The organism is Natrinema hispanicum (assembly GCF_900111485.1).
GTDB classification, from domain to species: domain Archaea; phylum Halobacteriota; class Halobacteria; order Halobacteriales; family Natrialbaceae; genus Natrinema; species Natrinema hispanicum_A.
The window spans coordinates 277,146-324,161 of record NZ_FOIC01000002.1 but is presented as its reverse complement, the minus strand read 5'-3'; the positions used below and the strand labels follow the sequence as shown (position 1 = coordinate 324,161).

The window sequence follows — 47,016 nt, the reverse complement described above, 5'->3', positions numbered from 1 at the left end:
GAGAGCCTGTCCAAGAATCCAGTTGACCGGTTCTATCATATACGCGGGCGACTCCACTCCTGTTCACCATCGACAAAACCAAAAGATCGGGAGTGGCTATCGTGCTATCGCGTCGGCGACTGCGTGGCTGTCCGGCCCTCGGCCGGACCGCCACAGCTTCAGGAGATTGTGTGTCGCCGCAAACAACGACCACTCTGCATTCGCTCCCTTCGTTCCTCGCAATAGGAACCGATCACAACCCCGTGTAACATGTTGTCCGAACACTGCTTCCACGGTCTGACTCCGCTTGCGATAGATCCGTCTGCCCCGTTTCGTTCGCAACTTCCGCTCCATGCGTTCTTTCGGGCCATACGAATCGGGGATCCGCCCCCGGGGCGGATCCGCCTCTCGCAGTTCTTTCCGTCGCTTCCAGTCTTTGGTCGTGGCAATGAACAGTTCAGTCTGCTCATCCGCTAACTGCGCGTTCGCATTACTCCAATACCCGGCGTCGGCAAGCGCCTTCTCCGGGCGCTTGCCGTTCACTTCCTCGCAGGTCTCTAGCATCGGCTTGAGTTGCTGGACGTCGTTTGCGTCAGTCGTGATATCCTGAGCGACGATGACTTGCGTGTCGCAGTCCACAATTGCTTGGCCGTTGTAGCCCTGTTTCCAGCCATTGCTGGTTTTGAGCGTTTGACTCGCTGGATCTGTCGTGTTTGCTTTTGTGTCCTCCGGAAGCTCCACCTCCTCCGGAGGTGTGGGCTTCCGGCCACGTTTCTTTCGCCCCATTTCTTCCTCTTCTCGTTCTCGTTGGCGAATTTTCGCGGCTTGCTCTGCTTTGCGTTGCTGTTCCTTGGCGTCGAGTCTGTCCTTGGCTTCCCGCAATCGGTCCAGTCGGTCTTCTTGCTCCCGGAGTTCCTCCGGGAGCTCGTCCCCGCGGTGTTCGGGGCCGTATTCGTCATCTTCGGCCTCATCGATCTCGGCGGCTTCATCGAGGATGTCCTGGATCTCTTCGGTAATCTGTTCACGAGTCCGGTTTTGGTCGAGGGCAGCGTCGCCCTGGACGCGACGGCCGTCCAGGGCGACTTCGCCCATCTCAGCCATCCCAGCTTCCCGACAGAGACGAAGAATCTCAACGAAGAGGTGTTCGAACTTCTCGCGGTGGTTCTTGCGGAAGAGGCTGATCGTGCGGAAGTCGGGCTGTTGATTCGCGGCAAGGTAGCGAAACGCGATGTCACGTTCGAGGAGACGGTCGAGTTTGCGGGAGCTGCGGATGCCGATACAGTAGCCGAAGACGAGGACTTTCAGCATCATCACGGGATGGAAGGACGGCCGCCCGCGGCCGTCCTCCCGTTCCTCTGGATAGAACGGATCGAGCCGACCCTCGTTGTCGAGATGATCGATGACGTCGGAGACGTACCGTTCGAGGCTATCCTCTTTGACCCACTCCGCGAGGTTCTTCGGCAAGAGGTGTTGCTGATCTTGGTCGTATTGGATAAAGTTAGATGTCACAGATAGAATCGTACCCAGTATAGGGGTTTCTACTAGATAAAATCTATGTCATGAGGGGTTGGGAATCCGTCGAAAATGATTTCTCTGTCGATGTTTCTTGGACAGGCTCTAGAGGACCGGTAAGCGGTGTCGCTGGCGCGCATCTCGGCCGATTGGCGGCGAGGCTCTGCACTCACGTGTAAGTGGTCAAGGCCGTCTGCAACAGCGCGCAATAACGCAGGGAGTCGAAAACGGATCGCGCGGAACGAACGGTACGTGTCGGATTACTGCTCCTGTGGCGGTGCGAGTTCGTCCAGATCGACGGATTTCTCGAGGAGGACCTCGGCCTGGTCGGCGACCTCGCGCTGTTCGCGCATCAGCTGTTTGAGCTGACTCTGAGGCGAGAGATCGCCGATGAGGACGCCGCCGACGACCTTGCCGTCCTTGAAGGCGATGCGTCGCCACTCGGTGTCTGAGTACTTGCGTTCGGCGTGCTCGTCGCCAATCGTCGGGTGGCCAAAGGAGAGGAACGGGAAGTCAAAGTGCGTAATGGAGTAGGAGGACACCCACTCGAACTCCTCGGCTTCCTCGTCGGCGGCCATGTTGACCGCAGCGACTCGGCCCTGTTCTTTGGCCGAGCCCCACGAGCCGTTCTGGGCTTGCTCGCCCAGCAGGACGTCGTAGAAGCGGGTGATGTCACCGGCCGCGTAGATGTCGTCGACGTTCGTCTGCATGTATTCGTCGACGATGATGCCGTTGTCCTGCTCGAGCCCGACTCCATCGAGGTATTCAGTGTTGAAGTTCAGGCCGATCGCAGCGCCGACGAAGTCACACTCGTAGCGGTCGCCGTTGGGGTCGACGGCGGCAGTGACGTTCCCGTCGTCGTCGGTCTCGAAGTGATCGACGCCGCTGTCAAAGACGGGTTCGACGCCGACCTCGCGCATGCCCTCGTGCATGATCTCGGCACCCTTCCCCGAGAGCGCGTAGCGCCACCAGCGGTCGCCACGCATCAAGTAGTCGGCTTCGATCCCCTGTGCGCCACAGACGGCCGCGAAGTCGATGCCCAGCAGGCCGGCACCGACGATGACGCCCTTGTTGGATTGTTCAGCGTGTTCGCGGATCGCACGCGCGTCCTGGAACGTCCAGAAGTGGTGGATCCCGTCGGCGTCGCTGTTATCGACAGGGAGCTGTGTCGGCGTCCCGCCGGTGGCGACGAGCAACTTGTCGTAGGGGATCTCCTCGCCCTCGTGGGTGTTGACGACCTTCGCATCGGTGTCGACGCTCGTTACGAAGGTGTTCAGCGAGAGGTCGATGTCACGTTCGTCGTACCACTCCTCGTCGTGGATCGAGATCGGCGCTTCAGGGAGCTTGCCTTTCGCGTGTTCCTTGATGAGAATCCGGTTATACAGTGGCTCCCCCTCATCGGTAATGACGGTAATCTCCGAATCCGGGTCTTCCTCCCGGAGGGTCTCGGCAGCCGAACTACCCGAGATCCCGTCACCGATGATGACGTACTGAGTCATATCCAGACCGTTCGTAACCCGGGTTAAAGTGGATTGCTATCTCGTCTATTTTGCCGGATATCTTCCGAAGACACAACAATAGTAAAGATAATCGCGAGATGGCTGACAGTTTGTATCTATCATCAACTTTCAGGAACCATTCCTCGAGAATGTACGGGTTTCGTTCCGATCCCCGCGCCGGCCGTTTCAGGCGCACCGATCGTCCCTCGTCGCGAGACTGCACCCCCTAACAATGTTGTCCAAACTGTTCTTTAGGAGGTGTGCATAAACCCCGGATATGAAGCTCCGCCAGAACGCGAAACACTTTGCCTACCAGAAGGCCCTCGAGACACCGGGCGTCCGCTCGGTCGCCAACGCGGGGCTGGTCAAACTCCACACCAGGATTTTCACTGGGAAAGCCGATCCCGCCCACGCCGAGGACCGACGGGACCACCTCGATGGCTTCTTCGACGCGACGATGGACACCTACCTGCGCGCGCTACAGGACGGCTACTCCGAAGCCGAAGCCCGCGAGATTACCCACATTCAGGCCAACTTCGACTTCTACAACCACGGCTGGACCGAGATGATGGAGTTCCCCGCCGACGAACTCGAGGCCCACTACGATCGCTACCACGAGTTCTTCGACCGCTGGGACATCACGATCGACGAGCCCCTCGGTCAGTTCGCACCGCCCGAAGGCGTCCCCGAGGCTCCCTCGACGCCCGAGCGACTCGAGGACCCCGAGCATCCACATGCTGAAGGTGGCTTCGCTGACGACGTTTACGTCAAAACTGCCGACGGCGACCTCGTCATCGGCGGGCAGGACGAACCCGAAGACGTCGATGTTTCGGAGGTCGTCGAGACGCACGAAGACAGCTAAATCCCGCTCGACAGGGTCTGTTGTTTGCCCGTCTGAGACGGACTTCTGTGCGTCAGTGCCGGTGAGACCGCAACCCACTGCGGCCCCATCTGGATAGCAGACCGTCTGAGCCACGCCGGTTTCCAAGCCGCTAAGTGCGCAGGGACTGGATATCGGGCAACGATTCATGGCCCTGAACGCGAACGATCGGGCGATCGCGGGCTTTACCATGGCGGGCCATGCGCTGGTCCACTGGTTCGAGACCTCGATTCCGATCTTTTTGGTCGTCTGGCTGGCCGAGTTCGACGTCGGCGTCGCGTTGTTCGGGATCGTCGTCGCGCTTGGCTACGCGCCGTTCGGCCTCGGTGCGCTGCCCGGTGGGATCCTCGCGGATCGCTACGGCACCAAGCGACTCGTCTTGGTCTGTCTCGCCGGGATGAGCCTGTCCTTTCTCGTCCTCGCCGCCGCGAATTCGATCTATGCCATCGCGGCCGGCCTGATCCTGTGGGGTGTCGCCGCAAGCGTCTACCACCCTGCCGGCCTTGCGCTCATCAGCACCGGCGTCGAGGATCGGGGCACCGTCTTCGCCTGGCACGGGATCGCCGGCAACGCCGGCATCGCGCTTGGTCCCTTCGTCGCCGCGACGCTGTTGATTTTTCTCGAGTGGTCCGTCGTCGCCGCAGTCCTCACCGTCCCGGGTATCCTCGCGATTGGCTACGGCCTGAGCGCGGAGTTCGATCCGACCGCGGCGGTCGCGGACGATGCCGACGCAGGGCCCGACGAGGCACTGTCGCTGTCGGAGATTGGCGGGAATACGCGCACGCTGTTTGCAAGCGCCTTCGCCGTCGTCTTCGTCCTCGTCACGTTCGAGGGGCTCTACTACCGTGGTACGCTGACCTATCTGCCCGAGATCCTCCACGGTCTGTCGGCGATGGATGGGCTCGCGCTGCCGGCCGGTCTCGAGGGAATCGAACCAGCCGACTACATCTACGTCGGCCTGCTGGTCGTCGGCATGGCGGGCCAGTACGCCGGCGGAAAGTTGACCAGCCGCGTGACGCCGGCGCGCGGACTCACAGGTATCTTCGTCGTCCTCGCAGCGCTCGGACTCGCGTTCGTTCCGGTGACGACGATGGGTTTCGGACTCGTCCCGATCGTCGTCCTCTGTGGCGTGCTGGGTTTTTTCCTGTTTGCAATCCAGCCGTTCTACCAGAACGCGGTCGCGCTCTATACACCGCCGGATGCCCGCGGACTCTCCTATGGCTATACCTACCTCGCCGAGTTCGGCGTCGGCTCGGTGAGCATCGCACTCGGCGGCGTCGTCCTCGGCCAACTCTCGCAGACGGCGTTTTTCACGATGATCGCCGCGTTCGCGGGGATCGGCGGTCTACTCGCGGGCGCATTGCTGGTTAGTGGCGATCGGTTCGTGACTGGAGATGGAACGCTCGAGGCGAACGCGGACGACTGATCCTGCCGGTTTCACCGGCGGCGTACTCCGATAGCCGAGAAAACGGTCTGCAGCAGGCGCGCAGAACCAGTTCGGCTCGACGTAGTCGCCTGCCGCCTGCTCGTCGGGGCAGATGACGGTTTAGACGCCCTCGCGTTCGAGTCGCCGACGGCCAGTTCGACCTCACGGCCGAGGATCCCGCCGTCGTCGTTGCATTCGTCGACGGCGATCATCGACGAGGGGGCGCGTAAACGCCAGCTATTTTGAACGTTTGGCCGAGAACGGTGTCCGATAGCACCAGATACGTTGCTACAGCATAGTTTTCTGGAAATTGATGCACTAAACTGCGTTCCGTCCCGTCGTTCGTCTCTCGCGCCTGATTATCACCTCCGATAACAGCGGATTATAATTTATGTACCGACGAAAGAACGCATCTCTTATCTATGAATTTCGCTCGACGGTTGGTGCCAGCGGCCATCCGACGCAGGTACGCGGTCAAGTTTGGGATCGCGTTACTGATACTCGTATTGTCCGTCGGACTGATCGGTTATGCCGCCACTGCAGGGGTCACGGATCAGATGGAAGACCGGGTCGAGACCGACCACGCGTCCGCTGTCGAGCAGGACGCCCAAAGCCTGCAGATGTGGAATACGCAGAACGAACACACGGTCGAGATGATCGCCAGCTCGAACGTCGTCGCCAGTGACGATCCCGCGGCGATCGAACAGCAGTTCCTCGACTGGGAGGAACATCTCGGCAACGACACGGTCGCCATCTCGTCCGTCGATCTGAACGCCGGGACGGTCACCGCAAGCACCACCGACGCGTTCCGCGGTGCATCGACGGCCGACCTCGAGAACATCCCCCAAGGCGCGTACGCGAACGCGACCCAGACCACTCCCTGGGTGTCTGATGCCTACCTCGCCGAGAGCGAACGCGGCCAGAACCGAACCGTCATCACCTACGTCCAGCGCTCGGCTGCAAACGCTGACCGGGCGATCGTCTACACCGCTGACCTCGAGGCGTACGCGACCGAGCTCGAGAGCGACGACGGAACCACGACGATGGTCCTCAACGGCGACAACGAGGTGATGCTCGACAACAAGGGATACGGCGAGAATCACGAAACGCTCGGACAGGCATACGGTGGCGACACCAGCCTGCTGACCGCTGCACGGACCGAGGGGGCGACGACCCGACGGATCGACAGCTCGTTGCTGACCTTCGAGACCGACGCCTACGACTTCACGGACGACGCGTACGTCACTAGTTCGGCCCGTGTGTCCGGGACCGACTGGGTCCTCGTGACCCACGAACCCGCCAGCCAGGCGTTCGGGTTCGTCACCACGATCAACGAATACGGGATCTACGCGACGATCCTCGCCGTCCTCCTGATCGGCATGGTCGGTGCCGTCCTCGGCCGGAACACGGCCGTCTCGATCGGTCGACTTAGCGACAAGGCCAGCCAGATGGAAGCGGGCAACCTCGACGTCGACCTCGAGACCAACCGGATCGACAACATCGGCCGCCTCTACGATGGCTTCGATTCGATCCGCGACGAACTACGCGAGCAGATCGGGGAAGCCGAAACCGCACGCGAGGAGGCAGAACGCGAGCGCAACCGCGCCGAGGAGATCAACAGCCACCTCGAGGACAAGGCCACTGAGTACTCGACGGTCATGGGCAAGGCTGCCGACGGTGATCTCACCGCCCGCGCGACGGTCGAAAGCGACAACGAGCAGCTGCAACAGATCGGCGAGGACATCAACGAGATGCTCGACGAGATCGAGCTGACCATCGCCGAGCTCAGTCGGTTCGCGACCGATGTCGCGACCGCCTCCGAGCAGGTGACCGCCTCGAGCGAGGAAGTCCGCGCTGCATCCGAGCAGGTTACCGGCTCGGTCCAGGAGATTTCCGACGGCGCGGATCGCCAGAACGAGTCGCTGCAGTCGGTCAACCAGGAGATGAGCGGCCTCTCGACGACGACCGAGGAGATCGCCGCCTCCTCGAACGAGGTGGCCGACATCGCCGAACGAACCGTCAACACCGGACAGGAAGGGAAGGAAGCCGCCCAGACGGCGATCAGCGCCATGGACGAGATCGAAACCGAGGCCGGCGACGCCGTCGCCGAGATGCGCCGCCTCGAAGACGAGGTCCAGCAGATCGACGAACTGATCAATACGATCTCTGAGATCGCTCGCCAGACCAACATGCTGGCGCTGAACGCCAATATCGAGGCCTCCCGATCCGCAAGCGGCAGCGACGACGAAGGGTTCTCCGTCGTCGCAAAGGAAGTCAAGGCCCTCTCCGAGGACGTCGCACAGGCGGCCGACGAGGCCGAGGACCGCCTCGAGGCGATTCGCGCACGCACCGAACAGTCCGCCGCTGAGGTCGAGGGCACGAGCGCGGACATCGAAGACGCAACCGAACAGGTCCAGGAAGCCGTCGAGGCACTCGAGGAGATCGCTGATCTCGCCCAGGAGACCAACATCGGCGTCCAGGAGATCTCCGCAGCTACCGAAGAGCAGGCAGCCTCGACCCAGGAGGTCGTCGCGATGGTCGACAACGCGGCGACGATCTCCGAGGAGACCACCGCGGAAGCCGAGAACGTCGCTGCTGCGGCCGAACAGCAGACCACCGCACTCACTGAGGTCACGGAATCCGCCTCGAGTCTCTCCGAGCAGGCCGCACAGCTCTCCGAAGCACTCGACAAGTTCGACACCGACATCGACAGCGACGAGGTCGACTTCGAGTCGACGTTCGACGTCGACGCGGCGCTGTCGGTGTCCGACACGTCGTTCGACGCTGACGAGACTGGGCTCGATGATCAGGGCGGCATCACCCTCGAAGCCACCGACGCGTCGGCGGACGCGCTCGCGTTCGACGACGCCGACACACCCGACACCGACGCGTCGGCGGACGCACTCGAGAACATGCCAGCTGCGGAGACCACGGACGAGGCTAGCTCCGAGGACGCACTCGAGATGGGGCCCGCAGACGACGCCGACGAGCTGGATGCCGACGAAATCCTCGGCATCGAATCGGACGAGAGCCCCGACACTGACGACGGTGCCCTCGAGTCGGCTGGTGGTGCCGACACCGCTGGTGACGACGCGGCAGACCCACTTGCGGACGACGCTGACCCGCTGGCTGAACTCGACGCCGACAGCGACGACGGCCCCGACGAGTCGGATGCCGACGACACAACTGCCCAGCCGCTCGGGCCGGCCGATGACGACCTCGACGAGTCGGATACCGACGACACAACTGCCCAGCCGCTTGGACCAGTCGACGACGACCTCGACGAGTCGGATACCGACGACGAAACTGCACAACCACTCGGACCAGCCGACGGCGAGTCGGCTAATGGCGACGATGGAACCGCACAACCGCTTGAGCCAGTCGATGAGGAGACAGACGATGAAGACGGCGAGGACGACGATGACGATGTCCTCGACAGCGACGACGCGTCGGATGACGACGCGGACGACACGACAGAAAGCGATGACGTGTTCACGTTCGGGACGACCGACGACGAGTAATCGAGTCGATCGCCGGTTGCTGAGACGCCTTGCTGTCGCGGCTTGCCGTCGCGACGGCAAGCCGTCCGGCGGCCATAGCGGCACTGACTGACAGCACTCCGCCGTCCACGACTCCACACTGCTGTTTTCTCACTGCTCCCACGCGAGCCCCGATCACTGGCGACGAATCGAATACTGGGCTCGAGGCGGTACTGATCGTGATCAGACAGACAGTAGATCGCTATCGGTGGCCGATACGGTCTCGCAGTGCTGGCGAGTTGACACTGTGCGTCGTCTTCGTTCGCTACCTTTTTGACTGCCGTCTTGAAAGGAATCGGCATGCTCACCGTGCGGGCACCGGCGACGAGTGCGAACCTCGGGAGTGGCTTCGACGTCTTTGGTATCGCTCTCGGGACGCCCGCCGACGTGATTCGGGTCGAGCGCGCCTCGGAAACGACGATTACGGTTACGGGAGCCGGCAGCGAGTATATCCCGGAAGACCCAGCCAAGAACACCGTCGGTGCGGTCGCCGAGGCCCTCGATGCCCCGGCGCGCATCCGAATCGACAAAGGCGTCCGACCCTCCTCGGGGCTTGGCTCCTCAGCCGCGAGCGCGGCTGCCGCCGCCGTCGCGCTCAATGCCCTCTACGACCGCGGCTGCTCGCGGGAGGAACTTGTTCCCATCGCCGCCGAAGGCGAAGCGCTCGTCTCCGGCGAGGCACACGCGGACAACGTCGCGCCGGCACTGCTCGGCGGCTTCACCGTCGTCACCGACGACGGCGTCACGCAAGTCGACGCGTCCGTCCCCGTCGTCGCCTGCCTTCCAGAAATCTCCGTGTCGACACGCGACGCGCGCGGCGTCGTCCCCGACTCGGCCTCGCTCGCGGAAGTCGTCGACACCGTCGGCAACGCCGCCACGCTCACCGTTGGAATGACACAAGACGATCCTGACCTCGTCGGTCGGGGAATGTCCGACGCCATCGTCACACCCGAACGCACCAAACTCATCACCGGCTACGATCGGGTTCGCGAGGCCGCCCTCGAGGCGGGCGCGACCGGTGTAACCGTCAGCGGTGCCGGGCCAGGCGTACTGGCGGTCTGTCATCGCCGGGACCAGCGGGCGATCGCTGCAGCGATGGTCGACGCTTTCGACGCGGTTGGTGTCGAAAGCCGTGCCTATCAGACCGTCGTCGGCGAGGGCGCGCGGCTGTATCGCTGAGTTGCTGGTCGACACTGGAGTTCCTTCTACCCGCAAGACGTTCGTGCGTGCGCCGTAACATGATCGACAGCGGAACTGCGGCGATGAGTCTGATAACTGATGGTGTCCTCGCCGTGATCGCACTGGCGGCGTTCGTCGGCGGCCTCGCCGTCGCGAGCGCCCCGCTTTCGCTGCCGTTCGTGGCAGCCGGTGTCCTTGGAACACTCGTCTTCGAGGCGATCGCGTTCAGTCACAGCGACCTCGTCCGCCAGTACTGGGAGCGACCGGCCGTCCAGCTCGGAACGCTTGCGGGCGCGTTCGTGATCGTTGGCATCGGCATCGCCGTCGCACCGTCGCGGCTGCTCTCGGCCGGGATCGGTGCGCTGGTGGCATACCTGCTGGTTCTCTCGGTCGTTCTCGTGACGGCTGCTCGGTCCTAACCGGCGGTGTGGGCAGGATCTGTCCCCATATGCGGTGGGTACTCGACGCGCTACGAGCCGGGAAACAGTGGGAGGACGAACTAGCAGCCAGCTCTCTGACGGCTCGCCGATGAATCGCCATCGCGGCCAGTCACACGTACTCGGACTCGTCTTGCTGATCGGTGCCTTAGCCGTCGCGAGTGTCGGGCGTATCGTGGTGGACTCGAGCAGTCTCGAGACACAGTAGACGACGGTCTCACACCACTCGAGCAAAAACAGCGGTGACCGCGTTCAAACGAGCTGCCGTCTTCAAACGCCCCGTCCCTGCAGCTTCTCCTCTTCAGGGAGGTCGACATTTGCGTCGCCTTTCATGCTCTTGCCGAGGTTCTTCGAGATTTCTGTGAGCATCTCGGGGTCGTCCCAGTTGTTCGTCGCTTCGACGATCGCGTCGGCCATCTCCGGTGGGTTCTCCGCACCGAAGATCCCGCTGCCCACGAAGATACCGTCGCACTCGTGGTGCATCATGAGCGCCGCGTCGGCCGGCGTCGCAATGCCGCCCGCTGCGAAGTTGACGACCGGGAGTCGGCCCATCTCGGCGGTCTCGTGGACCAGGTCCGCGGGCGCTTCGATCTCGCGAGCGTAGGCCTCGCGTTCCTCGTGGCTCATGCCCTCGAGCTTTCGGATCGCGCCTTTGATCGTGCGCTGGTGGTGGACGGCCTGGTTGACGTCGCCGGTGCCGGCCTCGCCTTTGGTGCGGATCATCGCTGCGCCCTCGTCGATCCGGCGCAGGGCTTCGCCAAGGTTACGCGCGCCACAGACGAACGGCGCGGTGAAGTCGCGCTTGTCGATATGATAGGCATTGTCAGCGGGCGTGAGGACCTCACTCTCGTCGATCATGTCCACACCGACGGCTTCCAGGATCTGGGCCTCCTTCGTGTGGCCGATCCGGGATTTGCCCATGACGGGAATCGAGACGGACTCGACGATTTCTTCGACGTCTGCCGGGTCTGCCATCCGGGCGACGCCGCCGCGCTTGCGGATGTCGGCGGGGACGGCTTCCAGCGCCATGACAGCGACCGCGCCGGCCTCTTCGGCGATGCGTGCCTGTTCGGGGTTGACGACGTCCATGATGACGCCACCTTTCTGCATCCGGGCGAACCCGCGCTTGACGAGATCAGTCCCGCGTCGCAGTTCCTCGAGATCGGTGTTCTCGGCCATACTGCGCGGTTAGGAGCCACCGCACTTACGCGTGTTCTTTGGGGACGGCTTGTCCGCAGTGTCCGAAATCAGCTGCATAACGGACGAAAACACCGGTATCGTGATCCATGTATGCCCAAATCATATCACTCGGTTATCCACTCACCTTCGAGCAGGCGTGCCCGAACGCGGGACCCATAGAGCCGACCGACAGGCCGTTGCCACAGCCCCAGTTCCCGTGCCAGCGCCGGCGCGACCTCGAGTCGCGTGCCGACAGACGGGCCGATCCCGATCGCTACGTCGCCCTGTACCTGGACCGGTGTCCGCACGAGTGCCCCCGCTTTCGTCGTGTAACTCGCCAGCGTCCAGTCGCGGGCTCGCACGCTGGTTCGCGGGCGGGCGACCTCGAGCCGGACGGTCTCGCGGTCGCCGTCTCGTCCGCCGGCGACAACTGCGCGAACGCCATCCGGACCGTCAGTCACCGTCACGTCGGTTCGCTCCTTGGGGTAGCCCCAGATCTCGCGGCCAAGCGCGACCGCGGGCTCGGTCGTCACCGGTAGCCAGTGGACGCAGCCACCGATCTCGCCGCCCGCAAGCGGTGCGATGGGGGTGTTCGTTCGACTCCCATGAACTGCCGGGATGATAACCGCGAACTCATCGTAGGGCTCGAGTCCCGTTGTGTCCCGATCGTCGCCGCCGACGCGGTGGTACTGAATCGCGACGAGTGCGACACAGCCCACGCCGGGTGCGACCGCCAGCGACGAGAGGGCGTCCGGTAGGATCGCCTCGAGTCGACTCCGGCGGGCAGGAACGACGACGCCACCCATCGCGAGCGATAACGCGAGTGGGAGCGATATCTCGTGGCCAGTCGACAGCCGTGTTCGAGACCGGTGGTCGGACGTGGTCATAGCTGGCGGTACGCAGGGGCCGATCGTAGTGATAGGGGTCGGCCGCCGGCAGCGATAACCGCTACTGTTTTGCAGGTTCCGGCCGTCGCGCCGGACAATGACTGCCTCGACCTCGAGTGGCCGGCTGACAGACCGCGAGCGTGCCGACGGCGAGTCGCTCCCGTCGTATCTCGCACCACTGCCAACGACGGTCGAGGATTTGGGGCTGCGATTTGCGTGGCTCGTCGTGGCGATCAATCTCGTGGGGACGGCGTTTGGCTTCTGGTACTACTCGGGGCAGTTCGCCGAGACGACGGCCACATTGTGGCCGTGGGTGCCCGACAGCCCGCTCGCGACGCTGTTTATCGCGCTGGCGCTCGCCTGCTGGAAGCTGGGCCGCGAGCAGCCGTGGCTTACCGCACTCGCCTTCTTTGGGAATATCGTGCTCGGCCTGTGGACGCCCTATACGCTGCTTGCGTTCGCCGATTCCTACACGTATCTCTCCCCGGCGATGTACAACTTCCTCTTCTGGAGCCACCTCGCGATGGTCGTCCAGGCACTGGTGCTCTACCGAATCAGTGACTTTCCGGTGTGGGCCGTCGCCGTCGCCGCCAGCTGGTACTGGAGCAACCTGCTCGTCGACTACTTCGTCCCCGTCGTCGGCGAGCCCCACCATACGATCATCCCGGTCGCGCGTGACGCGGCCATGTTCTTCGAGGCCGACGCGCTGGGTGTCATCGCTGCTGGCGAGGTTTCGTTCGTGTTGCTCGCGCTGTTTCTCGCGCTTACCATCCGGGTGAAAAAGTGCGAGGCGGCCCGAAGCCGATCGTAGCCGCTGGCTCCGAACTGCAGTCACTCCGCCAGCGACAGGTCGTTGACGGACGCAAGCTCGAGGTACGGATCTAGCGAGCGAGCCGCGGCCCGCCGCTCGACCGTCCCGGCCTCGGCGTCGTACCGCAGCACCTCCGCATCGAGGAGTTTCTGGAGGTGATTGTGGTAAAACTCGACGGTGAGCCGGTCGATCCGTTCGGGCGTCGGCTCGCCGTCACGATGGGCAAGCCGGTCGATGAGTTCCTCCAGACGGACCGCTCCCACTCTCCGGGAGAGGTAAGACAACGCATACCGACGGTGGTCCTCGCACAACAGCTCGAAGATGGTATTCGAAGAGAGACGGTCGTCGGCAGCCGTACGTTTCGCATTCGATGTATCTGTCTTCATGGTGCTCTGTACTCGGCTTACGCGGCGCGGCCAACCGATCGGCGTTCAGCGACTTCAGCAGAGCACACCTCGAGATTGCCCGATGTCGTTATAGCCTTTCTGCTGGTGACACAGTGTGCACAGAAAATCAGGAGATAGGAAACGAACGGTTAAAAACGAGCCCTGCTTGAATTCGGACCCGTCTCCTAGCGACGGCGACCGACTGCTTACTCGAGGATGACGACCGCCGACTCGGTCTCGATCATCTCGCCCTCGCCGGAGTAGGTGCGCTCGAGTTCGACCTCGAAGAGGTCGTCTGCGAGTTCTTCGCCGGCGACGCGCAACACGCCTTCGTCATCGTCGATCTCGTAGTCGCCGCTTTCGATGCCGGCGTCGATCTCGCCGACTTTCGAGCCGAACTTCGGCCCGAGCGTCGAGTAATCGAGGTCGATTTTGGCGACCTCGGTCGTGATCTCCGGTTGCTCTTCGAGCACGGTGAGGTCCTGAACGTGCATCACGTTCTGGATCGCGTCCTCGAAGCCGTCGACGGGGCCGTAGACCGACACCGACTCGAGGTCGGCGTTCAACGGCAGCTGGTTCTCGCTCTTGTAGCGTCGCAGCGCGGAGATGACCTCCATGGCGGTCTCGCCGGCCTCTAAGTCGGCCTCGTGGCCCTGCGATTCGGGCCAGTCGCGGACGTGGATGCTGCTCGCCTCGAGGTCGTCGTCATTCACGTAGACCGCCTGCCAGATCTCCTCGGTCACGTGGGGCAAGAACGGGGCCCACAGCTCGAGGAAGGTCCGGTGGGCAGTCCGCAGCGCGTACTGCGTCGAGGGGTTGTCCTCGCGGGTCTTGGCGATCTCTAAGTAGTCGTCACAGAAGGTGTTCCAGAAGAACGTCCGCAGGCGGTCGCGGGCCTTCGCGAACTCGTAGTCCTCGAAGTGGGCCGTCAGATCCCCGATCGCGTCGTCGAGTTCCGCGAGCAGCCAGCGGTCGATCGCCTCGAGGTCGGCGGGCTCGTCGGGATCGGCCGGGGCGAGCGTATCGACCAGCTTCGAGGCGTTCCAGAGCTTGCGCAGGAGCTTTTCGCCTGCCGTCAGGTCTTTCTCCTGATACGGGAAGTCGTCGCCGACGGCGGCGCTGGCCGCCCAGAAGCGGACAGCGTCGACGGGATACTCCGCGAGTACCGCGTCGGGCTCGACGACGTTGCCACGCGACTTGGACATCTTCTCGCGGTTTTCGTCCAGAACGTGGCCGTTGATCATCGTCGCGTCGAAGGGCACCTCACCGGTGTGCTCGTAGCACTTGACGATGGTGTGGAACAGCCAGAACGAGATGATGTCGTGGCCCTGTGGGCGCAGATCGAACGGGTAGAGCTCGGGATTGTCCATCGTGAACTCCTCGTTCTCCCCGTCCCAGTCCCAGCCAGCGTTGATCAGCGGGGTGAGCGAGGAGGTCGCCCAGGTGTCGAAGACGTCCTCTTCGGGGTCGAACTCGTCGTGGCCACACTCCGGACACGCATCGACGGGCGGGTCGTCCGAGAGCGGGTCGACCGGCAGCTCTTCGCGATCGGCCATCACCGGGTGGTCGCAGTCTTCACAGTACCAGACCGGGAACGGAATGCCCGAGTCACGCTGGCGCGAGATCAGCCAGTCCCACTCGAGGCCTTCGATCCAGTGCTGGTAGCGGGTGAACATCTTCTCGGGGTACCAGTCCATCTCCTGACCCGCCTCGAGGTACTCGTCTTTGTGATCCAAGATTTCGACGTACCACTGCTTGGAGACGCGGAACTCGACGGGTGTGTCACAGCGTTCGTGGACCTGCACCGCGTGGGTGATCGCCCAGCGGTCGCGCAGGGAGCCCTCGTCGTCTAAGTCCTCGACGATGGCCTCGCGGGCTTCCTCGGTGGACATGCCCTCGTAGTCGCCGGCGAGGTCGGTCATCGTCGCGGACTCGTCGATCGCCACGCGCAGCGGGAGGTTGTGGGCCTGGTACCACTCGATGTCGTTCTGGTCACCGAAGGTACAGCACATCACGACGCCGCTGCCTTTCTCCATATCGACGCGCTCGTCTTCGATGATCGGCACCTCGTGGCCGAAGATCGGAATGCGAGCGGTCTCGCCGACGAGGTCCTGATTGTCCTCGTCGTCGGGGTGGACGAAGACGGAGACACAGGCCGGGATGAGTTCCGGGCGCGTCGTCGAGATGACGAACTCCTCGCGTGGCGCGTCGTCGCCGACGAGTTCGAACGCGATGTCGTTGAAGTGCGACCCGCGTTCTTCGTCTTCCATCTCGACCTGCGAGATGGCGGTTTCACACTCTGGACACCAGATCGCGGGCGCTTTCTTGCGATACTCACGGCCCTTCTCGTAGAGATCGAGGAAGGAAAGCTGCGAGATGCGCTGGACGCGCGGTTCGATCGTCTTGTAGGTGTTGTTCCAGTCGATCGAGGTCCCGAGCGCCTGCATCTTCTCGGTGAACTCGGCCTCGTAGTCCTGGCAGACCTCCCGACAGAGGTTCTGGAACTCACGGCGTTCGTAGTCCTGATGGCGGATGTCCAGTTCCTTCTCGGTCAGCCGCTCGCTTGCGATCCCGTTGTCGTCGTAGCCAAAGGGAAAGAGCACGTCGCCGTCTGCCATCCGCTGGAAGCGGGCGGCGAAGTCCTGCAGCGTCGAGCCATAGAGGTGGCCCATGTGCAGGCTGCCCGAGACCGTCGGCGGCGGCGTATCGATCGCATACACCGTGTTCGGGTCCTGCTTTTCCTCGCCATCGTAGGCGTAGACGTCCGCGTCGATCCAGCGCTGTTGCCAGCGGGATTCGACGGCTTCGGGGTCGTAGCCCCCCTCGAGGCTCGGCTCGTCCTGTTCTGCCGTGTCCATGCTCATGCTGTCACCGCCCGTCGCGGGCGTCGTCGGTTCGTCGTCGGGAACTGTGGTTGGCGCTCGTCCATATGAGTCGTTGCTCGGTGAATGCTGGTCGGCGACAATACATCCGTCGAAACGGGGTAGGAGATACGGGGCTATGGAGCCCCTACGAAAACGGTGCCACGCGGGCCGTTAAGCGGTCGAACGGTCGCCGCGACGCACTGTCTCATACGTATCTCTTGCCTCGTCAACGGTGTTAGGTGTTTCGTCGGCCGGTGCTCGAGCGTGTCTGGATTCGCCCGTGCTGACTGACTCTAGCCTCCCCGGAGTAGCGAGGGACCGGCCTCGAGAGCAGAGCGCAAAAGTACCGTCAAGATCTAGTAACTCGCATGACTGATGGCGACCGCCTCGAGGGGGCCGATCGACCGTGAGTTTCCTGTCACGGCTGCGGGCGCGGATCCGCGACCGATTCGATGCGTGGCGCTGGTGGTATGCGCTGCGAGTCGGCAGTGTTCCGAAATGTGCCGTCTGCGGGAACGAGGCGGCGTGGATCGCCACGTCTGAGAACGAACCGCGCTGTTTCCAGCATATTCCGGCCGAAGGAGAGGAGGCGATCCGCGACGTGCAGCCGGAGGATTGCTTTACTGACTGGGACGAGTACCCCAGCGAATAGCGTGGCCGACTCGAGCCACGACGCCGCTGTGAGTCCGTTCGACGGTTAGGCGTCGCCGTCGGAGTGAGCCCGCACCCACAGCTCGCCGATTCGAGAGAGTCGCGTTCGGTAGGATTTCCCGTGTTCCTCGCGTTCGATGTAGCCTTTGCCGCCGGGGCCCAGCCGGTCGACGTTGTAGATGACCTTCGACCGGAAGCTGTCAGTGTACTCCTCGTTGAGTTCCCGCGCCAGCGATTCGGCGAGTTCCGAGACGGAGTCGAACTCACCGCCTTCGCCGAGTTTGTACAGGATCAGTTCCTCGAACGGTTTGACGTTAGAGAAGGATGCAACCGGCAACTCGACGATGTGTTTGCCGTCGATTTCCTTTGCACCAATGGTCGTCCCGCGCTCGTCGAACTCGGCGAGCAGATCGCGTGCGCTCTCGAGACGGCTCCCGATCCGATCGTCTTCAATCCCGTCGTTGTCTTCGCGAAGGTCCTCGAGCAACGCGATCTGTTCGCGTAGTTCCTCAGCGAGTTCGGTCTCTAAGTACTTCTCGGGGGCGGTGTAGTAGGTGTGGATCCCCTCGCGGTCTTCCTCGCGTTCGACCATCAGCGAGTGGGCGGCGTTGGCAAAGGCGAAGCTGACAGTCCGGGGCATCGCGGCGACGTTGACCCAGACCTCGTTGCCGGCGTCGAGTTCGGCAGTGATGAGCTCGTAGGCCTGCTCGAAGGCCTCGTCGTAGTCGTAGACGTCCTCTAAGACGAACCGCTCGGTTTCGGCCCCCAGCAGGTTCCGGAAGTCCGTCTCGAGTTTCTTCGAGAGGTGCCGGGAGTACTCGACGTTGGCCTCGCTGCCGACGGCTCCCTCGAGCAAAATGACGCTGTCGACGTCGATCTGATCGCGCACGAGCGGCGCGATCAGCCGGTCGTAGTCGAAGCCGACCGGGACGATGTGGGTTTGCATACGTGGTACGTAGCGATGCTGTTTATAAAAAGCACCAGTCTTCGAACTGTCGTTTTTCCCAGCAGCGAGGTTGTCACCTCGTTTCCTCGGGCTTTCGCTAAAGTATAGATTCCCTCTCTTTCGGACCTTGCAGAGTGGGCGGGCCGGTCGTCTCGTAGGGCGCGTTAGGTAATCGAGACGGCGATCCCGATGTCGATTTCCGTTATCGCATATGCTCGAGGATCTGTAGGATACGGAATCCGAGTTCGCCGTAGTCCTTCTCGGTTTCGGCGGCTCTCGCCTGTAATTCCTCCACCTTCTCGGTGTATGTTTCGTTGATTATCAAGTCGAGTTCCGTTCCGGTTTCCGCCTCGAACTCGTCGGCCAGATCGTACAACCCGCCCAGCAAATATTGCTCGTCGCGGTTACCGCGTACTACGGGACTCCAGAGCTGGAAAACGTATGAATCAGCGGAATCGAACAGCTCCATCACGTACGCTCGATCCGAACTGAACTTCTGCCACAGGCGCTCCAAGGTGTGTTGATAGTCACTGTTTCCGTACTTGGCCCATCGGTCGCTGTCGGGCGTCCCGGAATAGTGGAGCCCATCGATGTGTGTTACGACCTCGCAGGTGTAGACGATTTGTTCCCCGGTTTCCGTATTATCGACGCCGATCACGTCGATCTCCAGTTGGTCACCTTCCGTCTGCGATCGCTGATTGTATGTCACTAACTCGCAATGTTCGATCAATCGAAGATACGATCCGACAAGAAGTTCACCGGATTCAGGCTGGTTGGTCATATGACTACCGTGAAGCCGAGCGTAAAAAGGGTTCGTCCGCCGTGCGCAGTTGTGCGAACGAGTCGGGAGGCCGGTAGATCACCTCACTCGACGAGCGGCATGACAATACCGAACACGAACGGCGAGGCAAAGCCGATCGCGAAGCCGATCATCGTCAGGGCGAAAAACAGCGTGTTCTCCCACTGGGGAAGCGATCCGAACATCGCGTGGCCGACGAGCTCGCTGCCCGTCCCGACGACGAACAGGGCGAGCCCGAGGAAGAAGCCGGTCTTTGCCAGCTCCGAGTGATCGCGGCCGCTATAGTGTGCCATAGCGACGCATCGACGGTCTGCCACGTAATCGTTTCGACAGCAGCGCGGTCAGTCCTCGTCTGTCGCCTCGAGGTCGAGCCCTCTGAACAGATCCACGATCGCCTCCCGGTCGCGGGCCGGATCGATGTCGAGGGCAGCCTCGAGGGTGGCCGGCTCGTCGGGGGCCTCGAGTGGCACCAGCCCGCCAGCCATCACGTACGTCTCAGCTGCGGGCCAGATGGCGATGTGGGCTTCGGCGTCGACCGTCGCGGCCTCGGCGTCGGCGTCATTGCCGTCAGGCTCCGAGTCGCCGTCGATTGGATACGAAGCCTCGAAGACGGTGAGATGGCCGACGGTGCCGTCCGGGCGGTCGATATGCTCGCTCGTGCGTTCGTCGCCGACGATGATACCGTCGTCTTCGATCGTCTCGACGAACCCCGTGCGGGCTTTCGGGGCGGCCATCCCGAGGGCACCGCTCGGGGAGACTCCCATGGTCGACAGCGACGGGTTGAGCTGCAGTTCGATGAGAAACAGCGATCGGGCTGGGATCGAGCCGCTGGTGTGGAGTTGCTCGAGGGCGTCAGCTGTCGGCCGGTGTTCGAAGACGGTCGTCTCGGCGGTGATCGTCATCAGCGCGAGTCGTCGTTTCTCGGTCTGCGTGCCGAGCCGTCGCCAGTCGTCGGCGACCGCGGCCGGGAGATCGATCGTCATGGTCGCCGGCTATGCAATCGGGACCGTTCAGGGTGGCGATTCGCCTCAGTCAGACGGACTTCTCTCAGTCAGCGCCGGCGCACCTGCGACCCGTCCTTCGGGTGCGCCGGAAAATAGTGATAGCAGACCGTATCAGTCGGCACCGAGGCCGTCGAAGTAGATCGCACGCTGCTCGTCGGCCGCCGGCGAGGTGACCAGCGAGACGACGACGGTGACGAGGAGGCCAAGTCCCATCCCGACCAGGCCGGCCGACCAGCCTGCGTAGGACCCCGGGACAGCGGCGACGAAGAGACTCGCCATGTAAAACCCCTGGCTCGCGAGGATGCCAGTGGTGATCCCGGCGCGCGTAATCTTGCGCCAGTAGAGGGCAAGCAACACCGGCAGTGCGAGCTGCGCAAAGCCGCTGAAGGCGGCGTTTCCGAGTTCGAACAGCGTTGCCGGCTGAAACAGGCTAGCGACGAAGGCCGCAGTGGCAAAGATCGCGACGCCGCCGCGGGCCAGCAGCCCTTCTCGGCTGTCGGAGAGGCCTCGATCGATGAACGGTCGGTAGAGGTCCCGCGTGAAATATGACGACCCAGACAGCAACATCGAGTCCGATGAGGACATCATCGCGGCCATCGCGCCGGCGATGATCAGTGCAGCGAACCAGGTTGGGGTGTACGCATCGAGGATCAGCGGCAGGACGTTCGCTCCCTCGGGAATCGCGACCTCGAGCCCGGCGGCCCACGCCCCGAGCATGAACGAGGGGACGAAGAGCAACACACAGAGGATCGGCCAGAGGGCAAGGGACCGCTTGAGCACGGCCTTCGAGCCGGCGGCGAAGAAGCGCTGGTTGACCTGCGGGAACATCGCGACACCGAAGCCGATCGTGACCGCCGTCGAGAGCATCCACTGGGGCGTGTAGTAGCTGCTACCGAGCGAGAGGAACCCGGCCGTGTCGGGACTCGATGCGAGCGTCGCGGTCGCCGCGCTCGGGCCGCCGACGGTCGCGAGCACCCACAGCAGCGCGACCCAGGTCGTCACGAGCATGAACGCGCCCTGGAGCGTGTCGGTCCAGGCGACTCCGCGCATCCCGGCGGCGACGACATAGAGGATCATGAATATCGTGATCAGGCCCGCCCCCAGTTCGTAGGACACTGCGCCGTCGGTAAGCGCCTCGAGTGCCGTGCCAGCGCCGACCTGCTGGAGCATGACGTAGGGGAACAGCCACACCAGGCTGATCCCGGCGACGAGCCCACGGAGCCACCGCGACCCGAAGCGGTCGCCGAGCATCTCACCGAGCGTGACGTAGCCATACTGCTGGCCGAGCAACCACTGTTTGTAGCCGATGACATACCAGAGGATGGCGAAGATGATGCCGTCCATTAGGCCCATAACGAGGATCCACTCGGGGCCCTGTGCGTAGGCGATGTTCGGGCCGGCAAAGAAGGTAAACGCCGACAACAGCGTCGCGAACGTCGTAAACAGCAACACGACCGTGCCGAGCGTGCGGCTTGCGAGATAGAAGTCCTCTGCGGTCCGCTCGGTCAGGCGGTAGGCAACGAGCCCGATTGCGAGTGCGATCAGGAGATAGCCGACGATGATCGTCAGCTGTAGCGTGACCGCGTTCATGACGAGTCACCTCCGGAGTGTGTCTCTCGAGTCCGGCCGGGACCTCCCACTCGTCCATCACTCGAGCCGTCGTCGCCCGTTGACTCGATGCCGATTCCCCAGGCACGCTGGGCGAAAACCCAGAAGACGACCGACGCAAGCCCCATCCAGCCGACGTGCCACCAGAGCCATACTGGCAGCCCGGCGACGACGGTCGCCGACCCCCACAGGAACCACGGGACGGTCAGTCCGGCGAGGACGACCGCGACCGCGATCCAGAATCCCAGTTCGTTCCGGTGCATATGTGACTGTTTCCCTCGATATGGGTAGTTCTTTCTGTTCAGTTCCCGCTATCGAAGAGATTTGTTCATCGATATGGCATCGTCGGCTCGCCGGTTCGAGCAGCCAGTGATCGAACCGAGTCACACCGATCGCACAGGCCGCGGCTCTCTCACGGTGCTCGCCCCGACCCGCGCTCCCGTCGTGCGATCAGGGGCCGTGATGGTCAGTGGCACCGATAGCTACAATCGATATTTCATCGAGGAAAAAACATATATGAATCTGCCAGCGAGTACGTATCGACTATATGGCCCGGCTGTTCCCTTTCCGCTCCGAGACGACGACCGAGGAGGGCCAGCCCCGCGTCGTCGAGCTCGAGGGCGAGGACGCTGACGCCGTCTTCAGCGCCCTCTCCTCGACGACGGCGCGGCAAATCTATGCACGGCTCGACGAGGAACCCGGGACACCGAGCGACATCGCGGACGCGATCGATTCCTCGATCCAGAACGTCCGCTATCACTTAGAAAACCTCGAGGAGGCCGGGCTCGTCACGGTCGTCGACACGTGGTACTCCTCGCGGGGCAACGAGATGAGCGTCTACGCGACGACCGACGGGCCGCTGATCGTCACCAGCGACGAGTCGCGGGCGGCGAAACTCAAAGCGGCGCTCTCGCGGCTTCTCGGCGGAATCGGCGCACTCGCAGGCGGGAGTTTGCTGGTGCAGTACACGCTGACGCGCTGGCTCGTGCCGACTGGGACCGAACCGGTCGCTGACGGATCGAAGCCCGCAGGCGCGGCAGGGAGCGACAGCGGTGATACAACCTCGACGGGGGACGGCGGGGCAACCAGCGGGACAGGGAACGGCTCGAGCGACGGGGGTGACATCGGGATCGCCACCGTGAACGAAACCGAGACTACCAGCGCGGACGCCTCCGATTCGTCGCTCAGTGCGGACGCCGAGAGCGCGGCGGCCGAGAGCGCGGACGCTCCCGATTCGTCGCTCGATGCCAGCAGCGAAGCCTCCGATTCGGCGCTTGATACCAGCAACGAGGCAGTACAGAACGCGAGTGACGGCAGTGTGGATGCAGCGGAGGCGATGGTCGAGACGGTGCCACCAGGAGTGCTCTTTTTCCTCGGCGGCCTCGTCGTCTTGCTTGCAGTGGTGCTCTACTGGTACTGGTATCGGCCGACGTACTGATCGTGCGTTGCCATCGACACACTGCTGTCGGGGAGGCCGTCACAGCCCGACTGCACACACCCGATCAGTGCCTCCAGAGGTCAACAGCTATTTCTCCCCCACGAACGAAATCATATATAAACCGGTCTCTGTACGCGACTCCCGCGTCACCGCGCCCCTCGCGGGGACAGATTCCCAATGGAAGACACATCAAAATATCTCATCCACGCGGACGTCACGGCTGACGGGGTCGTCGAGCGCAGCGACGTCGTCGGCGCGATCTTCGGGCAGACCGAAGGGCTGCTCGGCGACGAACTCGACCTCCGCGATCTCCGGCAGTCTGGCAAAGTCGGTCGCATCGATGTCGAAATCTCGAGCACTAGCGGTCAGTCTCACGGACAGGTCACTATCGCGACGAGCCTCGACAAAGTCGAAACCGCAACGCTCGCCGCCTCTCTCGAGACGATCACGCGCGTCGGTCCCTGCCGGGCCGACCTCGAGGTTCGTGAGATCGAAGACGTACGCGCGGCAAAGCGAAAGGAAGTCGTCGACCGCGCGAAGGAACTCCTCCGGACGGGCTTTGACGACTCGATTATGTCCTCCGACGAGATCTTGGCAGAAGTTCGCCAGCACGTCCGCGTCGAGGACATCACCGAGTACGAGGGCCTGCCCGCCGGCCCACGGGTCACCGACAGCGACGCCATCATTGTCGTCGAGGGCCGGGCCGACGTCCTCACCCTGCTCAAGTACGGGATCAAAAACGCGATCGCGGTCGAAGGGACGAGCGTCCCCGATGCCGTGGCCGAACTCACGCGCCATCGTACAGTCACGGCCTTCCTCGACGGTGACCGCGGTGGCGATCTCATTCTCGAGGAACTCGCGCAGGTCGGCGATATCGATTACGTCGCGTTTGCCCCCGCGGATAGCTCCGTCGAGGAGCTCGATCACCACGAAGTGTTCGCCGCCCTCCGGAACAAGGTACCCTATGAGACCGTCTCAGAGCTCAACGAGCCTCGAGAAGCCGTCGCCGCTACCGACGGCAGTACGACGCCGGCACCGCTGCCGACCGACGACACGGCCGCGCCATCGACCACCACGGAATCCGAGCGCACAGCGACCTGTGAATCGACTGTACAGCCGGATGCAACGATCGACGAGACCGACGATGTCGAGACAACAGCGACGAGTCAGCCACAACCGGACGCGGCTGACTCGGAACCGACACAGTCCGACGCGACCGCTGCCGAATCCGATGCTGACCGCGGCCCTGAGACGATCTACGGGCACGCGGCCGAGGTCGTTCGGGCCAACACCGATCGCGTCCGATTTCTCGACGCCGACGCCGAACGGATCGACGACGCTGACGCGAGCGACGCCTCCAAAGCACTCGCGGCCCTCGAGCCGGTGCCGACGACGGTCGTCCTCGACGACATCCTCGATCAGCGCCTGCTCGATCTGGCGGCCGACCGCGGTGTCAACCGGATCATCGCACGCTCGCTCGGGCAGTTCACCAAACGGCCGACCGACGTGCGGATTCATGCGATCGACGACGTCGCCGAGCAGCGCCCGGATGGGGAATGACAGGAGGAGTCACCGTCTGTCCGGGTCCGAGCCGTTCATATGCGATCAGTCCTGAGCGACGACTATGACGCCCCCAGTATCTGTCGCAGTCGCACTCCTCGGTGCCTGGGTCTGGATGATGTTCTGGGCGACGACGACCGATAATCCGACCGACGCGGATCCCGCTGAGTGGGTCGATAGCGTTGACGATCGATCCGAGCACTCGTCCGAACCAGCTGCCTCGGACGGCACGTTCCACACTGCAGACGACTGAACGATCGTCAGTCAGTGCCGGTCTCCACGACCCCGTTATCCTGGTGTGTCGAAATCCAGTGACAGGAGTTCGTCTGCGACGGCCGGCACTGCTTCTTGCCGGACCCAAACGACGGGCGTCTTGGCCACACCACTTCTCGTAGCCACGTATTTCTCCGGCCAAGCACCACCGCCGATGACGCTGGCTCTCGTCTCGTCTACAGTGGTTCGTCTCTGACCACCCCCTACCGTCGCCCGTAGCCGGTCGATCGGTGCTCCCGTCAGCCGAGGACGAACGTAACCACTAGCAGGACGCTGACGAGCGCACCGGACAGCGTCGCAAGGAAGTTCACACCCTGATTGCCAAGCACCGATCCCTCGAGCGTTGCGCCGAGCAGGCTATCGACGGTCATCCCGGCGATCCCTGCGGCGACGATGATCGTCGCACCGCCACCACTCACTTCGGGAAAGAGCCCGGTGGCGATGATGGCGACGATGGCTGCGCCGACGATGCCGGCGAGTTCACCCTGCCAGGTGACACCGCCATCAGTGCCGGGCTCGACCGGCTTGAGGGTCGTAATCAGTCGCGGTCGGTCGAAGACGCTCCCGATCTCGCTCGAGAGGGTGTCACTCATTGCGGTGGCGATCGAGCCGGTAAAGGCAAATAAGAAGAGCTCGGGTTCGTGAGGCAGCAAGCCGGCGTCGCTGGCCGCATAGCCGAGGACGGCGACGAGCGCGACCGCGGCGTTGCCGAGCACGTTGCCGCTCCCTCGAGCGCCGTTGTTGTCCTCGGCGACGCCGAGTTCCGTCTTTTCCTCGTAGCGGAACTTCGTCGAAAGACCGCCGATGGCGAAAAAGGAAACGAGGACGGCAAACCAGCCGTAGCCGCCGAGGACGGTCGTCAGCAACACCAGCAACACGCCGGTGAGCATCCCGGCGATCGAGGCTGTCTCGAGCGCGTAGGACGTATATCCGAGCGCGACCGTGACTGCGAGCGCGATGAGCAGTTCCGTTGTGCCGATGGTCGGCTGGAGTTCCGCGAGCAGCCACAACAAGAGCCCGACCGAGAGGACGACGATTGGATCGTCGGAGCGCAACAGCATGTCACGCAACAGCGCGGCGAGAAATGCACCGCTGGCCGCCAGAAAGACCATGATGGGAAGTGCCGAGATGACGGCATCCCCAGCGAGCGAACGGGTGATGGCCTGGCCGGCGACGGCCGCCACGGCTGCCGTCAGACAAAATCCGACGACACGAACGACCGGCCCGTCGGTTCGCAGCCTGACGAGTTGCTCGCCGAGGTTGCCATAGCCGACGAGCAGGATCGTTCCGACGAAGACGGCGACCGGCATCGACGCTGCGGTCGCCATCAGGCCGAGTGCGACCGCCGCGAGGACGAACGTGATGAGGCCATAGAGCCGTGAATCCTCGTAGTCGCCCGGATACGCGAGCAGGTCGAACAGCGGGCCGTCGGTGATGACGTAGGCACCCAACAGGACGATGCCGGCGACCGCGGCTCCGACGCGCGGACCGGCAAGCGGAACTGCAAGCGACAGCGTACAGAGGGCTGCAAACACGCCAGCTTGCCGAACGGGTGCCGTCACGATATCGGTCCCTTTCTGTGGCGATTACTTCAAGGTTCGTGAACCCGCCTCGAGTCGGTTTTTGCCGCCATGAGCGCCTCATTCGGTCGATCCGATGTCTCGGTTCGCTGTCGGTCGAAACCCGTAACCCGTATCATACCGGCCCCAAAAGCACGGGTGTGGGACTGTACGAACGGTATCTGGCCTTCCGGATCCGCCGTCACGACGGCGATCCGCCCGACCACATCGCGCTCGTGATCACCGAGCGCGACCTGTTAGAGCGGGGTGCCTACGAGACGCTGACGGACTTCTTCGAGTGGGCCGTCGAATACGCCTCGCAAGTAACCGTCTACGTCAGCGTCCTCGACGCAGCGGCGGTGCCGGCCCTGCAACGCGAACTCGAGCGGATCGACGCGCCGCGGCCGGTCGCCGTCCGCGGGCCGGAAGACAAGGCACGCGCCGACGCACCGATTCGGATCGGGATCGGCCTCGGCGGAAAACACGAGTTTACCAGTGCCGTCCGAACTCTCGCCGAGCGCGTCGACGCGGGCGAATTAGATCCTGCGGCGATCGACGACGAGGATGTCGAAGACCACCTCGTCTTTCCCTCCGAGCCGGACCTGGTGATCAAGACCGGCGCGGAGCGGCTCTCCGATTTCATGATCTGGCAGTCAGTCTACTCGGAGCTGTACTTTACCGACGTCAACTGGCGGGACTTTCGCAAACGAGACTTCCTGCGGGCGGTTCGCGAGTACTGTAATCGGTCGCGACGGTTCGGCCGCTGATCCTAGTCCGCGATCTGACTGCTCGAGTCGCCGCTCTCGAACTCGCCGGCGTCGGGCCGCTCGCTCGAGGGCAGCGAGTCACGGAACCGGTCGACGATCGCGCGGGCGTCGGCGAGTTCCGGTTCGCTGACTGCGCCCAGCAGGGCCAGCGCGCGCCGGGCGCGAGTGCGCCGCCAGGACTCCTGGCGGTGTTCGTAGGTCCGAATCCCGCGCAGAAAGTCCGTCTTGGAGAACTCCGGCCAGTAGGGCGTACAGAAGAAGACGGCGGCTTCGTTGCCGTTGGCGTGCCAGGGAAGGAAGTTCGACGTTCGCTCGTCGCCGCCGGTCCGGATGATCAGGTCGACGTCGCGCACCGGCTGGTCGTAGAGCCGTTGCTCGATGTCCTCGACGTCGATTTCGTCGGGCTCGAGGTCGCCCGCGTCGACGGCGTCGGCGACTCCGCGGACGGCCTCGAGCAGCTGTGCGCGACCGCCGTAGGCCAGCGCGATGTTGAGAACGAACTCGTCGTAGTCGCTGGTTCGGTCCTCGGCGTAGGCGACGGCCTCGCGGACTCGCTCGGGGAGCCGGTCGACGTCGCCGAGCGCCCGAATGTGGACCCCGTTGTCGTGGACGCGGTCGGCATCTGCGAACTCCCGAAGCTTCGTCTCGAGGAGGTCGAACAGCGCTTCCCGCTCGTCGGGCGGCCGCTCGAAGTTCTCCGTCGAGAACGCATACAGCGTCAACTCCTCGACGCCGATATCCTGACACCACTCGAGGACGCGTTCGGTCGTCTTTGCACCGGCACGGTGTCCCTCGTTGGCGTCGCCGCCCTGTTTTCGAGCGTATCGTCGGTTGCCGTCTTGGATCACCGCAACGTGGGTCGGCGCGCCGGAGATTTCACGTGAGAGCAGCCGTTCGTAGGCCGCGTCGACGCGCTGACGGAGCCACCGCTTCATTACCCGGTTGAAGGTCACCGGCGACTATGTGTCTTGTGTGGTACTGGTCGACAATGAGACGGGCACGTAGACTGTCGGCTCACCGTCGCAACTCGAAACGCGGGAATCGTGACGGCTATCCGTCCAGCCTGAGTACGGCTGCTCAATGGCAGACGTAATCGACGACGACCTCTATCAGCGAACCAAGGCCTTGCTCGAGCCCGGCGAGATCGAACTCAACGGTGCGATCGTTCATACCGACTACGACGGACAGGCAGACGTCCAGATGATGCAGGCGACGATCGACGTCGGCGATATCATCGCCGAGCACGCGGGTCACGACCCGAAAGACTGCTACGTCTACTCGGGCAACGACGACACCGATTTCTCCTCGAACCAGCACCAGGGACTGACCTTAGAAGACGAGGAGTTCGTCTGGGAGTGCCAGCAACTGCTGCGCGAGGGCAGCTTCGACATCGTCATCTACTACGAGGCCAGCGCTGACCACGAGGCGATCCTCGAGGATATCCGCGAGCTGGGCTTTGACGTGACTGGCGTCGAAGGCGAGTAGTCGCGCTCGCGAGCGGCCCGCCGAGCGATCACGAGTTGTTTCGGAGAGCCGGCTCCGAGTTGCTTATACTTCGGTAGTTCCGAGAATAACGTATGAATACGGACGTCGACCTCACTGAGCGCGAGCGGGCGGTCGTCAACGCTTTTCAGGGCGGGTTTCCCGTCGTAGAACGACCGTTCGAGCCTGCTGCGGCTGCTATGCGCGACACCGGGGTCGACATCGACGCGACGGGGTTGCTCGAGACGATTCGTGAGTTAGATGACCGCGGCGTCCTCTCGCGGTTCGGGCCGCTGGTCAACGCCCAGGAGATCGGCGGCGCGGCAACGCTGGTTGCCATGCATGCCCCCGACGACCGATTCGACGAAATCGCCGAAGCAGTCAACGACCACCGCGAAGTGGCCCACAACTACGAGCGCGAACATCCTCACCTGAACGTCTGGTTCGTCGTCAGCGTCGCCGACGAGGATCGCGTCGAGGAAGTGTTAGCCGAGATCGAAGCCGAGACGGGTCAAGAGACGTACAACCTGCCGAAACAACGCGAGTTTCGTGTCGAGGCCAAGTTCTACGTCGACGGCCCGCTCGACGGCGACGGGGACATCGAGGCGGCTGGGATCGACCTCTCGGACCTCGGTCCCGATGTGACGCCGACCGACGAATCGACGCTGTCGCCGGCCGAACGCGACCTCGTCCTCGAGATCCAAGGCGGCGTCCCGCTGACCGAGACACCGTATGCGGACGTGGCTGACTCGATCGGACAAGAGATCGACTGGGCCCTCGAGACGGTCACACGCTTCGAGCGCGAGGGGAAGATCCGCCGGATCGGCGTCGTGCCAAACCACTACGCGCTGGGATACACGGAAAACGGGATGACGGTCTGGAACGTCCCCGACGAAGTCGTCCCCGAGGTCGGTCCCGAAGTCGCCGCGCTGCCCTTCGTCACGCACTGTTACCGGCGGCCGCGCCACGAGGGTGTCTGGCCGTACAACTTCTTTGCGATGACTCACGGCCGCAGCGAGGAGGAAAGTCAGCGCCGCATCGAGCAGGTCCGCGAGACGATGGCCGAGTACTGGGACGTGACCGACGAGGATTGGGACTCCCTGTTTTCGACACAAATTTTGAAGAAGACAGGGATTCGACTGGACGAACGTGCTGACGCGAACACCAGAGCGCGATAGCAGCGATCGGACGGCTCTCTGTGACAATGATTCCACTACTCCACGATTTCACGGACGCGACGGTGCTCGTCTTCGGCGGCGGCCCCGTCGGTGCTCGCAAGGCCCGCCGGTTCGCCCGCGAAGCGCGGGTCATCGTTGTCAGCCCCGCCTTCGCCGAGCGTGACTTCGGCGAGGCCGAACTGGTGCAAGCAGCGCCCGCCGCCGACGAGATCGCGGGCTGGCTCGAGCGAACTGCCCCCGCGCTGGTCGTCGCCGCGACCGACAACGAGGCGATCAACGACGCTATCGCCGCCGCGGCCCGCGAACGGGGAACGCTCATCAATCGCGCGGATCGATCCGGGGAGCGCGACCCCGGCAGCGTCGTCGTTCCCGCGACCGTCCGCGATGACCCAGTTGTGGTGTCGGTCGCGACTGGCGGGCAGGCACCCGCGTTGAGCAAGTATCTGCGCCAGGAACTCGGGGAAACGCTTTCCGGAGCCGGCGAGATGGCACGGGTCTGTGCAGCGGTACGCGAGGAACTCAAATCACGGGACGTGGCGACCGATCGGCGGCGACAGATCGTCACAGACATCGTTAATTCTACAGATGTTTGGACAGCTTTACGTACCGGTACTTCTAACAGTTCCCAAGTGATCGAGGACGTGCTCGCCGAGGATCTGTCTACTGGGGGTGATCGGTCGTGATTTCGACCGGGGTTGTCACCGCAGCGCGGGTTACCCACCGGTGTGGGACCGTCGACCAGCTCGCCGCTGCCAGCCCCGAGAGCCAGACGACCGCCGTGACGGAGTTGTTGACCGTGTCCGATATCGAAGAAGCGTACGTCCTGTCGACGTGTAACCGCGTCGAGGCATACGTCGTCGGGCCAGACCACGTCGTCGGCCGCGCCGCGCTCTCGGAGTTTTTCGCCGGCGTCGACGACGACGCGATCGTGATGACCGACCACGACGAGAGCTTGCGCCATCTCCTGCGTGTGGCCGCCGGCCTTGACTCGGTCATTATTGGTGAAGATCAGATTATTGGCCAGGTGCGGTCCGCCTACGAGGACGCCCGTGATGCCGGCGGAATCGGCTCGATGCTCGAGGCCGCCGTCACGAAGGCGATCCACGTCGGCGAACGCGCCCGGACCGAGACCGCGATCAACGAGGGCGTCGTCTCGCTTGGCTCGGCTGCGACGCGCCGGGCCGCCCAAGAGATCAATCTCGAGGGGGCGACCGCGCTGGTCGTCGGGGCCGGCGAGATGGGACAGCTCGCCGCCCGGAGTCTTGCGGCCGCCGGCGTCGACGAACTCGTCGTCGCCAACCGCACCGTCTCGCGTGCAACACAGCTCATCAGCGACGTCGATGGCGAGACTGCCACCACCGTTGTCTCGCTCGAAGATCTCGAGCGGGTCGCAACCCACGCCGACGTCGTCGTCGCGGCGACCGGAAGCGACGAGCCGGTGCTCGAGCCCTGCCATCTCGAGGGACAGGAGGAACCACAGGTGATCGTCGATCTCGGCCAGCCCCGCGACGTCGCGCCGGAGACCGATTCGTTGCCCGCAGTGCAGGTGTTCGATCTCGACGACCTCGAGACGATCACCGCTGAGACGCACGAGCAGCGAGCTGACGCCGCCGACGAGGTCGAGACGATGATCGACCACGAGTTCGAGTTGCTCATCGAGCAGTACAAACGCGCCCGCGCCGACGAGGCCATCGCTGCCATGTACGAGTCCGCCGAACGGATCAAAGAGCGAGAGGTCGAGACGGCGCTCTCGCGGCTGGGCGACGATAAGGTATCTGCAGAGCAACGCGAAGTCGTCGAGGCGATGGCCGACTCGCTGGTCAACCAGTTGCTCGCACCGCCGACCAAGAGTCTTCGCGAGGCAGCCGCAGAGGACGACTGGAGCACGATCCACACTGCACTCCAGCTCTTTAACCCGGAATTCGGCGGGAACGACGGCCCGATCGCACCACCTTCGATGGCAACTACCGTCAACGGCGACGCGGGCATCGGCGCGACCGACGACGACTGATCGACGCGGTGGCCGCGCCGCTCGCACTCGATTCGTGGTACTCGAGACGTACTGAGACTGATTCTCGAACGGTCGCACGAGCGGCAGCCGAGCGGCGACTGTTACAGTACTGATTTCAAGTTGCAGGCGGCTGGCGCGTTATCGCTGCGGTGCGCCGTACTCGACGTGAACAGTCGGGACGCTCGCAGAATCGGGCGCTTGGTTGCCGTTCCAGTCGACGAGTCGGACGTTTGCCATCTCACCGGAGAAGCGAAAACGCTGGACGCCGACATCGATCGATCCCTCGGCGACGCCGCCCGAAATGACGGTTCCTTCGGCCACTGGGTCGGCCGCTAACATCTCGAGGTCCCCGTCGACGGCGACTTCGTAGTTCGAGGGGACGCCACGGCCGACGATCGTCACGAGATTCGGCAGCTGTGTGTCAGTTGGTTCCGAGTCAGTTCGGTTTTGTACCGGCGTATCGCGTGCCATGCTCCGATAACCCGGGTATCTCATCATAAGCTTTCCTGTCGAGAAAATGGTAACAATCCGTGAATACGAGCACGCGTTATATGACGTGTCACGGGTGGAGAAACGGCGGTTCTGGCACAACCGCAAGACGGTCGCGGGTGTCCCAGGACCAATTGCTGCTGACCCCCTCAGTAGAGTTCGTTGAACGACTGGACGCGATAGTCGCCGAGGACACACCGGCCACGGCGCTCGTGGCCGACCCGCTCGACGTGGATCGCGTCGAGCCCGGCGTTCCAGGCTGCACCGACGTCGTTTGCACCGTCGCCCGCGAGTACGCCTTGATGGCCGTTGTGCGCGACGCCGAGGTCGACCATGACGCGCTCGACAGGATTGGGGTCTGGTTTCCAACCTGTCTCCTCGGTACAGCATAGTTGTGCGTCGAACCAGTCGCAGATCCCGACGTGGTCCAACACGGGTTCACAGAGGAACTCCTGACAGTGGGTGACAAGTCCCACCGGTGCGTCGAGGTCGGCGACGAACGCGGCGTCGTCGTGGAGGTAGGTCTGTTCGGCCCGCACCAGCGGGTCCTCCTCTTCGTGAAAGGCGGTCCAGAACTCGCGGGGATCGACACCCCATTCCTCGAGTTGGCGATCTCGAGAACCGGTCAACCCGTTCCAGAGGATGTCGGCTTCCCGGTCGGTGAACTCACGACCCAGCCGGTCGCCGACTCGGTCGAACACCTCCCGCGTGTACGACCACTCGACGTCGACGAGAGTGCCGTCGAGGTCGAGCAGCCAGAAGTCATAGTCCGGTTCAGCGGCCATTCGGACACAGATATACGGGATTCTCGACTAAATGCCTGTCGGCAGTCCGGCACGGATGACGACGGTCGTACCGACAGCGAACTGGCGGCCACTCGACCACCGACTCGACAGGGGTGGCGTACTCACTCCCGAGTCGCTCGTCGCCGGTCGTTCACGTACTATGGCTGCTACTATCTATCAGATACCGTGACGCACGGGCTGTCTCTCGTTTGTCTGATCGCGTGCCGTTAGAGGTCGATACCGCCGTTGACGTCGATGACTTCCCCGGTGATGTATCCCGCCTCTTCGCTTGCGAGATACCGAACGAGTCCGGCGATATCGCTCGTGCTGGCGAATCGGTCGAGCGGGATTTCGTCGCGAATCTCCGCTTGCACGTCGTCCGGGATGGCCTCGACCATCTCGGTCCGGGTGAAACCGGGTGCGACACAGTTGGCGGTCGACCCCGACGGTGCCAACTCGAGGGCAAGCGAGCGAATAAAGCCGAAGAGGCCGCTTTTGGCCGCCGCGTAGTTCGCCTGGCCGACGTTGCCTTGTTTCCCGACCACACTCGAGATGGCGATGAGACGGCCGTCGTCGGCAGCTTTAATATCGTCGTAGAACGCGTGCGTGCAGTTGAACGCCCCGTTGAGCGAGACGTCGATCGCGCGGTGCCATTCTTCGGGGCTCATGTCGGCAAAGAGCCGATCCTGCGTGATCCCGGCGTTGTTGACGAGGACGTCGATCTCGCCGAGTTCGTCGTGGACGCCCTCACGCATGGCGTCGACGTCGTCACGGTCGGTGACGTCGGCTTGAACCGGATACCCCTCTCCGTCGCCGTCGGTATCGCTGATCGTCTCGGCGACCTCGTGGGCGGCTGCTTCCGACGAGCAATAGTTGACAACGACCGTCGCACCGTAGCGCCCGAGTTCACACGCGATACTCCGTCCGATCCCTCGTGATGCCCCAGTCACCAGACACGTCTGGTCCGCAAGTGGCTGCCGAGACGGCAGTTCCAAGCCGTCCGTCTCCTCGAGCAGTTGTGCCGTCATCGTGATCCCTCCAGCAGGGCACGCTGTTCCGTTTGGGTATCATGCGGGGATGCCTCCGACGCATGCCGTTCCACGGCTGTGAGCCACTCGTGGACGGTATAGGTCCGCTTACCGTCGCCGTGATCGGAGTTCGTGCATGGAACGATACCCTGCATGCTCTCGTCCGCGTCGTCGTAGAACACAAGCGCCACCAGCGGGACCCGAATCGTCTCACTCGGGTCATCGATCCCGAGCGGTGAGAGGTCGATCTGCTGTCGACAGAACCCCGGCTCGAGCGAGTAGCCGTGCTCGGTCGCCCACTCGTCGAACTCGGCGACGAGTTCCTCCCGGGTCGGCTGGTCCGTGTCTCCGATCGCATGTTCGGCCGGCCACTGGGAGACCTGCACGTCGGCGAGGGTGCCGGTTTCCTCGAGCGTCCGTACCCGCTCGAGCAGCGCGGTGAGCCGCTCGGAAACGGCGGTCGGCACGTTCGAGCGCACGTAACAGTCGACCCGAACGGCTTCCGTCAGGTCAGTCTCGAGAGCTGGAATGTCGGCGGCGTTATCGGCAGACATAGCAATCTCCAGTGCGCTGGATAAAATCTTGCGCGGCAAGCGACTCGAGGACGGCAAAGAGGGTGAGTTTCGGCACTCCGAGCATCTGCTGGAGATCGGCCGCTTTCGCCTCCTCCGTGACGAGAACCGAGAGATAAACGAGTTTCGCCTGTGGTGATGTAATTTCGTCTGGAACTGCGAGTTCCCCTGCTGTTGCCAACTGGTGTTCGCTCGTAGACATCACCGAAGACGCCCACAAGTAATTATATAAAGATGGAGAGAGGTGTGCTATCGATGACCAATATTATCCATAGTATATATTATTACTACCTAATATTCGATGCGAATCAACAACGTGGGATCTCGATGTACGCACTTGATCGGTACATACCATACGGCAGCGGCCGTTTCACGGGCGATTTCGACGGAGCACTGATCGGCGGCGGTGGTCGGGAACGAACTGATCGTCGTTCAATAATATCATCATAGCCAATACTTTCATATACCAGATCGTGATACTGGCGCGTGGACTAGTGGGAAGTCAACAGTTCTATCACGATGATTCGATCACCACAGTCGAGTTCCGCGTCTCGAGCAGCCGACGCTGCCGGACCACACTGCGATACGGACCGCTGGAGGGCACGCCCTCCGAACCGACCAGACACGAGCGGAAACGCAGGTGAGTGGTTGTGAGCGACGACGAGACGGTCTACGTCGCTGCCGGTACCACCCGCTACCACGAATATCGCGAGTGTCAGGGCCTCTCTCATGCGCGGGAGATCTATGAGCGACCGCGCTCGAGCCTGCCCGAGGAGTTTACGCTCTGCAAGCTGTGTTCGGGGGCGTATCACCTCGACCCGTCCGACGGGCCGATGGTGACGGCGAGCCGGCTCGAAGAACTCGATCCAGACGATGTGGGCTGAGACAGTCGAGTGAGACGGGTTCCTGTCACTGGTTTCTGGTGTACCCGCAGGCCTAGTCGTCGGTCTCGGTCACTCGAACGCTCGAGCCCAAATACTTCGAGATGACTTCCGAGACGGTATCGGCCTTGAACGGCTCGAGATCGGCCGCGATTTCGGCTTTCAGGGCGTCGAAATACGCCTGGTCGGTCTGTAGTTCTCGGAACTCGACCGCCTGGACGGTTCGTTCGGGAACGCCGAGCCACTCTGCGGCGAGGCGGCGGCCGTAGTCCTCGTCGCCGATCTCGCCGCGCCACAGCGTGTCCCGGAAGAAGAGCCACCCTTCGGTGCCCGGCTCCGGTGCCTCAAGAAAGAGCGTGAGCGTCGTCTCGGCGCTGCTCGGCGCGATGGAGACATCGTCGCGGGCCGGCTCGATACGAATCCGGACACGGAAGGCGTAGCGGGCGTCCATCGGGGGTGAGTGTTGTCAGTTGTGTTCGGACTCGATCAGCTCTGCCATCTCGATGTCGTCGTCGGTAATGCCGCCTGCCTCGTGGGAGGTCAACCGGATCTCGACGCCGGCGTAGCGGATGATGATTTCCGGGTGGTGAAACTGCGCTTCGGCGATCTCGCCGACCATCTGGGCGAAGTTGACGCCGCGAAGATAGTCGTCGAACTCGTAGACCCGGATGATCTCGTCGTCCTCGCGCTCCCACGCCTCGGGGAGTTGGTCGTCGATCTCCTCGTCGGAAAGCAGATCAGCCATATGGGGTCGAACGCAAGCCATCCAAATAATGATTGTCCCGCGTTCCCATTCGGCTGCCATCTCGCGATTCGTGTCCATTATGGCCGATCGGCAGCCGACCGACCATCAGTTGGGTCGTGACTCTTCGCCTGCGGGCTGGAGTTCGGCATCGACCAGCGTCTCGTAGGCGCGGCGGAACCGCTCGGAGAGCGCCTGATGTGAAATGTCTAATTTGTCGGCCAACTCCTCCATCGAGACGCCGCGTGGAATCTCGAAGTAGCCGTGCTCGAGGGCGGCCTCGAGGGCCTCTTGCTGTTCGGGCGTCAGTCGTGTCTCGTGGCCGTCGGTGTCGGTTATGTCGGTAATCCGCCGGAGGTCGGCGTTGATCCCGCGCTCGACCAGCCGGTCGTAGGTGGTACAGAGTTGGTCGCGGGTGCGGTAGCGGACTGTCACCTGCCACCAGCCGTCGCTTGCGCGTGCCTCGAGGAGGGAGCCGCCGTCGGCCAGCACCTCGTTCCAGAGGCGATCCGTTTCCGTCTCCTCAGCAAAGGCCACGTCGTACAGCAACCGCGAGTCAGTTTCGACCACCAGTTCGGCGATCTCGACGGACGGATCGGCCGCAAGCGCGGATTCGACCGTCTCGCGATCGACGCCGATCACCCACAGCGACGGCCGCGTCTTCGACACCGAGGATTCGAGTTCGAACGTCGCCTCCGGTGCGCGCTCGAACGTGGTCGCAAGCGCTGTCTCCGTCGCCGGAAGCCGGAGGTCAGCTATCGTCGACATCACACGTTGTACACCACCATCGCGTAAAAACCGCTGTTGCGGTGAGTCTGACTGTCGGGATCGGTGATAGTCCACTGCCCGACCGCGTCGACCAACAGTCGGCCGCGCGACCACGGCCAGCGGGGACGACCACACCGACGCTCGAGCGACACCCGTCCACTGCTGCCCGGGGTACTATCGGCTGGTCGAGTGTGGCCCCCGTATGCGGTATCTGGAGATCACTGTTCCAGAGGGGAAACGACGGGCCGTCCTCAATATCCTCGAGGACGAAGGGATCGACTACGTCGTCAGTGACGAAACCAGTGGCCGGGAATACACCGCTGTGGTTCGGTTTCCGGTCCCCACCCAGGCCGTCGAGCCGCTTCTCGATCGGCTCAAGCGAACCGGCGTCGGCGATGACGCTCGTGTCGTCGTGATCGACGCCGAAACGGTCATTTCGGAGGGGTTCGCGACGCTGCAGGAACAGTACAGCTACGGCGGGCAAACCGGTGCGCGTACCTCGAGACAGGTGTTACGCACGAAAGCCGACGAACTCACGCCACCGTTTCCGATCTACGCCGCGATGCTGTTGATCAGTGCCGTCGTCGCGACCGCCGGACTGCTGGCCGACTCGCCGGCGGTCGTGATCGGTGCGATGGTCATCGCGCCGTTGCTCGGTCCTGCGCTCGCGGCCAACATCGGTATCGTCACCGGTGACGCCCGGCTCAAATACACGGGGTTTCGCTATCAGATCGTCGGCGTCGGACTGGTGGTCGCCGCCTCGATCGGGCTCGCGGTGCTCGCTCGGCTGGCCGGCCTCGAGCCTGCAGGGGTCGACATCGTCGTCGCCACCGAACTCGAGGAGCGGGTCTCGCCGAACCTGTTTTCGCTGGCGGTCGCGCTGGGTGCCGGGATCGCCGGCATTCTGAGTCTCACGCGGGGCTTTTCGGAGGCCATCGTCGGCGTCATGATCGCCGCAGCACTCATTCCGCCCTCCGCTGCGGTCGGGATCACGGTCGCCTGGGGGATGTCTGGTGCGGCGACCGGCGCTGCAGCCCTCGTGATCGTCAACCTCCTGTCGGTCAATCTGGCTGCGCTGGCGACGCTGTGGGTCGCCGGCTATCGGCCCCAGGGTCTGTTCGAGGTGTCGCCGACGCGACGGCCGACCTACACCTACGCGGCGATCTTCGGGATCGGCTTGCTAGTGCTGACCGTCCCGCTTGCCAGCGTTACCTTGCTCGACTTTCATACGACCGAACTCGAGTCGGCCACCGAAGCGGAGGTCGAGGACGTCCTGACTGACCCCCGGTACGAGGAGTTCGAGATCGAAGACATCGTGATCGAACTCGACGGCAACTATCCGGTGCAGTCGGTCGACAGGGTCATCGTCACGGTCTCGAGTCAAAACGCCGGGACGGAGCCGGGACTCGCTGACCGCCTCTACAGGGAGATCAGCCCCCACACCGACGACCCGATCGTCGTCGAAGTCCAGTATGTCGTCGCCGAAGAGCGCGGGCGCACCGAGCAGGGAGACACTGCCAACGGGCAGGAAACCGACGTTCAGGACGGTCCGCTTCGGGTTTCGAGTGGCATCTGAATACGGTCCGTCTCGAAGGCTCGAGCCTGACAGGGGCCGCCGGCTCAGCGACCGGGGAGCACCGCCTTGAGATGCTCGAGCGAGAGCAGCGACGTTGGCCGATCCATGTGGACGCCGATCTCGCCCGATAGTGTGCCGAGGCCGAGTCGTTGGATCGGCTCGGGCAGCGAGTAGGCGCGCCGAATCCAGTGGCCGAGTTGCTGTTCGCGTGCCAAATCGTCGCGCCAGGCGCGTTCGTAGGCCGCGAGCGTGGTCGGCCGATCGGGGTCGATCTCGCGGGCGGCGTGGTCAGCGCTGGTCATGCCATACAGAATGCCACCGCCGGTGAAGGGCTTGGTCTGGGCGGCCGCGTCGCCGATCAGGAAGGCGCGCTGGGATGTCACCCGATCCGGTGGGCCGATCGGGATCGCACCCGAGCACCGATGGGAGACGTCGACCTCGTAGCCGTCGATCAGGTCCTCGAAGTGTTTGGTCACGTGGACACCCGGCGGGGCCGCGAGGCCGTACTCGACGCCGGCCTCGCCGCGTGGAATCCGCCAGGCGAAAAACGTCGGCGGCGTCAGATGCACATCGACAAAATCCTGGTGGTCGTCTTCCTCGGAGAAGGCGAGTACACCGTGGAGGAACTCGTCGGGCTGGGGGAGACCGAGTTCGTCCCGGACTCGCGAGCGTGGCCCGTCACAGCCGGCGACCATCTTCGCCTCGAACTCGACGACGCCATCGGGCCCGTTCGCGACGACTGTGACGCGATCGTGGTGTTCGGTAACCTCGGTAACAGTGTGGTCCTCACGGACGTCCGCGCCTGCCTCTCGAGCTAACTCGGCGAGGTGGCGATCCAGTCCGACGCGGTCGATAACGTTCGAGGCGACCGCCTGCTTGTAGAAGGGATAGGCGTCGCTTCGGGGCCCACCGACGTGAAATCGTGCACCGTAGATCTCGTTTTGGAAGAGTTCTTCGCGAGCACCTGACCCCGTGAACTGCCAGATATCGGTGCTCACGTGGCCCGAACAGGCCAGTGGCTCGCCGATACGGCCCTTCTCGAGGACGAGCACGTCGTAGCCGTCCTCGGCGACACGGCGGGCAAACCGCGCACCCGGCGGCCCGACGCCAACGACGACGAAATCGTACATGTCCGTCACGTTTCCGGCGCAGCCTAAATAGCTTCTCGAGATGGCACGGCTCGTCGTGTGTCTCGCCACACTCGGGCCTCGTGCGATGTCCGGTAACAGTATACCCTTTATGCGGCGGGTGTCTATCAGGACGTATGAGTGAGAGAGCGCCACAGGATGACGCTGCGGCGGCGTTCGCCAGTCGAGCCGAGGCTGCTCACGGCGAGTCGATTCGGCAACTCGTCGCGTTCGGGGACGCCGTCCGCGGCGACGACCGCGGCGTCCACACCGAGGTCGAGATACTGGTGGTTCTCGAGGACGACGATCCGGAAACCGAACGCGCCCTCGAGGCCGAAGCCGAGGCCGTCGGGAGAGAGCACGGCGTCGTCACCTCGGTGTACGTGTTGCCCGCCGAGCGAGTCGATGCGAACGCGGACCACCCGTTCGTCCGGACAGCGCTCGAAGAAGGGCGAGCGTATGTGTAGGGCCCAAGCCAGCAGTCCGGCGACGCGTCGATCTCGAACGTATCGTGGAGGGACAAGCGACCGATGCGAGTGACGCTGTTGGGAACCGGTGATACGACCGGCACGCCGACCGTCGGCTGTGACTGTGACACCTGCACGGCGGCGCGCGACCGCGGCCTCGAGCGCACGCGGTTCTCGGTCCACGTCGAAAACGAGCGCGTCGACGAGTCGCTGCTGATCGATTTTAGCCCCGACTTTCGCTACCAGTTCCTCCGTGACGACGTGTCGTTGCCCGACGCCGCCGTCATCACGCACGTCCACTTCGATCACCTCGACGGACTCGGCAACGTCTTTCGCGTCCTCGACTCACTCGAGGTCTATGCAGCCAACGAAACCGATCCCAAAACCGGCAAGAGCGTTGCCGAGACCGTCGACGACGACTACCACTATCTCGATCCGCTAACCGTCGTCCCGACGACGCCGCTCGAGCCGGTCTCGGTCTGTGGGCTCGAGGTGACGCTGGTGCCGGTCGACCACCCGCCGCTGGTCTGTTATGGCCTTCGCGTCGAGGACCCCGTGACGGGCGCAGCACTGTCGATTACGGGCGATACGAGCTACGACATCCCCGAGGCATCCCGCGAGGTGCTGGCTGACCCTGATCTGCTGCTTGCCGATGGCATCGTCCCCGCTGACCTCTGTGAGTACCATCCGATCGGCGGCCGCCACGAGGATGCCGAAGGGATCCCCCGGACGTTCGGGACCAAACACATGACGCGAGAGGGTGCCCTCGCGATGGCCGAGGAGCTGAACGCCGATCGAACGCGACTCGTCCACCTCGCACACTACTATCCCGCCGACGAGGCCTTCGAGGAACCGCTGGCGGTCGACGGCGAGGAGTACGTCCTGTGAGAACGGTTGGTCCGTCGCTGCGACTCGACGGACCCGGCTGTCACCCGAACTGATCGAGGCCGGCCTGTCGGCGACGGGTGCCGTCGGGGTCTGCCTCCCACGCCGTCTGTCGGTCGCGTTCGTCCTCGAGATCGACCCCAGGAGCCGTCGCCGGCTCGTAGCCCGGACACGAGGGGCCACACTCCGTCGCGGCGTCGACGACCCTGTTTGCCCACACACAGTATGGGAGCGTCGCACCGCTTTTGTCGGCTGGTTGGCAGGCCCCACACGCGGGGAATTCGTATGTGCGCCAGCCTTTGCCATAGGCACGTTCGGCGAGTCGCCGGCGTGCCCGTGCTTTCGCCTGCGGGGAGACGATCTCGATGTCGGTGCGACCCGGCTGGAACGCGAGGGGTTCGACCCCGGGCTCGTCGACGGGGAGCGACGACGGCTCGCGGATCACCTCGATCTCGAGCGAGTGATCCGTGTCGTCGCGATGAACACGCCAGACGCCGACCTCCTCGGGGAGCCGGTTCAGGTGCGCGCGGGTCACGTAGCTCTCGGTTGCGAGTACGATTTCGTCGACGACCGCGAGGCTGACGTCCGTTCGCAGTTGGGCCTCGAGGTCGCCCGGTCGGCCCAGATCGGGTTTGTTCTCGATGCCGACGATGCGGTCGTACCAGTCGGGATACCGGACGGTCTGGCGGACGTACTCGCGATTGGCGTCCGCGCTGGCGGTGTGATCGCGTTCGAAGAAACCGATCTCGAGCGCCCGATCGACGGCACGTCGCGCCCGGTCGGGATGGCAGTCGAATGCAGCCTTCCAGTAGCGGGCCCGGCCTGTGCCGACCGCCGAGGCGATGGCCGCGTCGGGGATCGACTCGTTCGTGATCGCGACGCGTTCGTCGAACGCGGGACCGGGCTCGACGCAGACGATATCGAGGATGCGGCCGCCGGGTTCGGCGACGCTCGCGCCGAGCTGGCGGGCGATGATTCCCTCCCGGCGTGACTCGAGGTGGGTACACAACTCGAGTTCGAACGCGAACTCGGACACGATATCGGGGAGGGGCGGCTGCGAGAAAAGTCGTCGGGTTCGGCGACTCGGGGCAGCAGTCGTTCGACATCGGTCGGCAGCGACGAAAGGATAGCTCGCAACCTTTATCAAGCGCACAGCGGAATCACTACCTAAGATTACTCATCGTCTTATGGTAGGAAATCGACAACCGGAGGTGAACATCGGGCTCGTCGGCCACGTCGACCACGGCAAGACGACGCTGGTGCAAGCCCTCAGCGGCTCGTGGACGGACCAGCACTCAGAGGAGATGAAACGCGGCATCTCCATTCGGCTCGGCTACGCCGACGCGACGTTCCGTCACTGTGAGGGACTCGACGAACCCGAATGTTACACCGTCACGGAGGAGTGTCCGGATGGCTCCGAAAGCGAGCCGTTGCGGACCGTTTCGTTCGTCGACGCCCCGGGTCACGAGACCCTAATGGCGACGATGCTCTCGGGTGCCTCGCTGATGGATGGCGCGGTGCTGGTCGTCAGCGCCAACGAGCCCGTCCCACAGCCCCAGACTGAAGAGCACCTGATGGCGCTCGATATCATCGGCATCGACAACATCGTCATCGCCCAGAACAAGGTCGACCTCGTCGACGCCGACACCGCCCGTAACAACTACGAACAGATCAAGGAGTTCGTTGCAGGCACGGTCGCCGAAGACGCTCCGATCGTCCCCGTCTCCGCGGGCCAGGAGGTCAACCTCGATCTCCTCATTCAGGCGATCGAAGCGGAGATTCCCACCCCCGACCGGGATCCCGACACCGACCCACGGATGCATGTCGCCCGCAGCTTCGACATCAACAAGCCCGGTACGACCGCGGCGGATCTTTCCGGCGGCGTCCTCGGCGGCAGTCTCGTGCAGGGCGAACTCGAGGTTGGCGACGAACTCGAGGTCCGACCTGGCCGTGAAGTCGAGGAAGGCGGCAAGACCGAGTACGTCCCGATCGAGACGACGATCCGGTCGCTGCAGGCCGGTGGCGAGACGGTCGACACCGTCACGCCGGGTGGCCTGCTGGGCGTCGGTACCGGGCTCGACCCCTCGCTGACGAAAGGCGACGCGTTAGCCGGCCGGATAGCCGGCCCGCCGGGCTCGCTCCCGCCGACGTGGGACGAGTTTACGATGGAAGTCGACTTGCTCGAGCGGGTCGTCGGAGCCGAACACGGCGAGACCGTCGACGAGATCAGCACCGGCGAACCGCTGATGATGACCGTCGGCACGGCGACGACCGTCGGTGCCGTCACCAGCGCCCGCGAAGGCGAGTGTGAGGTCAATCTCAAACGGCCCGTCGCCGCCGAACCGGGAACGAAGATCGCGATCAACCGCCGCATCGGTGCCCGCTGGCGGCTGATCGGACTGGGAACACTGACGGACTGAAATCGATGCAGATGCCGCGGGTCGCCCTCGATACGAGCGCGCTCATGATGCCGGTCGAACTCGACGTTCGGTTGTTCGACGAACTCGAGCGACTGCTTGACGCCTACGAGCCGATCCTCCCGCAGGCCGTCCTCGAGGAACTCCGTCGCCTCTCCGAGAAGGGCGGCCAGGAGGGAACGGCCGCAACCGTGGGCCATGATCTGGCGACCGAACGCTGTCTTGTCGTCGACACGGACGCATCGTACGCAGACGACGCCTTGGTCGAACTCGCCCGCGAGGGCAGCGTCGACTACGTCGTCACGAACGACCGCCCGCTGCGCGATCGGGTGCTCGAAGCGAGCAGACCGGTAATTGCATTACGCGGGAGAAACAAGTTAGCGATCACTCAACCATAGATGTACAAACGGGTTAGATTGAAGGATACGGTAGAAGTACCGCCGGAAGAGCTCGGCGACGTGTCGCCGGGGTTGGTCAAGCGACTGCTCCAGGACAAACTCGAGGGACGGATGGACGAAGAAGTCGGAAGCGTCGTCTCCGTCACCGAGGTCCACGACATCGGCGAGGGAGCAGTGCTCCCGAACCGGCCAGGTGTCTACTACGAGGCCGAATTCGATGCGGTGACGTTCGATCCGCAGATGCAGGAAGTCGTCGACGGCACCGTCGTCGAGGTCGTCGAGTTCGGTGCCTTCGTCGGCATCGGTCCCGTCGACGGGCTGCTCCACGTCTCCCAGATCAGCGACGAGTATCTGGCGTTCGACGGCGAAAACCAGCAGCTCTCCTCGAACGAGTCCGACCGGACCCTCGGCGTCGACGACGCCGTCCGGACCCGCATCGTCACCAAGAGCATCGACGAGCGCAACCCCCGCGACTCGAAGATCGGCCTCACTGCGAAACAGCCCGGCCTCGGCAAACACCAGTGGCTCGAAGAGGAACGCGAGAAACGCGAAGCAACCGCAGGTGAATAACCATGGCATCGAACCGCCTCGTCTGTCGTGAGTGCCACCGGGTCAACGAACCGGACAACGAGACCTGTGAGGCCTGCAACTCCTCGTCGCTGACCGAAGACTGGGCGGGCTATGTCATCATTGCCCACCCCGAGGAAAGCGAGATCGCGACGGAGATGCAGATCACCGAACCAGGTGCGTACGCGCTGAAAGTCCGCTAAGATCCGTGACTCGCGACGAGCCAGCCGACGAGACGCCCGCCGACGAACAGCTGCTTGTCCTGCCTGACGACCTCCGCAATGAACTCAAAGAGCCGCTGGGCCCGGTCGAAACCGACGCCGAGCGACTGCTCGAGGCCGTCGACGGGCCCATCATCGCCGTCGGCGACGTCGTCACCTACCACCTCCTGCAGGCGGGCCGCCAGCCTGACGTAGCGCTCGTCGACGGGCGGACGAAACGCGAGGCCGTCGACGCGGAGATCCGCGAGGCGGTCACGGCCGGTGCGAGTCTCGAGGTGACCAACCCACCGGCCGAACTCGCCGCGCCGGTCGTGCGGGCGCTTCGGCGTGCGCTCGCGGCGGACGACCCGACGACGATTGTCGTCGACGGCGAGGAGGATCTGGTTGCGCTGCCTGCCATCGTCGCCGCGCCCGACGGCGCGAGCGTCGTCTACGGCCAGCCCGACGAGGGGATGGTCCACGTCACCGTGACTGACGACCTCCGAGACGAGATGCGCGCCCTGCTCGAGCGCTTCGAGGGCGATACGGAGCGGTTCTGGGCGTTACTCGAGGATGCAGCGTCGAACGGCGAGTAAGACAGCGGTCGCTGGTTGATAACGGACGTTCTATCGGTTCGGACAGCGCAGTTGATTCGCGTCGGAAAATACAGACCCCGCGAGCGACGTCTGGGCCGACCGTCCGTCAGTGCTCGTGACTGTGGTCGTGATCGTGTGAGTGGCCACCGTCGCTGGCCGCACCGCCGAGGTCGCCGCCGGCGACGAGCGCGTCGTGATCGCCGCCCATCATGTCCATGTTCTTTAAGGTGTCGCGCTCTTCGAACTCCTCGACGGCGTTGAGCAGATCCTCTTGCGTGAGTTTCGTCCGGTCTTCGGTCAGCGCCTCGAGGACGGCTTCGCGAAGCACCATCCGGAGGTCGCTGCCGGTCAGTCCCTGCGTGACTTCAGCGATAAGCTGCGGATCGAACTCCTCGATATCCATCGTGCGGGTGATAACGTCGAGGATGTCCGCCCGCATGCCGCGGTCGGGCTTAGGGAAGTTGATGATCTCGTCGAAGCGCCGCCAGGCGGCGTCGTCGAGCTGGTCGGGGTGGTTGGTCGCACCGATGAGCAACACGTCGTCTTCGATGAGCGAGACGTTGTCGATGCTCTTGAGCAGGGTGTTGACAGCGCGTTTGAGCGCGGCGTGTTCGTCGCTGCGGCGGGTTTTGGCGACGAAGTCGAACTCGTCGATGAACAGAATACACGGCGAAAGCCGTTTGGCGACTTCGAACGTCTTGTCGACGTTTTTGGCCGTCTCGCCCAGATACTGGGAGGTAATCATCGAGAGCTTGACCTCGACGAACGGCAGGTCCATGTCCTGGGCCAGCGCCTGTGCGGTCGAGGTCTTGCCCGTTCCCGGCGGCCCGACGAACAACAGCTTCCCGATCTCGCGTAGGCCGATGTTCGCGAGGTACTCCCGGTGTTCGATCGCCTTCGAGATCTTATCGAGTTCGTTCTCTTGGTCCTTGGTGAGCACGAGATCGTCCAGCGAGGTCTCGACCTCCTCTGGGGCGCGCACTTCGACGAGGTCGAGCATCTCTTCGTCGTCGTCCTCGTCGAAGTATTGGTTGAGCAGTCCGTCGATCCAGACGCGGTCGGCCTGAATCGGTCGGTTGCGTTCGCGGGCCTCTTCGTGCGTGACGTCGAAGTCGTAGTCGTCGTGGCGTTCGAAGTATTTCGCGAGCGTCGGGTTCTCGAGCAACCGGTCTTCGTCGACGCGCTCGGCGAACCACTCCTCGGCCATCTCCTGTTGGGCGAGGGTGATCGTGCCGGAGAACTCATCGCGTTCGGTAAACATCAGCTCGGCGATGGCCTCCCACGGGCGGTCGATATCGGTCGCTTCGCGCGCTGTGGTGGTCGTTACTGATAGCGGACGACTGATCCCAGCGGGTTTGCGGTTGGTACCGCTGTTATCCCCATCTCCGCTGTCGTCGTCGACGCCGCCGGTCCAGTATACGCGGCGGAACGACGGCGGGAGATCGTTCTCGTCTAGCGTCCGGTCGTCCGAATACACGCTCGTCGTGAGCAGGAACTCCACGACGTCGAGCGCCGCATTACTCATTCGGTCATCATACTCACTACTCATTCTTAACAGCGTCGTCATGCGTCGCGTCTGCGACGGCGTTTCACTCACAGCCCCGGTTGTGATGCTGAATCGAGCGGACAAGCGGCATAACCGTTTTCGTCCATGGGCTCACAGT

The 47,016-nt window shown here is 63.5% G+C and carries 49 protein-coding genes; 24 read left to right on the top strand and 25 right to left on the bottom strand.

Annotated elements, in window-relative coordinates; translation table 11 throughout:
• Positions 1–96 precede the first annotated feature (96 nt).
• Together BSG09_RS03430 and BSG09_RS03425 are read right to left on the bottom strand one after the other, a co-directional pair.
• Positions 97–1,488, bottom strand: a complete 1,392-nt coding sequence (locus BSG09_RS03430) for a transposase (RefSeq protein WP_092930117.1) — start codon at positions 1,486–1,488, stop codon at positions 97–99.
• Between the two features lie 263 nt (positions 1,489–1,751).
• Positions 1,752–2,990, bottom strand: a complete 1,239-nt coding sequence (locus tag BSG09_RS03425) for an NAD(P)/FAD-dependent oxidoreductase (RefSeq protein WP_092930114.1) — start codon at positions 2,988–2,990, stop codon at positions 1,752–1,754.
• 277 nt (positions 2,991–3,267) lie between these two features.
• Between BSG09_RS03425 and BSG09_RS03420 the strand changes: the two genes are divergently transcribed.
• The 5 genes from BSG09_RS03420 (at position 3,268) to BSG09_RS03395 (ending at position 10,433) form a co-directional block, all read left to right on the top strand.
• Positions 3,268–3,852 carry a DUF6149 family protein gene (locus tag BSG09_RS03420; protein WP_092930111.1) on the top strand — a complete coding sequence of 195 codons (585 nt, stop codon included), beginning with the start codon at positions 3,268–3,270 and terminating at the stop codon, positions 3,850–3,852.
• Positions 3,853–4,018: 166 nt separating this feature from the next.
• Entirely contained in the window at positions 4,019–5,296 is a 1,278-nt protein-coding gene (locus BSG09_RS03415; protein WP_092930108.1) for an MFS transporter, read from the top strand.
• A gap of 422 nt (positions 5,297–5,718) precedes the next feature.
• On the top strand, positions 5,719–8,817 hold the full coding sequence (locus BSG09_RS03405) for a methyl-accepting chemotaxis protein (RefSeq protein WP_092930102.1): 3,099 nt from the start codon (positions 5,719–5,721) through the stop codon (positions 8,815–8,817).
• Between the two features lie 318 nt (positions 8,818–9,135).
• Positions 9,136–10,014 carry a homoserine kinase gene (locus BSG09_RS03400; protein ID WP_092930099.1) on the top strand — a complete coding sequence of 293 codons (879 nt, stop codon included), beginning with the start codon at positions 9,136–9,138 and terminating at the stop codon, positions 10,012–10,014.
• Between the two features lie 83 nt (positions 10,015–10,097).
• Positions 10,098–10,433 carry a hypothetical protein gene (locus tag BSG09_RS03395; RefSeq protein WP_092930165.1) on the top strand — a complete coding sequence of 112 codons (336 nt, stop codon included), beginning with the start codon at positions 10,098–10,100 and terminating at the stop codon, positions 10,431–10,433.
• Positions 10,434–10,721: 288 nt separating this feature from the next.
• On the opposite strand, the gene pdxS is transcribed toward BSG09_RS03395, so the two are convergent.
• Positions 10,722–11,630 (bottom strand): pyridoxal 5'-phosphate synthase lyase subunit PdxS, encoded by a 909-nt coding sequence (pdxS, locus tag BSG09_RS03390; protein WP_092930096.1) that lies wholly within the window; start codon positions 11,628–11,630, stop codon positions 10,722–10,724.
• A gap of 125 nt (positions 11,631–11,755) precedes the next feature.
• Positions 11,756–12,517, bottom strand: a complete 762-nt coding sequence (locus BSG09_RS03385; RefSeq protein ID WP_092930093.1) for an acetoacetate decarboxylase family protein — start codon at positions 12,515–12,517, stop codon at positions 11,756–11,758.
• Between the two features lie 97 nt (positions 12,518–12,614).
• Between BSG09_RS03385 and BSG09_RS03380 the strand changes: the two genes are divergently transcribed.
• Positions 12,615–13,328 carry a DUF1405 domain-containing protein gene (locus BSG09_RS03380; RefSeq protein ID WP_092930090.1) on the top strand — a complete coding sequence of 238 codons (714 nt, stop codon included), beginning with the start codon at positions 12,615–12,617 and terminating at the stop codon, positions 13,326–13,328.
• Positions 13,329–13,348: 20 nt separating this feature from the next.
• On the opposite strand, the gene BSG09_RS03375 is transcribed toward BSG09_RS03380, so the two are convergent.
• Both BSG09_RS03375 and BSG09_RS03370 read right to left on the bottom strand, forming a co-directional pair.
• A complete protein-coding gene (locus BSG09_RS03375; RefSeq protein ID WP_092930088.1) occupies positions 13,349–13,714 on the bottom strand; it encodes a DUF7344 domain-containing protein in 366 nt (121 codons plus the stop codon).
• Between the two features lie 206 nt (positions 13,715–13,920).
• Complete coding sequence (locus BSG09_RS03370; RefSeq protein ID WP_092930085.1) at positions 13,921–16,572, bottom strand: valine--tRNA ligase; 2,652 nt, start codon at positions 16,570–16,572, stop codon at positions 13,921–13,923.
• A gap of 412 nt (positions 16,573–16,984) precedes the next feature.
• Here BSG09_RS03370 and BSG09_RS03365 point away from each other — a divergent pair, with 412 nt between their 5' ends.
• Positions 16,985–17,230, top strand: coding sequence for a hypothetical protein (locus BSG09_RS03365; protein WP_092930082.1), 246 nt, complete (start codon positions 16,985–16,987; stop codon positions 17,228–17,230).
• Between the two features lie 45 nt (positions 17,231–17,275).
• Here BSG09_RS03365 and BSG09_RS03360 read toward each other — a convergent pair whose 3' ends face one another.
• The 6 genes from BSG09_RS03360 to BSG09_RS03335 form a co-directional block, all read right to left on the bottom strand.
• Positions 17,276–18,175, bottom strand: coding sequence for an HFX_2341 family transcriptional regulator (locus tag BSG09_RS03360; protein ID WP_008011118.1), 900 nt, complete (start codon positions 18,173–18,175; stop codon positions 17,276–17,278).
• Positions 18,176–18,377: 202 nt separating this feature from the next.
• The gene (locus tag BSG09_RS03355; protein WP_092930079.1) at positions 18,378–18,956 is read right to left on the bottom strand and encodes a hypothetical protein; all 579 of its coding nucleotides are present in this window, start codon (positions 18,954–18,956) and stop codon (positions 18,378–18,380) included.
• 83 nt (positions 18,957–19,039) lie between these two features.
• Positions 19,040–19,267 (bottom strand): DUF7860 family protein, encoded by a 228-nt coding sequence (locus BSG09_RS03350; protein ID WP_008011119.1) that lies wholly within the window; start codon positions 19,265–19,267, stop codon positions 19,040–19,042.
• Positions 19,268–19,315: 48 nt separating this feature from the next.
• Positions 19,316–19,957, bottom strand: coding sequence for a hypothetical protein (locus BSG09_RS03345; RefSeq protein WP_092930076.1), 642 nt, complete (start codon positions 19,955–19,957; stop codon positions 19,316–19,318).
• Positions 19,958–20,089: 132 nt separating this feature from the next.
• The gene (locus BSG09_RS03340; protein WP_092930073.1) at positions 20,090–21,568 is read right to left on the bottom strand and encodes a sodium:solute symporter family protein; all 1,479 of its coding nucleotides are present in this window, start codon (positions 21,566–21,568) and stop codon (positions 20,090–20,092) included.
• The gene (locus tag BSG09_RS03335; protein ID WP_092930070.1) at positions 21,565–21,849 is read right to left on the bottom strand and encodes a DUF3311 domain-containing protein; all 285 of its coding nucleotides are present in this window, start codon (positions 21,847–21,849) and stop codon (positions 21,565–21,567) included. Before BSG09_RS03335 ends, BSG09_RS03340 begins: the two co-directional genes overlap by 4 nt.
• Before the next feature lie 284 nt (positions 21,850–22,133).
• Between BSG09_RS03335 and BSG09_RS03330 the strand changes: the two genes are divergently transcribed.
• The 3 genes from BSG09_RS03330 to BSG09_RS03320 all read left to right on the top strand — a co-directional run bounded on the left by BSG09_RS03330 (position 22,134) and on the right by BSG09_RS03320 (position 24,837).
• The gene (locus BSG09_RS03330) at positions 22,134–23,024 is read left to right on the top strand and encodes an ArsR/SmtB family transcription factor (RefSeq protein WP_092930067.1); all 891 of its coding nucleotides are present in this window, start codon (positions 22,134–22,136) and stop codon (positions 23,022–23,024) included.
• A 177-nt stretch (positions 23,025–23,201) separates the two neighbouring features.
• A complete protein-coding gene (gene dnaG / locus BSG09_RS03325) occupies positions 23,202–24,584 on the top strand; it encodes a DNA primase DnaG (RefSeq protein WP_092930064.1) in 1,383 nt (460 codons plus the stop codon).
• Between the two features lie 64 nt (positions 24,585–24,648).
• Entirely contained in the window at positions 24,649–24,837 is a 189-nt protein-coding gene (locus tag BSG09_RS03320) for a hypothetical protein (RefSeq protein ID WP_092930061.1), read from the top strand.
• A gap of 259 nt (positions 24,838–25,096) precedes the next feature.
• On the opposite strand, the gene BSG09_RS03315 is transcribed toward BSG09_RS03320, so the two are convergent.
• Entirely contained in the window at positions 25,097–26,419 is a 1,323-nt protein-coding gene (locus BSG09_RS03315; RefSeq protein ID WP_175542130.1) for a DUF92 domain-containing protein, read from the bottom strand.
• A 158-nt stretch (positions 26,420–26,577) separates the two neighbouring features.
• Between BSG09_RS03315 and BSG09_RS03310 the strand changes: the two genes are divergently transcribed.
• Positions 26,578–27,183 (top strand): undecaprenyl diphosphate synthase family protein, encoded by a 606-nt coding sequence (locus BSG09_RS03310; protein WP_092930058.1) that lies wholly within the window; start codon positions 26,578–26,580, stop codon positions 27,181–27,183.
• 2 nt (positions 27,184–27,185) lie between these two features.
• On the opposite strand, the gene uppS is transcribed toward BSG09_RS03310, so the two are convergent.
• Complete coding sequence (gene uppS / locus BSG09_RS03305) at positions 27,186–28,118, bottom strand: polyprenyl diphosphate synthase (RefSeq protein WP_092930055.1); 933 nt, start codon at positions 28,116–28,118, stop codon at positions 27,186–27,188.
• Between the two features lie 145 nt (positions 28,119–28,263).
• Here uppS and BSG09_RS03300 point away from each other — a divergent pair, with 145 nt between their 5' ends.
• The 4 genes from BSG09_RS03300 to hemA all read left to right on the top strand — a co-directional run bounded on the left by BSG09_RS03300 (position 28,264) and on the right by hemA (position 31,854).
• Positions 28,264–28,668 carry a DUF5778 family protein gene (locus BSG09_RS03300; RefSeq protein ID WP_092930052.1) on the top strand — a complete coding sequence of 135 codons (405 nt, stop codon included), beginning with the start codon at positions 28,264–28,266 and terminating at the stop codon, positions 28,666–28,668.
• A gap of 92 nt (positions 28,669–28,760) precedes the next feature.
• Positions 28,761–29,843 (top strand): siroheme decarboxylase subunit beta, encoded by a 1,083-nt coding sequence (gene ahbB / locus BSG09_RS03295; protein ID WP_092930049.1) that lies wholly within the window; start codon positions 28,761–28,763, stop codon positions 29,841–29,843.
• A gap of 26 nt (positions 29,844–29,869) precedes the next feature.
• A complete protein-coding gene (locus BSG09_RS03290) occupies positions 29,870–30,526 on the top strand; it encodes a precorrin-2 dehydrogenase/sirohydrochlorin ferrochelatase family protein (RefSeq protein ID WP_092930046.1) in 657 nt (218 codons plus the stop codon).
• Positions 30,526–31,854, top strand: a complete 1,329-nt coding sequence (gene hemA / locus BSG09_RS03285; protein WP_092930159.1) for a glutamyl-tRNA reductase — start codon at positions 30,526–30,528, stop codon at positions 31,852–31,854. The genes BSG09_RS03290 and hemA overlap by 1 nt, the downstream gene beginning before the upstream one ends.
• Positions 31,855–31,992: 138 nt before the next feature.
• Here the strand turns inward: hemA and BSG09_RS03280 are convergent, their stop codons facing one another.
• The 5 genes from BSG09_RS03280 to BSG09_RS03260 form a co-directional block, all read right to left on the bottom strand.
• Positions 31,993–32,325 carry a hypothetical protein gene (locus BSG09_RS03280; protein WP_092930043.1) on the bottom strand — a complete coding sequence of 111 codons (333 nt, stop codon included), beginning with the start codon at positions 32,323–32,325 and terminating at the stop codon, positions 31,993–31,995.
• A gap of 167 nt (positions 32,326–32,492) precedes the next feature.
• Positions 32,493–33,128 (bottom strand): HAD family hydrolase, encoded by a 636-nt coding sequence (locus tag BSG09_RS03275; protein ID WP_092930040.1) that lies wholly within the window; start codon positions 33,126–33,128, stop codon positions 32,493–32,495.
• A 227-nt stretch (positions 33,129–33,355) separates the two neighbouring features.
• Positions 33,356–34,156 carry a beta-ketoacyl-ACP reductase gene (locus BSG09_RS03270; protein WP_092930037.1) on the bottom strand — a complete coding sequence of 267 codons (801 nt, stop codon included), beginning with the start codon at positions 34,154–34,156 and terminating at the stop codon, positions 33,356–33,358.
• A complete protein-coding gene (locus BSG09_RS03265) occupies positions 34,153–34,710 on the bottom strand; it encodes an HTH domain-containing protein (RefSeq protein ID WP_092930034.1) in 558 nt (185 codons plus the stop codon). Before BSG09_RS03265 ends, BSG09_RS03270 begins: the two co-directional genes overlap by 4 nt.
• Positions 34,697–34,930: a helix-turn-helix domain-containing protein gene (locus BSG09_RS03260; RefSeq protein WP_092930032.1), complete on the bottom strand. Its 234-nt coding sequence runs from the start codon at positions 34,928–34,930 to the stop codon at positions 34,697–34,699. Before BSG09_RS03260 ends, BSG09_RS03265 begins: the two co-directional genes overlap by 14 nt.
• 448 nt (positions 34,931–35,378) lie before the next feature.
• Between BSG09_RS03260 and BSG09_RS03255 the strand changes: the two genes are divergently transcribed.
• Complete coding sequence (locus tag BSG09_RS03255; RefSeq protein ID WP_092930030.1) at positions 35,379–35,612, top strand: hypothetical protein; 234 nt, start codon at positions 35,379–35,381, stop codon at positions 35,610–35,612.
• A 52-nt stretch (positions 35,613–35,664) separates the two neighbouring features.
• On the opposite strand, the gene lwrS is transcribed toward BSG09_RS03255, so the two are convergent.
• The 3 genes from lwrS to BSG09_RS03240 form a co-directional block, all read right to left on the bottom strand.
• Entirely contained in the window at positions 35,665–36,060 is a 396-nt protein-coding gene (lwrS, locus tag BSG09_RS03250; RefSeq protein ID WP_092930028.1) for an LWR-salt protein, read from the bottom strand.
• A 15-nt stretch (positions 36,061–36,075) separates the two neighbouring features.
• Positions 36,076–36,354, bottom strand: a complete 279-nt coding sequence (locus tag BSG09_RS03245) for a 4a-hydroxytetrahydrobiopterin dehydratase (protein WP_092930026.1) — start codon at positions 36,352–36,354, stop codon at positions 36,076–36,078.
• 105 nt (positions 36,355–36,459) lie between these two features.
• Positions 36,460–37,119 carry a helix-turn-helix domain-containing protein gene (locus BSG09_RS03240; RefSeq protein ID WP_092930023.1) on the bottom strand — a complete coding sequence of 220 codons (660 nt, stop codon included), beginning with the start codon at positions 37,117–37,119 and terminating at the stop codon, positions 36,460–36,462.
• A gap of 202 nt (positions 37,120–37,321) precedes the next feature.
• Between BSG09_RS03240 and BSG09_RS03235 the strand changes: the two genes are divergently transcribed.
• A complete protein-coding gene (locus BSG09_RS03235) occupies positions 37,322–38,695 on the top strand; it encodes a TIGR00341 family protein (protein WP_092930021.1) in 1,374 nt (457 codons plus the stop codon).
• 44 nt (positions 38,696–38,739) lie between these two features.
• On the opposite strand, the gene BSG09_RS03230 is transcribed toward BSG09_RS03235, so the two are convergent.
• Positions 38,740–39,825, bottom strand: coding sequence for a geranylgeranyl reductase family protein (locus tag BSG09_RS03230; protein WP_092930018.1), 1,086 nt, complete (start codon positions 39,823–39,825; stop codon positions 38,740–38,742).
• Between the two features lie 134 nt (positions 39,826–39,959).
• Between BSG09_RS03230 and BSG09_RS03225 the strand changes: the two genes are divergently transcribed.
• Positions 39,960–40,289, top strand: coding sequence for a hypothetical protein (locus BSG09_RS03225; protein ID WP_092930015.1), 330 nt, complete (start codon positions 39,960–39,962; stop codon positions 40,287–40,289).
• 63 nt (positions 40,290–40,352) lie between these two features.
• Positions 40,353–41,177: an MBL fold metallo-hydrolase gene (locus tag BSG09_RS03220; protein WP_092930013.1), complete on the top strand. Its 825-nt coding sequence runs from the start codon at positions 40,353–40,355 to the stop codon at positions 41,175–41,177.
• A gap of 40 nt (positions 41,178–41,217) precedes the next feature.
• On the opposite strand, the gene BSG09_RS03215 is transcribed toward BSG09_RS03220, so the two are convergent.
• Positions 41,218–42,210: a DUF5787 family protein gene (locus BSG09_RS03215; RefSeq protein ID WP_092930010.1), complete on the bottom strand. Its 993-nt coding sequence runs from the start codon at positions 42,208–42,210 to the stop codon at positions 41,218–41,220.
• 151 nt (positions 42,211–42,361) lie between these two features.
• Here BSG09_RS03215 and BSG09_RS03210 point away from each other — a divergent pair, with 151 nt between their 5' ends.
• The 5 genes from BSG09_RS03210 to BSG09_RS03190 are packed head-to-tail and all read left to right on the top strand — an operon-like array spanning position 42,362 to position 45,352.
• Positions 42,362–43,594, top strand: a complete 1,233-nt coding sequence (locus BSG09_RS03210; RefSeq protein WP_092930008.1) for a translation initiation factor IF-2 subunit gamma — start codon at positions 42,362–42,364, stop codon at positions 43,592–43,594.
• Positions 43,595–43,599: 5 nt separating this feature from the next.
• Positions 43,600–43,989 carry a PIN domain-containing protein gene (locus BSG09_RS03205; RefSeq protein WP_092930006.1) on the top strand — a complete coding sequence of 130 codons (390 nt, stop codon included), beginning with the start codon at positions 43,600–43,602 and terminating at the stop codon, positions 43,987–43,989.
• Positions 43,990–44,559: a DNA-directed RNA polymerase gene (locus BSG09_RS03200; RefSeq protein ID WP_008011167.1), complete on the top strand. Its 570-nt coding sequence runs from the start codon at positions 43,990–43,992 to the stop codon at positions 44,557–44,559.
• 2 nt (positions 44,560–44,561) lie between these two features.
• The gene (gene spt4, locus BSG09_RS03195; protein ID WP_092930004.1) at positions 44,562–44,759 is read left to right on the top strand and encodes a transcription elongation factor subunit Spt4; all 198 of its coding nucleotides are present in this window, start codon (positions 44,562–44,564) and stop codon (positions 44,757–44,759) included.
• Between the two features lie 5 nt (positions 44,760–44,764).
• Complete coding sequence (locus tag BSG09_RS03190; RefSeq protein WP_092930002.1) at positions 44,765–45,352, top strand: GTP-dependent dephospho-CoA kinase family protein; 588 nt, start codon at positions 44,765–44,767, stop codon at positions 45,350–45,352.
• Between the two features lie 106 nt (positions 45,353–45,458).
• On the opposite strand, the gene BSG09_RS03185 is transcribed toward BSG09_RS03190, so the two are convergent.
• Positions 45,459–46,877 carry an ATP-binding protein gene (locus BSG09_RS03185; protein ID WP_092930000.1) on the bottom strand — a complete coding sequence of 473 codons (1,419 nt, stop codon included), beginning with the start codon at positions 46,875–46,877 and terminating at the stop codon, positions 45,459–45,461.
• Between the last annotated feature and the right edge of the window lie 139 nt (positions 46,878–47,016).

Bases quoted from the DNA above. Each gene is read 5' to 3' on its own strand.
- BSG09_RS03425 (WP_092930114.1), bottom strand. From the start codon at position 2,990: ATGACTCAGTACGTCATCATCGGTGACGGGATCTCGGGTAGTTCGGCT.
- BSG09_RS03420 (WP_092930111.1), top strand. From the start codon at position 3,268: ATGAAGCTCCGCCAGAACGCGAAACACTTTGCCTACCAGAAGGCCCTC.
- BSG09_RS03415 (WP_092930108.1), top strand. From the start codon at position 4,019: ATGGCCCTGAACGCGAACGATCGGGCGATCGCGGGCTTTACCATGGCG.
- BSG09_RS03405 (WP_092930102.1), top strand. From the start codon at position 5,719: ATGAATTTCGCTCGACGGTTGGTGCCAGCGGCCATCCGACGCAGGTAC.
- BSG09_RS03400 (WP_092930099.1), top strand. From the start codon at position 9,136: ATGCTCACCGTGCGGGCACCGGCGACGAGTGCGAACCTCGGGAGTGGC.
- BSG09_RS03395 (WP_092930165.1), top strand. From the start codon at position 10,098: ATGAGTCTGATAACTGATGGTGTCCTCGCCGTGATCGCACTGGCGGCG.
- pdxS (WP_092930096.1), bottom strand. From the start codon at position 11,630: ATGGCCGAGAACACCGATCTCGAGGAACTGCGACGCGGGACTGATCTC.
- BSG09_RS03385 (WP_092930093.1), bottom strand. From the start codon at position 12,517: ATGACCACGTCCGACCACCGGTCTCGAACACGGCTGTCGACTGGCCAC.
- BSG09_RS03380 (WP_092930090.1), top strand. From the start codon at position 12,615: ATGACTGCCTCGACCTCGAGTGGCCGGCTGACAGACCGCGAGCGTGCC.
- BSG09_RS03375 (WP_092930088.1), bottom strand. From the start codon at position 13,714: ATGAAGACAGATACATCGAATGCGAAACGTACGGCTGCCGACGACCGT.
- BSG09_RS03370 (WP_092930085.1), bottom strand. From the start codon at position 16,572: ATGGACACGGCAGAACAGGACGAGCCGAGCCTCGAGGGGGGCTACGAC.
- BSG09_RS03360 (WP_008011118.1), bottom strand. From the start codon at position 18,175: ATGCAAACCCACATCGTCCCGGTCGGCTTCGACTACGACCGGCTGATC.
- BSG09_RS03355 (WP_092930079.1), bottom strand. From the start codon at position 18,956: ATGACCAACCAGCCTGAATCCGGTGAACTTCTTGTCGGATCGTATCTT.
- BSG09_RS03350 (WP_008011119.1), bottom strand. From the start codon at position 19,267: ATGGCACACTATAGCGGCCGCGATCACTCGGAGCTGGCAAAGACCGGC.
- BSG09_RS03345 (WP_092930076.1), bottom strand. From the start codon at position 19,957: ATGACGATCGATCTCCCGGCCGCGGTCGCCGACGACTGGCGACGGCTC.
- BSG09_RS03340 (WP_092930073.1), bottom strand. From the start codon at position 21,568: ATGAACGCGGTCACGCTACAGCTGACGATCATCGTCGGCTATCTCCTG.
- BSG09_RS03335 (WP_092930070.1), bottom strand. From the start codon at position 21,849: ATGCACCGGAACGAACTGGGATTCTGGATCGCGGTCGCGGTCGTCCTC.
- BSG09_RS03330 (WP_092930067.1), top strand. From the start codon at position 22,134: ATGGCCCGGCTGTTCCCTTTCCGCTCCGAGACGACGACCGAGGAGGGC.
- dnaG (WP_092930064.1), top strand. From the start codon at position 23,202: ATGGAAGACACATCAAAATATCTCATCCACGCGGACGTCACGGCTGAC.
- BSG09_RS03320 (WP_092930061.1), top strand. From the start codon at position 24,649: ATGACGCCCCCAGTATCTGTCGCAGTCGCACTCCTCGGTGCCTGGGTC.
- uppS (WP_092930055.1), bottom strand. From the start codon at position 28,118: ATGAAGCGGTGGCTCCGTCAGCGCGTCGACGCGGCCTACGAACGGCTG.
- BSG09_RS03300 (WP_092930052.1), top strand. From the start codon at position 28,264: ATGGCAGACGTAATCGACGACGACCTCTATCAGCGAACCAAGGCCTTG.
- ahbB (WP_092930049.1), top strand. From the start codon at position 28,761: ATGAATACGGACGTCGACCTCACTGAGCGCGAGCGGGCGGTCGTCAAC.
- BSG09_RS03290 (WP_092930046.1), top strand. From the start codon at position 29,870: ATGATTCCACTACTCCACGATTTCACGGACGCGACGGTGCTCGTCTTC.
- BSG09_RS03280 (WP_092930043.1), bottom strand. From the start codon at position 32,325: ATGGCACGCGATACGCCGGTACAAAACCGAACTGACTCGGAACCAACT.
- BSG09_RS03275 (WP_092930040.1), bottom strand. From the start codon at position 33,128: ATGGCCGCTGAACCGGACTATGACTTCTGGCTGCTCGACCTCGACGGC.
- BSG09_RS03270 (WP_092930037.1), bottom strand. From the start codon at position 34,156: ATGACGGCACAACTGCTCGAGGAGACGGACGGCTTGGAACTGCCGTCT.
- BSG09_RS03265 (WP_092930034.1), bottom strand. From the start codon at position 34,710: ATGTCTGCCGATAACGCCGCCGACATTCCAGCTCTCGAGACTGACCTG.
- BSG09_RS03260 (WP_092930032.1), bottom strand. From the start codon at position 34,930: ATGTCTACGAGCGAACACCAGTTGGCAACAGCAGGGGAACTCGCAGTT.
- lwrS (WP_092930028.1), bottom strand. From the start codon at position 36,060: ATGGACGCCCGCTACGCCTTCCGTGTCCGGATTCGTATCGAGCCGGCC.
- BSG09_RS03245 (WP_092930026.1), bottom strand. From the start codon at position 36,354: ATGGCTGATCTGCTTTCCGACGAGGAGATCGACGACCAACTCCCCGAG.
- BSG09_RS03240 (WP_092930023.1), bottom strand. From the start codon at position 37,119: ATGTCGACGATAGCTGACCTCCGGCTTCCGGCGACGGAGACAGCGCTT.
- BSG09_RS03235 (WP_092930021.1), top strand. From the start codon at position 37,322: ATGCGGTATCTGGAGATCACTGTTCCAGAGGGGAAACGACGGGCCGTC.
- BSG09_RS03230 (WP_092930018.1), bottom strand. From the start codon at position 39,825: ATGTACGATTTCGTCGTCGTTGGCGTCGGGCCGCCGGGTGCGCGGTTT.
- BSG09_RS03225 (WP_092930015.1), top strand. From the start codon at position 39,960: ATGAGTGAGAGAGCGCCACAGGATGACGCTGCGGCGGCGTTCGCCAGT.
- BSG09_RS03220 (WP_092930013.1), top strand. From the start codon at position 40,353: ATGCGAGTGACGCTGTTGGGAACCGGTGATACGACCGGCACGCCGACC.
- BSG09_RS03210 (WP_092930008.1), top strand. From the start codon at position 42,362: ATGGTAGGAAATCGACAACCGGAGGTGAACATCGGGCTCGTCGGCCAC.
- BSG09_RS03205 (WP_092930006.1), top strand. From the start codon at position 43,600: ATGCAGATGCCGCGGGTCGCCCTCGATACGAGCGCGCTCATGATGCCG.
- BSG09_RS03200 (WP_008011167.1), top strand. From the start codon at position 43,990: ATGTACAAACGGGTTAGATTGAAGGATACGGTAGAAGTACCGCCGGAA.
- spt4 (WP_092930004.1), top strand. From the start codon at position 44,562: ATGGCATCGAACCGCCTCGTCTGTCGTGAGTGCCACCGGGTCAACGAA.
- BSG09_RS03185 (WP_092930000.1), bottom strand. From the start codon at position 46,877: ATGAGTAATGCGGCGCTCGACGTCGTGGAGTTCCTGCTCACGACGAGC.